General features: G+C 51.6%; 48 protein-coding genes (2 of these 48 cut by a window edge). 27 read left to right on the top strand and 21 right to left on the bottom strand.

Features of this window, described 5'->3' with window-relative positions; translation table 11 throughout:
• The 3 genes from ACETPC_RS02380 to ACETPC_RS02390 form a co-directional block, all read left to right on the top strand.
• Positions 1-756 carry the 3' portion of a PAS domain S-box protein gene (locus tag ACETPC_RS02380; RefSeq protein WP_380178844.1) on the top strand. It extends 561 nt beyond the left edge of the window, so only the last 756 of its 1,317 coding nucleotides appear in the window; the start codon falls outside the window, past its left edge; it ends in the stop codon at positions 754-756.
• 158 nt (positions 757-914) lie between these two features.
• Positions 915-1,931: an NAD(P)-dependent alcohol dehydrogenase gene (locus tag ACETPC_RS02385; protein ID WP_380178242.1), complete on the top strand. Its 1,017-nt coding sequence runs from the start codon at positions 915-917 to the stop codon at positions 1,929-1,931.
• Between the two features lie 541 nt (positions 1,932-2,472).
• Positions 2,473-6,252: a glycerophosphodiester phosphodiesterase family protein gene (locus ACETPC_RS02390; RefSeq protein ID WP_380178243.1), complete on the top strand. Its 3,780-nt coding sequence runs from the start codon at positions 2,473-2,475 to the stop codon at positions 6,250-6,252.
• Positions 6,253-6,483: 231 nt separating this feature from the next.
• On the opposite strand, the gene ACETPC_RS02395 is transcribed toward ACETPC_RS02390, so the two are convergent.
• Complete coding sequence (locus ACETPC_RS02395; RefSeq protein ID WP_380178244.1) at positions 6,484-8,649, bottom strand: extracellular solute-binding protein; 2,166 nt, start codon at positions 8,647-8,649, stop codon at positions 6,484-6,486.
• A gap of 202 nt (positions 8,650-8,851) precedes the next feature.
• Between ACETPC_RS02395 and ACETPC_RS02400 the strand changes: the two genes are divergently transcribed.
• Genes ACETPC_RS02400 through ACETPC_RS02410 form a run of 3 tightly spaced genes read left to right on the top strand, consistent with a single transcriptional unit; the run spans position 8,852 to position 11,642 of the window.
• A complete protein-coding gene (locus ACETPC_RS02400) occupies positions 8,852-9,670 on the top strand; it encodes an MBL fold metallo-hydrolase (RefSeq protein ID WP_380178246.1) in 819 nt (272 codons plus the stop codon).
• Positions 9,671-9,682: 12 nt separating this feature from the next.
• The gene (locus ACETPC_RS02405) at positions 9,683-10,918 is read left to right on the top strand and encodes an MFS transporter (protein WP_380178247.1); all 1,236 of its coding nucleotides are present in this window, start codon (positions 9,683-9,685) and stop codon (positions 10,916-10,918) included.
• 13 nt (positions 10,919-10,931) lie between these two features.
• A complete protein-coding gene (locus ACETPC_RS02410; protein ID WP_380178248.1) occupies positions 10,932-11,642 on the top strand; it encodes an MgtC/SapB family protein in 711 nt (236 codons plus the stop codon).
• Between the two features lie 47 nt (positions 11,643-11,689).
• Here ACETPC_RS02410 and ACETPC_RS02415 read toward each other — a convergent pair whose 3' ends face one another.
• Entirely contained in the window at positions 11,690-12,145 is a 456-nt protein-coding gene (locus tag ACETPC_RS02415) for a hypothetical protein (protein WP_380178249.1), read from the bottom strand.
• Positions 12,146-12,530: 385 nt separating this feature from the next.
• Between ACETPC_RS02415 and ACETPC_RS02420 the strand changes: the two genes are divergently transcribed.
• Both ACETPC_RS02420 and fhuE (ACETPC_RS02425) read left to right on the top strand, forming a co-directional pair.
• Positions 12,531-13,250, top strand: coding sequence for an alpha/beta fold hydrolase (locus ACETPC_RS02420; protein WP_380178250.1), 720 nt, complete (start codon positions 12,531-12,533; stop codon positions 13,248-13,250).
• 486 nt (positions 13,251-13,736) lie between these two features.
• Positions 13,737-15,941, top strand: coding sequence for a ferric-rhodotorulic acid/ferric-coprogen receptor FhuE (fhuE, locus tag ACETPC_RS02425; RefSeq protein WP_380178251.1), 2,205 nt, complete (start codon positions 13,737-13,739; stop codon positions 15,939-15,941).
• 27 nt (positions 15,942-15,968) lie between these two features.
• Here fhuE (ACETPC_RS02425) and ACETPC_RS02430 read toward each other — a convergent pair whose 3' ends face one another.
• Positions 15,969-16,343 (bottom strand): hypothetical protein, encoded by a 375-nt coding sequence (locus tag ACETPC_RS02430; protein ID WP_380178252.1) that lies wholly within the window; start codon positions 16,341-16,343, stop codon positions 15,969-15,971.
• Between the two features lie 137 nt (positions 16,344-16,480).
• On the bottom strand, positions 16,481-18,646 hold the full coding sequence (gene fhuE, locus ACETPC_RS02435) for a ferric-rhodotorulic acid/ferric-coprogen receptor FhuE (protein WP_380178254.1): 2,166 nt from the start codon (positions 18,644-18,646) through the stop codon (positions 16,481-16,483).
• A 314-nt stretch (positions 18,647-18,960) separates the two neighbouring features.
• Here fhuE (ACETPC_RS02435) and ACETPC_RS02440 point away from each other — a divergent pair, with 314 nt between their 5' ends.
• Positions 18,961-20,037 carry a YncE family protein gene (locus ACETPC_RS02440; protein ID WP_380178256.1) on the top strand — a complete coding sequence of 359 codons (1,077 nt, stop codon included), beginning with the start codon at positions 18,961-18,963 and terminating at the stop codon, positions 20,035-20,037.
• Positions 20,038-20,077: 40 nt separating this feature from the next.
• Here the strand turns inward: ACETPC_RS02440 and ACETPC_RS02445 are convergent, their stop codons facing one another.
• On the bottom strand, positions 20,078-20,824 hold the full coding sequence (locus tag ACETPC_RS02445; protein ID WP_380178257.1) for an SDR family oxidoreductase: 747 nt from the start codon (positions 20,822-20,824) through the stop codon (positions 20,078-20,080).
• Positions 20,825-20,958: 134 nt separating this feature from the next.
• Here ACETPC_RS02445 and ACETPC_RS02450 point away from each other — a divergent pair, with 134 nt between their 5' ends.
• A complete protein-coding gene (locus tag ACETPC_RS02450; protein ID WP_380178258.1) occupies positions 20,959-21,864 on the top strand; it encodes a LysR family transcriptional regulator in 906 nt (301 codons plus the stop codon).
• A 148-nt stretch (positions 21,865-22,012) separates the two neighbouring features.
• Here ACETPC_RS02450 and ACETPC_RS02455 read toward each other — a convergent pair whose 3' ends face one another.
• Positions 22,013-22,807, bottom strand: coding sequence for an SDR family NAD(P)-dependent oxidoreductase (locus tag ACETPC_RS02455; protein WP_380178259.1), 795 nt, complete (start codon positions 22,805-22,807; stop codon positions 22,013-22,015).
• A 254-nt stretch (positions 22,808-23,061) separates the two neighbouring features.
• Between ACETPC_RS02455 and ACETPC_RS02460 the strand changes: the two genes are divergently transcribed.
• The gene (locus tag ACETPC_RS02460; RefSeq protein WP_380178260.1) at positions 23,062-23,964 is read left to right on the top strand and encodes a pyridoxal-phosphate dependent enzyme; all 903 of its coding nucleotides are present in this window, start codon (positions 23,062-23,064) and stop codon (positions 23,962-23,964) included.
• Between the two features lie 94 nt (positions 23,965-24,058).
• The gene (locus ACETPC_RS02465) at positions 24,059-24,799 is read left to right on the top strand and encodes an SDR family oxidoreductase (protein WP_380178262.1); all 741 of its coding nucleotides are present in this window, start codon (positions 24,059-24,061) and stop codon (positions 24,797-24,799) included.
• Between the two features lie 31 nt (positions 24,800-24,830).
• Here the strand turns inward: ACETPC_RS02465 and ACETPC_RS02470 are convergent, their stop codons facing one another.
• Together ACETPC_RS02470 and ACETPC_RS02475 are read right to left on the bottom strand one after the other, a co-directional pair.
• On the bottom strand, positions 24,831-25,079 hold the full coding sequence (locus ACETPC_RS02470; protein ID WP_380178263.1) for a DUF2534 family protein: 249 nt from the start codon (positions 25,077-25,079) through the stop codon (positions 24,831-24,833).
• 81 nt (positions 25,080-25,160) lie between these two features.
• Complete coding sequence (locus ACETPC_RS02475; protein WP_380178265.1) at positions 25,161-26,678, bottom strand: ElaD/SseL family deubiquitinase; 1,518 nt, start codon at positions 26,676-26,678, stop codon at positions 25,161-25,163.
• 340 nt (positions 26,679-27,018) lie between these two features.
• Between ACETPC_RS02475 and ACETPC_RS02480 the strand changes: the two genes are divergently transcribed.
• Positions 27,019-28,266, top strand: a complete 1,248-nt coding sequence (locus ACETPC_RS02480; RefSeq protein ID WP_380178266.1) for an aromatic amino acid transporter — start codon at positions 27,019-27,021, stop codon at positions 28,264-28,266.
• Between the two features lie 58 nt (positions 28,267-28,324).
• Here the strand turns inward: ACETPC_RS02480 and zinT are convergent, their stop codons facing one another.
• On the bottom strand, positions 28,325-28,975 hold the full coding sequence (zinT, locus tag ACETPC_RS02485; protein WP_380178267.1) for a metal-binding protein ZinT: 651 nt from the start codon (positions 28,973-28,975) through the stop codon (positions 28,325-28,327).
• Between the two features lie 167 nt (positions 28,976-29,142).
• Between zinT and zigA the strand changes: the two genes are divergently transcribed.
• Positions 29,143-30,351, top strand: a complete 1,209-nt coding sequence (gene zigA, locus ACETPC_RS02490) for a zinc metallochaperone GTPase ZigA (protein ID WP_380178268.1) — start codon at positions 29,143-29,145, stop codon at positions 30,349-30,351.
• Between the two features lie 288 nt (positions 30,352-30,639).
• On the opposite strand, the gene ACETPC_RS02495 is transcribed toward zigA, so the two are convergent.
• A complete protein-coding gene (locus tag ACETPC_RS02495; protein WP_380178269.1) occupies positions 30,640-30,861 on the bottom strand; it encodes a YdgH/BhsA/McbA-like domain containing protein in 222 nt (73 codons plus the stop codon).
• Positions 30,862-30,997: 136 nt separating this feature from the next.
• A complete protein-coding gene (locus ACETPC_RS02500; protein WP_380178270.1) occupies positions 30,998-32,461 on the bottom strand; it encodes a UbiD family decarboxylase in 1,464 nt (487 codons plus the stop codon).
• A gap of 140 nt (positions 32,462-32,601) precedes the next feature.
• Here ACETPC_RS02500 and ACETPC_RS02505 point away from each other — a divergent pair, with 140 nt between their 5' ends.
• A complete protein-coding gene (locus ACETPC_RS02505; RefSeq protein ID WP_380178271.1) occupies positions 32,602-33,078 on the top strand; it encodes a MarR family winged helix-turn-helix transcriptional regulator in 477 nt (158 codons plus the stop codon).
• A complete protein-coding gene (locus tag ACETPC_RS02510; RefSeq protein ID WP_380178272.1) occupies positions 33,062-34,072 on the top strand; it encodes a GlxA family transcriptional regulator in 1,011 nt (336 codons plus the stop codon). Before ACETPC_RS02505 ends, ACETPC_RS02510 begins: the two co-directional genes overlap by 17 nt.
• Positions 34,073-34,338: 266 nt before the next feature.
• Here the strand turns inward: ACETPC_RS02510 and ACETPC_RS02515 are convergent, their stop codons facing one another.
• Both ACETPC_RS02515 and yddG read right to left on the bottom strand, forming a co-directional pair.
• Complete coding sequence (locus tag ACETPC_RS02515; RefSeq protein ID WP_380178273.1) at positions 34,339-35,703, bottom strand: MFS transporter; 1,365 nt, start codon at positions 35,701-35,703, stop codon at positions 34,339-34,341.
• A 292-nt stretch (positions 35,704-35,995) separates the two neighbouring features.
• On the bottom strand, positions 35,996-36,898 hold the full coding sequence (yddG, locus tag ACETPC_RS02520) for an aromatic amino acid DMT transporter YddG (RefSeq protein ID WP_380178274.1): 903 nt from the start codon (positions 36,896-36,898) through the stop codon (positions 35,996-35,998).
• 380 nt (positions 36,899-37,278) lie between these two features.
• Between yddG and ACETPC_RS02525 the strand changes: the two genes are divergently transcribed.
• From ACETPC_RS02525 to ACETPC_RS02545, 5 genes are all read left to right on the top strand, one after another.
• The gene (locus ACETPC_RS02525; protein WP_380178845.1) at positions 37,279-38,178 is read left to right on the top strand and encodes a dihydrodipicolinate synthase family protein; all 900 of its coding nucleotides are present in this window, start codon (positions 37,279-37,281) and stop codon (positions 38,176-38,178) included.
• 9 nt (positions 38,179-38,187) lie between these two features.
• A complete protein-coding gene (locus ACETPC_RS02530; RefSeq protein WP_380178275.1) occupies positions 38,188-39,690 on the top strand; it encodes an aldehyde dehydrogenase in 1,503 nt (500 codons plus the stop codon).
• A gap of 59 nt (positions 39,691-39,749) precedes the next feature.
• Positions 39,750-40,046, top strand: a complete 297-nt coding sequence (locus ACETPC_RS02535; RefSeq protein WP_380178276.1) for a hypothetical protein — start codon at positions 39,750-39,752, stop codon at positions 40,044-40,046.
• Between the two features lie 104 nt (positions 40,047-40,150).
• Positions 40,151-40,849: a GntR family transcriptional regulator gene (locus ACETPC_RS02540; protein WP_380178277.1), complete on the top strand. Its 699-nt coding sequence runs from the start codon at positions 40,151-40,153 to the stop codon at positions 40,847-40,849.
• A gap of 360 nt (positions 40,850-41,209) precedes the next feature.
• Positions 41,210-42,529, top strand: a complete 1,320-nt coding sequence (locus ACETPC_RS02545) for an NAD(P)/FAD-dependent oxidoreductase (RefSeq protein ID WP_380178278.1) — start codon at positions 41,210-41,212, stop codon at positions 42,527-42,529.
• A gap of 46 nt (positions 42,530-42,575) precedes the next feature.
• On the opposite strand, the gene ACETPC_RS02550 is transcribed toward ACETPC_RS02545, so the two are convergent.
• Positions 42,576-43,346: a helix-turn-helix transcriptional regulator gene (locus tag ACETPC_RS02550; RefSeq protein WP_380178279.1), complete on the bottom strand. Its 771-nt coding sequence runs from the start codon at positions 43,344-43,346 to the stop codon at positions 42,576-42,578.
• A 118-nt stretch (positions 43,347-43,464) separates the two neighbouring features.
• On the opposite strand from ACETPC_RS02550, the gene ACETPC_RS02555 reads away from it, so the two are divergent.
• Positions 43,465-44,643: a YbfB/YjiJ family MFS transporter gene (locus ACETPC_RS02555; RefSeq protein WP_380178280.1), complete on the top strand. Its 1,179-nt coding sequence runs from the start codon at positions 43,465-43,467 to the stop codon at positions 44,641-44,643.
• 113 nt (positions 44,644-44,756) lie between these two features.
• Here the strand turns inward: ACETPC_RS02555 and ACETPC_RS02560 are convergent, their stop codons facing one another.
• The 7 genes from ACETPC_RS02560 to otnK form a co-directional block, all read right to left on the bottom strand.
• The gene (locus tag ACETPC_RS02560) at positions 44,757-47,015 is read right to left on the bottom strand and encodes an RICIN domain-containing protein (RefSeq protein ID WP_380178281.1); all 2,259 of its coding nucleotides are present in this window, start codon (positions 47,013-47,015) and stop codon (positions 44,757-44,759) included.
• Between the two features lie 263 nt (positions 47,016-47,278).
• Entirely contained in the window at positions 47,279-48,109 is an 831-nt protein-coding gene (locus tag ACETPC_RS02565; RefSeq protein ID WP_380178282.1) for a helix-turn-helix transcriptional regulator, read from the bottom strand.
• 73 nt (positions 48,110-48,182) lie between these two features.
• Positions 48,183-49,037, bottom strand: coding sequence for an MBL fold metallo-hydrolase (locus ACETPC_RS02570; RefSeq protein WP_380178283.1), 855 nt, complete (start codon positions 49,035-49,037; stop codon positions 48,183-48,185).
• A gap of 179 nt (positions 49,038-49,216) precedes the next feature.
• Positions 49,217-49,630: a cupin domain-containing protein gene (locus tag ACETPC_RS02575; RefSeq protein WP_380178285.1), complete on the bottom strand. Its 414-nt coding sequence runs from the start codon at positions 49,628-49,630 to the stop codon at positions 49,217-49,219.
• A 71-nt stretch (positions 49,631-49,701) separates the two neighbouring features.
• Positions 49,702-51,003, bottom strand: coding sequence for an SLC13 family permease (locus ACETPC_RS02580; protein WP_380178287.1), 1,302 nt, complete (start codon positions 51,001-51,003; stop codon positions 49,702-49,704).
• Between the two features lie 70 nt (positions 51,004-51,073).
• Positions 51,074-51,712: an aldolase gene (locus ACETPC_RS02585; protein WP_380178289.1), complete on the bottom strand. Its 639-nt coding sequence runs from the start codon at positions 51,710-51,712 to the stop codon at positions 51,074-51,076.
• Positions 51,705-52,961 (bottom strand): 3-oxo-tetronate kinase, encoded by a 1,257-nt coding sequence (otnK, locus tag ACETPC_RS02590; RefSeq protein WP_380178291.1) that lies wholly within the window; start codon positions 52,959-52,961, stop codon positions 51,705-51,707. Before otnK ends, ACETPC_RS02585 begins: the two co-directional genes overlap by 8 nt.
• A 319-nt stretch (positions 52,962-53,280) precedes the next feature.
• Here otnK and ACETPC_RS02595 point away from each other — a divergent pair, with 319 nt between their 5' ends.
• The 5 genes in view from ACETPC_RS02595 to ACETPC_RS02615 are tightly spaced (at most 47 nt apart) and all read left to right on the top strand, a layout consistent with a single transcriptional unit that may run on beyond the window.
• The gene (locus tag ACETPC_RS02595; protein ID WP_380178293.1) at positions 53,281-54,351 is read left to right on the top strand and encodes an isocitrate/isopropylmalate dehydrogenase family protein; all 1,071 of its coding nucleotides are present in this window, start codon (positions 53,281-53,283) and stop codon (positions 54,349-54,351) included.
• Positions 54,352-54,398: 47 nt separating this feature from the next.
• Complete coding sequence (locus tag ACETPC_RS02600) at positions 54,399-55,049, top strand: arylsulfatase (protein WP_380178295.1); 651 nt, start codon at positions 54,399-54,401, stop codon at positions 55,047-55,049.
• 20 nt (positions 55,050-55,069) lie between these two features.
• A complete protein-coding gene (locus tag ACETPC_RS02605) occupies positions 55,070-55,942 on the top strand; it encodes an amidohydrolase family protein (protein WP_380178297.1) in 873 nt (290 codons plus the stop codon).
• Positions 55,943-55,967: 25 nt separating this feature from the next.
• Entirely contained in the window at positions 55,968-57,341 is a 1,374-nt protein-coding gene (locus ACETPC_RS02610; protein WP_380178299.1) for an MFS transporter, read from the top strand.
• On the top strand, positions 57,325-57,671 hold the 5' portion of the coding sequence (locus ACETPC_RS02615; RefSeq protein ID WP_380178301.1) for a transporter substrate-binding domain-containing protein. 337 nt of this gene lie beyond the right edge of the window; 347 of the gene's 684 nt are visible here — the first part of the coding sequence; it begins with the start codon at positions 57,325-57,327; the stop codon falls past the right edge of the window. The genes ACETPC_RS02610 and ACETPC_RS02615 overlap by 17 nt, the downstream gene beginning before the upstream one ends.

Genomic DNA, 57,671 nt, shown 5'->3' on the forward strand with positions numbered 1-57,671 from the left:
AGAATGTTTTGCGCGCCGGAAGTGTACAACAGCCGCGAATACAGCGAATTCTGGCAAAAGCTACGAAGAGGCGATTTTGTTTCCGGCCAGTTTCCCCGTGTTAACAGCAAAGGCGAGACCATCTGGCTACGCGCCACCTATAACCCCATTTTTGACGCCAACAATGAACTTTATGAAATAGTAAAGTTCGCCACCGACGTTACTGAGCAGGTAAAAAAGAATCAGCAGGAGCGGGAAGCGGTCGAGCACGCTTACAAGGCTGCGCTGGAAACCAGTCAAAACACGCGGCTTGGCGTCAGCGTTATTGAGAACAGCGTGACGCGTATGAACGAAATTGCCAGCGAGCTGCATAAAGTCTCTGAAGACATTAATGGCCTGAGCTCGCAGTCCGCGCAAATTGGCGTAATTGTGGAAACTATCCGTGCTATCGCTAACCAAACCAACCTGCTGGCGCTGAACGCAGCTGTTGAAGCGGCCCGAGCCGGTACGCACGGACGCAGCTTCGCTGTGGTGGCTAATGAAGTTCGCAGCCTGGCGGCGAACATCAACAGCGCCAGCCAGGAAATCGCCAGCGTGGTGGATCGTAACCAGCAGTTGGCCATCCTGGCGCAAAAAAATATTACCGCCAACCTGGCGCGAGCCGATAGCGGCGTCACACTGGTACGGGAAGCCGGAGACGTTATCGTCAATATTCAGACCAATTCGGAACAAGTGGTCGAGGCAATCGGCAACGTTACCCAGCAGCTGACGAAATAAGCCTCGGGGCGGATGCCGCAATAGTGAACGAATTGCGGCATCCGCCGCCAACTTTTACATCCTGATACACTCCCCATGCCTGATGACTCATTTCGCTTCCTGGCCGTCCGGCGAGCTTTGCTAAACTCAGTGCGTTAACAGAACCAGAGGAAGAGAGAATGAAAATCAAAAGCTATGCAGCCATGGAAGCCGGAAAAGCGCTGGAGCTGTATGAGTATGACGCGCCGGAACTCAGCGCAGAGGAAGTGGAAGTCGAGGTGGAATATTGCGGCGTCTGCCACTCCGATCTCTCTATGATTGATAATGAGTGGGGCATTTCCCGCTATCCGACAATTGCCGGCCACGAAGTCATTGGCCGCGTTTCCGCCATGGGCGAAGCGGCAAAAAGCAAAGGTCTTTCCGTAGGCCAGCGCGTGGGTATCGGCTGGACGGCAAAAAGCTGCCAGCACTGTGATGCCTGCATCAACGGCGAGCAGGTAAACTGCGAGCAGGGTTCTGTCCCGACTATTCTCAACAACGGTGGCTTTGCCGAGAAGCTGCGCGCCGACTGGCAATGGGTAATCCCGCTACCGGAAAATCTGGATGCGTCAACCGCTGGCCCACTGCTGTGCGGTGGCATTACCGTATTCAAACCGCTGCTGATGAGCAACATCACGGCGACCAGCCGCGTAGGCGTTATCGGTATCGGCGGCCTGGGCCATATCGCTATTAAAATCCTGCGCGCGATGGGCGCGGAAGTCGTTGCCTTCAGCTCCACGCCGGACAAAAAGCAATCCATTCTGGAAATGGGCGCGGATGAAGTAGTCAACAGTCGCGATGCAGAAGCGCTGAAAAGCCAGGCAGGCCGCTTCGATCTGATTATCAGCACCGTGGCAGTGGATCTGGACTGGAAACCTTATTTCGACGCGCTGGCGCCAAAAGGCAAATTCCATACCGTGGGCGCGGTACTGAAACCTTTTGAGGTCTCTGCTTTCCAGCTAATTATGGGCGACAAAGCGCTGACCGGTTCCTCTACCGGCTCTCCGGGCCAGCTCCGTTCGCTGCTGAAGCTGGCTTCCCGTCGCGATATCGCACCGCGCGTGGAATATTTCCCCATGTCGAAAATCAACGATGCGCTGGATCACGTGCGCGCCGGTAAAGCCAACTACCGCGTCGTGCTAAAAGCGGATTTCTGATAGCGTCAAAGATTGCCTATTTTGTAAGCTAAATAATAAGCCCCGATGTAAAAATCGGGGTTTTCATATATTGGAAATGTCAGAAAATAAATACAATATGCGAATGCGATCATTATAAATCTATGTTTTCTCGGACTGCTGATAAGCTTAAAAAAGCTCAGGTGAGCATCTGTTTTTTGCAGCGACGCGGCGGTTTTTAGCAGCGCAGGCAGAGCGAATATGCGGACCGTTTGGCGCATGGACGTGACACCCGAGCTCTCAGAGATTCACGGTGTGTCTGTGTTCCGTTCTGCCTCTGCTGCTCTGTCGCTGGTTTAAAAGCGACCTCGGGTTTGCCATCAACCTCGTTTACTATGTGCAGTTTCTTTTAGCCTTATCACAATCAACAAATGTGAAATAAAAAAACAATAGTGCAATGTACCACTTACTGTTGGTAGAGGAGTTAAGGTTAGTTAATAATAAAAGAGCTTTTTATATAAGTTTACCTTCTTAATATGCAGTATAAATTCCGTCTGAATTTAGCTTACAAGAAGGAAAAGTCATGCCAGTTTCATATCCTGAGTGTCGCGCTCAAATCGGTAAATACCAAAATAAATTAGATAACAAGAGAAATAGGCTTTGTAAAAATAAGAGATATAATCCCAACCATCCTGAAAAAAAATTCGCAAAGTACTGCAATTATTCGCGTGTGCCTTTTAGCCTTAATAATAATAGCGCAGCGTTCATCCCTCGGCCAAATACATCTACAGCCAGGCACAGTAACAAAGCTAATCTTCTCATGTTTATGCTGCTAATGGCACAGGTACGTGGGGTTAATATGGCTCCTGGTGTCGCTAATAGTGACAGACAGATCACCAATTATAACGATAAAGTACCACCGATACCAAAAATGGGGGGGATGCTCCCTCATAAAATATTAGAAAATCCGGTAGCCTTTACCTCAGGCTATAAGAAAAATTCCTTTAACCCCTTTAGCGGTGTTGACGCGGCCTCGATGCCGCATATAAAAGGTGTTTATAAAGATAAAAAGAATAATATTTATCAGGTCAAAAGTGAAGAAGAAATAAAAAAAACCATTACCAACTTGAAGGATAACTTGCTGAAGAATAGTGAGTTATCACAGGACGACGCCAGTAACTTTGAATATTATATGAAGGCGCAGGCGTCAGAAAATCCGATTATCATCTCTCCTTTAGAAAATAGCTACGCCCGGGCTGCAAATGGCAAGGAAGCATTTAATCAATGTAATCTGGTTGAAACAGTATTAGATGGCAAAGGTAATAAAATGGGTTATGCTCTACTTTTTCAGGAGAAACAGAGTGATCCAACATTCAACGAAGTTTATGATTTAGCTGAGGGCTCACCTTCCCAAAAGGGGAGTAATCAAGAAAATAAAAATGCTATCTCTGCAGACGTTATGCTCATAGGTATTGATTCCTTAACCGGGAAGTTGCTAATTGATGCAAAGCGTGAAGCGTACAGGAAAAATACAGATGATGATCTTTGTCATCGTCATAATAATAGATTTCCTGTTGCTGGTTTAGCAGTAGCGAATGACAGAGATTATTATTCATTAAGACCAGGGAAAACCCTTCCGAAACCTGCGGAACTGAAAAATTCACTCGCCGCGAATGATAATGCAGCCTTCTATACTTTGAATCCACAAAATGGCATCAGAACAGACATAAATTTGATTCTGTTGCGTGGGGAAGAAAAATATACGGCTAATGATAATAACAAAACTTATCTTAAAAGAACAGAAATACCAAATGAATTTGTGATTTATCAGCCTGGCGGGCAAGAGGAAAATCAGTCTCTGGACAGAGTGATTTTTGATGAGGAACATTCTGTTTGGCGATATAAAAACCGTATGAGTCATGAAAAACTGAACGTAGTGAGTGAAGAAGGTGGTAAAAAGATAGATCTCTATGGCGACTATTACAATATCTATGACTCTACAGGTGATAAAAAGGTAATTGGTTACCTTACCAAGGATGGTATAAAGGAATACTTGCCTGTATATATGGATCCTCTTTCTAAAACCTGGCATGTTGATAAATACAAAGGGTGGTCTGCTTTTAGCCAGGAAGAAGAGGAAGTCATTACAGAGCTGGCAATAAAAATAGACCCTAAAGGGAACTATCGGGGATCGCTGACAAATAACAGAATTTATTATGGTGATGCTGTAATTTTTTCTAAAGTCGAAGATGAAAATGTATCTTCTTTTGACGAACGCTATATAGAAATATACGGAAAACTTGTTCCTGTAAGAAATTACAAGCATCAAGGAAGCGGGGTGTTGTATGAGGTGTTTGATCGTAACCATCCCGAAAAAAAAGGGTATCCTGTAGCATGGAGTGGCACAAGGTGGATGTTTGAAAAACCAGACTCCGTTCATCTTTCTCCAGAATTAGCTGCCAGAATAACCCCAGCTATGCTAGCCAGCGATATAGACAGAAGTTTGTTGACGGCGCCTGATCGTCGTGGAATAAGGACTGACAAAAACAATAATATGTATATACTTGCCAGAGATGGTTTTGTAAAAATCGAGGAGCAGGGCAATAAATTATTAATCAAAGGAGAAAGTAATAAAAAAATATTTATATCTTTCAAAGATAACCGTTTCACCTTATTTGAGCCTGCACGAAAAAAAAGGAATTTATATCTTTCTGATAAAAAAGGCGCTGGTGAAAAGTGTCCTTCTGGAGATGTGCTATACGAGGAACTGGAGACAATTGGCGAAACGGACAAGGTTATGACAGTGCGTCATCGAGGTGATTTAGATGCGGACATTGCAGAAAATAGCCTGTCAGCATTCAGGAAGTCCTATCAAAAATGCCGTGTAGCCATTGAGACGGATGTATTAACAACCAAGGATGGTGAAATGGTTATCTTTCACGATACGCATATTGGTAAAATGATGGAGCCTGATTATAATCCGGACAGAAACACTGGCCCGAATAAACGTTTAGATGAGATGACGCTGGGTGAGCTAAAAAATAAAAAGCTGCTTAATCCGCAGCGTCAACCAACGGATGACACCATCATTACCGTGCAGGAACTTATTGAAGACTATATTTATCAGGATGGACAGTCACAGTTTTATTTGGAGGTTAAAGATCCAAAGGCTATATTGAGGGTGGCGAAAGTTATTAATGACCGGGCGGCAGCGCATCCTGAACTGCTGGACCGCTTCATTATAAAATTTAATATGGCTGAGTTTCCAACGCCTGCACATTGGCACAAAGGTCTGCGCGAGGCAGGCATCAATAAAATAATTATGGCTAACCCCGTAATGTCCCCGTTTGCGGCAGACAGGATTAACCGCTTAGCTGAAAATCTCCCCAATCCTCCTGACATGGAGCTATATGATAACGCAAGCAGAGCGGTGTATGCCTGGTCGAATACGCCGGGCGGAGCTGTGCCGAATGTGGAAATAGTAATTAAAAGCACAAACAGTGGTTTTATCGATAAAGTTACTAAAATATCTAAACAGGGAAAGTATGAGGAACCGACAAGTCTGGATATAAAAAATACCGTGCCGGGTACGCCTGCATACTGGGTCGCTATAGTCAAGAAATATCAAAAAGCGTTGGGGACTTATGTTCCAGTAACTGACCGCAATATGTGGAAAAAAGGAATAATTGCCGGTATAACGGTGCCGAACATAGCGAAGCCAGGTAACCATAGTGATATTACCAAGGCTTTTTATAATAATGATTCACGCTGCTGTTATACGCTTGATGACAAGCTTGCCAAGAATGAGAAAGAGGATATGCGTGAAAACTTAGCATGGAATCATGGTATTGGTTCTAATATTATTACCGCCGATGATACAGACAGCATTGATACCTGGTTCGATAAAATAGGCAAGCTTGATAAAAAAGCAATGCCTAATCCAAGATTTCCCTTAAAAGAGATGCAGTCATCTCTTTCCTGGAGTTTGGAATATTATAAACGGCCTTATTTTTCAACCGTCAATATCAAAGGCTGGGATGGCGATTCTTCAGCATGGTGGGGAGGGCAGGTTTGCCTCTGGGATAATCCTTATACTCAATATCCATGGGTTTATCGCTGCGATGCTGATCAGCTCTATAATTATTACAAAGAATTTAATACGCGAGTAGTAAATTCTGATGATACTGGTGCCGCTATACAGCTTTATTCTCATGATAAAAGAAGCTGTATTAGTGCAAAAGATGGCTATTCTTCTTATTACAAGTTTACTGATAATTGTAGGGTGGGTAATTTTGTATACGCCTTTTGGTCACCTAAGGGCACTCAATTTTGGAAAAGACACAACCTATACTCAATTCAATAATGAAAAACTATATTATGATAAACCTTATGGTGTACTTAGCGCCACCAAAGTTATAAACGATTGGGCCGAATGGAAAATGGAACCGGCTGAATAATTTATTTTCCGCAGCTGGATAGCGACTTTACAGAGTAATGATGATGGCAGACCGGTGATGGTGTGCCATTTTACCTGGAATTTTGTGCCATACGCGTTTATCGCTGATTGACTGGATAAGAGCAGAAAGGCGACAATTTAGCGGTTTATTATGTCACGCTGGATCGTTAACGCCTGATTTATTCTTGTAATCGTTTCTTCTGCCGTTATCAGTTTATCAATAGCATCAGCCACGCTTTCACCAATTGTTTTTTCTGCTCTGAACAAATCGAAATGCTCGCCATCAGGCGTATAGCTTTCCCTTATACCACCACTGGCAGCATGTCTGGCGAGCCTGAGCCAGGGATAAGCTTCTTTAATCGCGGGATTTTGGTGCTGGATCAAAGAAGCAGAGCTGCCGCCGAGCAATACAAACTGTTCGGTAATGGTCGATGAAAACAGCCACTTTAAAAATGCTGCCGCCTGAGCTTTTTTGGCTGAGTGTCGCGACACGCCAATAGCGCCTCCGCCAGGCAGAGGCACGCCACCGGGCACGGCGCCAAAGCCGATCAGCGGCGCCATTTCGCCATGCGCAACCTCGCTGAAAAGATGCATATAGACAATTAGCATCGCCAGTTCGCCGCGCTCGAAACTCACTACGGAATCTCGCCACCAGTTACTGTGCAAAGGCAGACTATGCTTCAGCGCAGCAAGATAGCGTTCAAGCGCGGGAATCGCTATCGATGGTTCTAAAAAGGCGCGTCCGTTTTTATGCAGTAATCGGCCGCCGCCAGCGTAATAGCGCAGCATAAACTCTGAGGCAATCATCTCTGCGCCGCCCAGCGTCGAGCAGGAGCCAGCGACATCTGTTTCTCCTTTCTCGCGCAGCGACGCGAAAAATGCCAGCAGCCGATCGTACTGCTCAAAAGTTTCCGGCACCGCCATTTGCTGGCGAAACTGCTCGAAGTAGAGCCGCCTGATTTTTTGATCTTCGAAAATATCGCGGCGATAAAACAGCAATTGAATGCTGGGATCGAAAGGGATAGCGCAGGGCGTCCCTCTGATTATGCTGTAGCGCTTTACCACATCGTCAGGAAAGCGATCGAGCAGCGCGGGCAAATCGGGCGAGACCTTCTGCAAAGGCGCAAAAACCTTTTCGGCCAGACCGGGAAAGGTAGCCATATCTATTCTTAGCAGATCGTAATTCCTGGCCTGCTCCTGTTCTTCGACCACGGCGGCCAACTGGTCAAATGGCAGGCGAGTCAGGGCCACTTCAATGCCGGAAAGCCGGAAAAAATGGGGCAGCAGCTTCTCTAACGCATCCGTAGAAGGGCTGGGGATCGTCAGCAAATCCAGTTTATGGCGGTGCGGTGCGGCAGGCGGCAACATCTGCCTGTAGTCATCATTGATCGCCGGTTCCGGCTTGCTGAATTGCTCCGGGTGACAGAGCAGCGACTGGGCAACTTTTTTCCCCAGCTCCTGGTAATTCATGGCGTAGCAACAGAGATTTTGCTCCAGGCGTAACTCTTCACCGCATAAGGCGTAAACAGGCGGACTCTCCAGCAGACTGCCCAGATGAAAGGCGTTCCTGATATGGCGCACTTTCTCAATATCGGCGCAGATCACGGCATCAGGCATGGGCGCACTAAGCAACCCGAAGGCCGCTTTGTGACATTCTTCATCGCGAGAGACGATAAAACGCAGGCGAACCGGGGAGGATAAAGCTTTTTCCAATGTCTGCGTGAATTGACTGGCGGCAGCGCAGGAATAGCGATCGGTGAAAACGGCAAGGTTTGCATAATTTTTATTACTGATAAGGGCGGCGAGGTAATTAGCAGCGGCTGCCATATCCACATCGAGAAAATGTTGCGCGTTTGCCAGATTTCGGTAAACAAAAATAATATTCCGGGCGGGAACGGCCAGCTTCTGGTAATACAGGCTGGCGTCCCCGAGGCAGCTAATCGCCATTACGCCCTCATACTGGCGGCCAGCCAGATTAGCCAGAGCTTGTTTTTCCGTCTCTTCACGGTCAAAGGTTAAATAAAGATCGGCAATGTAGCCCTGGCCGAGTAAAAAACGCGTCAGGCCTTCATACACCAGGCGATAGCGCTCGCCAGAAAGCGTGGGCAATATCACCGCGACGGACTTTGAAGCGCCGCCGCGTAATAATTTTGCCTGAGCGTTAACCCGATAGCCCAACTGCTTCGCCGCCGCTTTCACCTTTTCGATCTTTGCAGCGCTTACGTTACCGCGCTGATTAAGCACATTGGAAACCGTTCCATGTGACACGCCGGCAAGCCTGGCGATATCCTTTATTGTTGCCATCCAGTACCTCATCAATCAATCGCGCCGAGCTTACCATTTGCCTGAAAGCATGAACAGAATGAACGGAAGCACAGTGAACTACCCGGTAGGGTCGGGCTAAAAAATTGTGAGGGATATTACACTTTGCGCAGGCAAAATTGACACGTACCAAAACCGGGAGTTAACTCGCCTGTGTCAAGGGACAACATGGAAGATAAAGAGTATGGAGATTCATTTTCTGGGGACGGCCGCTTCAGAAGGCATTCCCAATGTTTATTGCTCATGCGCTGTCTGCGAGCAGGCCAGAAGCGCACCCGGTAAGCACAGACGAACGCGGTCATCCGCCCTGGTTGACAGGCAAATACAGATCGATATTTCCCCAGAGTTTACCTGTCAGCTTGCGCGCGACGGTATCGATGCCAGAAAGATTACCGATTTGCTTTTTACCCACACTCATCCCGACCATTTTAATATTGGCGACCTTTACAGCCGCATGGTCGGTTTCGGTCATGGCATAAACCAGACGCTAAATTTGTATGGTAACGATATAGCTATTAGCGAGTGCGCCAGGTTATTGTCGGGCTATAGTCAGGAGCGATTTAAACTCAATCTGGCCGTTCCTTTTATTACCATCGAAAGAGGGGGGTATCGTTTAACGCCGCTGCTGGCGAATCATGCCGTTTGGGAGTTTTGCTATCTGTGGTTTATTGAAAAAGACGGTAAATCGCTTTTTTACGGCCATGACTCAGGCTGGTTTCCTGAACTTACCTGGCAATGGCTGGCGGGAAAACATATCGATTTAACCGTGCTGGAATGTACGCTGGGCTTTAATGGCGAAACCCATCCCAATAATCATATGAGTATAGAAGCAATCCTGGCTGCGCAGGAAAAGTTAAAAGAACTGGGCTGCCATGATGACCAGAGCCAGCTGGTTTTGTCGCATATTTCTCATAATGTCAAAATGAATCATCAGGAACTGGAAAAACTTATGCTTTCTCACGGCATTCTTGTCGCCTGGGACGGCCTGAAAATGGAAATTTAAAAGGGTCTTAATATGGAAATGGCAAAGACACCCCGTCTGTTTATGATGATGTTTATGCAATATTTTGTACAAGGTGCCTGGAGCATGACGCTGGGGCTGGTTTTAAGCACTTACGGCATGTCCGATATTATTGGTACTGCTTACGGCGCTTTGGGCTTAGCCACCATCCTTTCTCCGCTGTTTACCGGCATGATTGCCGACCGTTTTTTCTCTTCGCAAAAAGTCATGGGCACGCTGCATTTAATCAACGCCGGTATGCTGCTGCTAATCCCACAACTATTTGAAAGCCGTAACGAAACGCTGTTGATTGTGGCAATATTTTTAGTCGGGCTGCTTTTTTATCCTACCGTTGCGCTGGCCAACAGTATCAGTTTCCGGCATATCAGTGGGGTAAAACTGTTCCCGGCCGTCAGGGGATTCGGCACTATTGGCTTTATGGCTATCGGTTTTATACTCGGCCAGCTCGGCTACTCCGGCAGTACCATGACCTGGTATATCGCCTCGGGCGCCGGGCTGGCATTAGGGCTCTATTGTTTCACCCTGCCGAAAACGCCGCCGAAAGCCCATGGCGATAAATTCGCCATTCGCGATTTGCTTTGCCTGGATGCGCTCTCTCTCTTTAAGGATAAATATTTTAGCCTGTTTATGCTCAGCACTTTCTTTTTAATGGTGACTAAAACAGCTTACGTCGCTTATATTCCGGTGTTTATTAGCTCGCTGGGTTTTGATAACGCAGCTTCAATGATGCAGATTGGCTCGATAACTGAAATCATTTTTATGCTGCTTTTATCCCTGTTCCTGATTAAATTTGGTTTCAAGGTCGTGATTCTTTCTGGCGCGATATGCTGGGTCATTCGCTGTCTGCTATTATCCCAGGCCGCAGCTTTGGAAAGTACGGCTTTTGTGGTTATCGCACTGCTGCTGCACGGCATTTGTTGGGATTTCTTCTTTACCGCTGGCGATATTTATGTTGACAGCAAAGCAGGTGAAAAAATCAAAGCTCAGGCACAAAGCTTACGTTTTATCGTTTCCAATGGCATAGGATTAATGTTCGCCTCTACCCTTTGCGGCCAGATTTTTAACCGCACCGTCACCGCAACCGGCACGGAAAGCCTGCCGCAGTGGCAATCTTTCTGGCTCTATCCCATGGCAATTGCGGCAGCCGTGGCCATCGTCTTCCTGGCGGTATTTAAAAACGAGCCTAAAGTGCAACCAGCTAACACTGTAGCAGAACAGGATGCGGCCTGAAGGAGATCGATTTATGGCAGGGTTGCCGGATTATTTGCTTATCCTTCTGGAACAGTGGGAAGCAGTAGTAAAATTCAGCGCCTCCTTTATCCTGGGCGCCGTAATTGGCTGGGAAAGAGAGTCGAAAAATAAACCCGTAGGCATAAAGACCTGTATCATTATTGCCGTAACCAGCTGTTTATTGACCCAGGTCTCTATTCAGTCCGCAGAGCATTATGCGGAGATATCAGCCAATATTCGCACTGACCCAATGAGGCTGGCTGCGCAAATCATCAGCGGGATCGGGTTTCTCGGGGCTGGCGTCATTATGCATCGTCAGGGCGATGGTATTTCGGGCCTGACCACCGCCGCCATTATCTGGGCTTCGGCTGGCATAGGTATAGCCTGCGGCTCCGCTTTCTATCTCTACGCGCTTTTCGGCACGCTGCTCTATTTAATAGCAATCCGGTTCAGCCACGTGATTGCGCGTTTTAAAGCCAGCGACGGCAGCATTCATCGGGTAACGGTTCGGCTGGTCATCGACAGCAGCGACAGCATCCCTCTGGTGTTTGACCGGATGCATAAGCAGCAGTGTTATATCGATACGCTGAATCTAAACGATGCCAAAAAAGGGCGGATTATTATGCATATGAGAATGACCACCCGCAGAAAAATGGCCGTATACGATCTTTATTCAACCCTGAAGCATATTGAAGGCGTCTGTTCTGTAGCGCTTGACCGCTAGCAACCACTGCAGGGCGGCCACTATGGCCGCCCTGAACGCGGAGAGGCTTAGCCCTGGCCAGCATCAGTCTCGGTAAAGGCTGGCTTTTTCTCGGCGGTGGAATAGGCTACCTGCTTGACCTTATCCGGGGTAGTGGTGATTTTCACTGCCGGGATAGTTACGCGGCCAAAACCGAGCAGGGTAGGGACGTAGCCGCCAACCTGGTGCTCGCCTGCAGGCAGGTGCAGCTGCAGGCTCTGTCCGCGGATCAGCGCGCCGGCGTCTTTGCCGTCTACGGTTACGTAAACGGCGGAACCGTCATCCGTACGGCTGGTTACGTGAGAAACGTTAACCTGCGTCGGGCCGGTGGTGAAATCTTCTGCTGAAACCTGTGCCGGGCCTTTAAAAAAGTTAGCGGCCGATGCCGTCACCGATGAAGAGGCCGGTTCGTCTTTTTTATGGCTGGTGCAGCCGGTCAGCGTTATGGCGGCCATGGTTACGGCCAGGGTGAAACGACAGATCATTATACCTCACTATCCTCTGCGGCTTTTAAGACGCTATTTTAGCGCCTGCGCGTTGCCGAAAACAGTCAGGTCTCTTCTTAAAATAGCGCTCATTACCTTTATTTACGCTAAACGCGCAAAGAACAGACGTTCCTGTCATCATCGCGGGAAAGCACGGTGCGCCAGGCCTTGCCGCGTAGTAATAGCAATAGCGCTAAAGGCGAAAACTTGTCTGATGCCGGTGATTGTTCTCAGTCTGCTACTTTAGTTACATCATACTATTCTAAGCAAAACGCAAAGTAGAATTTAACTTCAGGGGAACGTTATCGCCAGGCAGGGAAAACTTCCGCCACGCTGAGAAATAGCGTAGGGTATTTTCTCACTTAGCTTAAAACGGAACTGCTATATGACTGATAACACAGAGTTATTTTTTCATCAGCAAGGGAAGGGGCCGCTGGTGGTGTTACTGCACGGTTTGTTGATGGACGGAAAGTGCTGGCAGCAAAGCGGATTGCCAGCTTCCCTGAGCCAAAATTACCGTGTGGTCATGCCTGATTTACCAGGTCATGGCCACAGTCTCGCCTGGCCCGACGGCTACAACCAGCAGGCGATGGCTACCGCTGTTATTGCTCTCCTCGATCGCCTTGGCTATGCAAAGGCGCATATTCTGGGCTATTCCGCAGGCGGTTGGCTGGCGGCTGGCCTGCTAAAATATTACCCGCAGCGGCTTTCTTCGGTGATTATTGGTGGCTGGGACTGCATAAATGGGCTACCGCAAGGCCCCAATGGCGCGCTGAGCTTTGCTGAATTTATGACTTTCGCCCGTGAAACTGCGCCTGAGTTGGCGGGATGGGTTTCTGCCCGGGAAGAACCAGCCCTCAACGCTTTTTTTGATTTGTTGTCGCAACCGCAGCAAGTTGAAGAAGAGTTAAAGCGCAGGGCCGTTCCCGCGCTTTTTTGGGCTGGCAGGGAAGATCTTTGTTATCCGACCATAGCCCGCTGGGCTGCCGATTGCAGTTTTCCCTTGCTGACAGCGGAAGGTGACCATCTTGCGGCTGTACGAGAGCCGGGCGCTGCGCTCATCAAAGAAATTTGCCGTTTTATCGCGCGGGCAGAAATCGCCTGAGCATCCACAACATGGTTAAACCTTTGCCAACCGATCACGGCAGTCGGGGTAATTTAAGCTAAATATCCCTCTGCAAGGGCGCCGCTACTAGCTAAAACTGGTGTGGCGCCTGGCCCTTTCAGATTATCAGCAGGAAAAAGTCCGTTACCACGAATAACATGGTACAGAGAGAATATGCTCTGTTTTTAGTTACATCATACTAAATAACTCAATTAGTTCCCACTCAGTTAAACCTCAGAGAAAGCACTAGTCAGGCAGAGGTTCTGACGACTCCACAGCGCTCAACCTGCCTGACTTACAAAATCTTGAAAAGTTCATTAATAATCTTTTACATGCCAAATAAAAAAAATTATAGTTCTCATTCGCATTTGTAGATGGCCGTATCAAAGGCCGTAAAGCCGGATGGCCATTCTGCAAAAAGCGGCGGACAGAACAGTGGCAGAACGGCACAGCCCGCTCATAAATAATGAAAATTTCGAGGTACAGATGTTTTTTGCTCAGCGCATTAACAGGGAAAACCGCCAGCGCGGCGGGGCAGAAGGGTTCAGCACTTCTTACTCCGTAGTTGCCGCACTGGTCGCTATGGCTTTACAAATGCCGACTGCAACAGCAGCCGAAACCGCAAAAGAGCAGACGCTAACGGTTAACGCCGCGTCCGACAGCGCAACCGACACTGCAGCCACGGATTACAGCGTTCCTGTTACCTCTTCTGGTACTAAAATGCCGCTGATTGCCCGCGATATTCCTCAATCGGTCAGTATCATCAGCAAGCAGCGCATGGAAGATCAGCAGCTGCAATCGTTGGGTGATGTGTTAAACAACACAACCGGCATATCGCAAAGCGTGGCGGACATGGATCGCCGCACTTACTATGCGCGCGGTTTTTTGATCGACAACTACATGGTCGATGGCATCCCGACCGTATTCGAAGGTCGCTGGAACCTGGGCGATGCCCAGACAGATTCCGCGTTGTATGAGCGTATTGAAGTGGTGCGCGGCGCAACTGGCCTGATGACCGGCGCAGGCAACCCTTCAGCAGCTGTGAACATGGTGCGTAAGCATGCGGACAGCAAAGAGTTTACCGGCGACCTTTCTGCTACCTACGGTAGCTGGAACAAACAGCGCTACGTAGCGGATCTCTCCGCACCATTGAGCGAATCCGGCAACGTGCGCGGCCGTATGGTGGCGGGATACCAGCACAATGACAGCTTTGTTGAACGTTATAGCGCAGAGAAGAAATTTATCTACGGCGTGGTTGATGCCGATCTGAGCGATTACACCACGCTTTCCGCTGGTTATGAATATCAGGAAACCAACGCCGACAGCCCAACCTGGAGCGGCGTTCCTCGCTGGCACACCGATGGTTCCGCCACTCACTATCGCCGTGGCTACAACACCGCGCCGGACTGGGCCTATAACGATAAAGAAAGTAAAAAGGTCTTTGTTAACCTTAAACAGCGCTTCGATAACGGCTGGATGCTGACCCTGAACGGCACCCATAACGAAACCTTCCTCGACAGCCGCCAGCTCTATATCGACGGTTACTTTGACAAAAATACCGGCGCGGGCGTATCGCCTTACGCTAACTATCCGGTTATCGGCGGCACCGGTTACAACACTGGCAAGCGTAAAGTTGACTCGGTAGATACCTTCGCCAGCGGTCCTTATGAACTCTTTGGCCGTCAGCATGAGTTGATGGCGGGCCTTAGCTACAGTAAGCAGCGCAACACCTATTACAGCACCTTCGAAAATATCTCTTCCGATATGATCGGCGACTTCAACAGCTATAACGGACAATACCCGGAAACGGACTGGAGCGAGCGTACGCTTTCCCAGCAGGATACAACTCGCCAGAAATCTGCCTATGTAGCGACCCGCATCTCATTAGCCGATCCGCTGCACCTGATCCTTGGCGCACGCTACACGCGCTGGAGCACTAACACGCTCACCGAGGATATGGAAAAGAACAACATCACGCCTTACGGCGGCCTGATTTACGATATCAATGAAAACTGGTCGGCCTACGGTAGCTATACGTCAGTGTTCCAGCCGCAAAGCTATCGTGACGTCAATGGCAGCTATCTGGCGCCGGTTATCGGCAAAAACTACGAAACCGGTTTGAAATCTGACTGGTTTAACAGCCGCCTGACCACCTCGCTAACGCTGTTCCGCACCGAACTGGATAACGTGGCGCAGAGCACCAATCAGACCATTGCAGGCACGACAGATACAGCCTACGTTGGCAAATCCGGTACCGTCAGCCGCGGAGTAGAGTTTGAAGTTAACGGCGCGCTGACCGACAACTGGCAGATGACCGTAGGCGGCACTCGCTATATCGCAGAAGATCGTGATGGTGAGGCGGTGAATCCTCAGCTACCGCGCACTTCGCTGAAGCTGTTTACCAGCTATCGCTTGCCGGCATTGCAGCAGCTGACAGTGGGTGGTGGCGTCAACTGGCAGACCCACGTCTGGCAGGATGTCGGAGCGCCGGAAGGCAACGGCACCTGGCACGCGGAGCAGGGCAGCTACGCGCTGGTTAACCTGTTTAGCCGTTATCAGGTTACTAAACAGCTGACCTTGCAGGCGAATATCAACAATCTGTTCGATAAGGAATATGATACTAACGTCAGCGATTATATTGTTTATGGCGAACCACGTAATTTCTCGCTGACCGCCAGCTATAAGTTCTGACCCACGCTGAAATAGCTCCTGCGGGAGCTATTTTTTTGTATTGTAATAGATAGTCTTACCAATATGGATATTGCTTTTACCGGATATAACTATCGTGCCGGGCTTATCAGACCTGACATCATTAAAATGCGATGACGGTTTTTTTACACCGGCCGAGGCCGTTGATTTTTCGCTTGTTGAATTATATCTTCCTGAAGAAGAACCGCCGGGATAATAGGTATTACCTATCCTGACATTTGATGAGTTCGATATTTTTATATTAAAGTTAGCGGAAGAGCTGTTATGCACACTGGTAGTCTTATTGGCAAAGCTTTTGACATTGCTGTTTGTTTTGTTGCTGTCGCTATAGGCCGGGTTGCTTCTCTGGGCTGAGCTTGCCGCTGTCTTTCCAATATTAAACATTAAATCCTCCTGAACTAATTAGTGTGAAGATTATTGTCGTTCACGTTCAGAAAAATATCTTTCAAAAAAAGCGCTTTAGAGCTTAAGTTTGCGTTTAAGGCCAGAAAATTCTCTGGCCTTGCTGCCTCAGGCGCTACTCAAAATGTATAAGAAAGGTTTACTTCATAGTTACGCGGCGCGCCGTAAACTACCGAGTCGCTTAGCCACGTCGTATAAGTTCGGTCAAAGAGATTATTGACGTTAGCCTGTACTGCCAGCTGCTTAGTGACCTGATAACGGGCGAACAGATTCGCCAGCGGATAGCTGCTCTGATACAGGCGTTTGGTCTCGCCATCCGGCCCGGTCGCGTCCTGGAAGGTGCGGTTCTGCCAGTTGACGCCGCCGCCGACGGTCAGATCCGGTAGCGTCGGCACGCGATAACGAGTAAACAGCTTCAGCTGCGTTTGCGGCATCTGGCTGTTATAGCGACCTGTAGAATCCGTTGCTACAAAACGTGTTGCGCCAAAGGTCATCTGCAAATTATCCGTCACCGCACCGTTAAGCTCAAATTCTGCGCCTTTGCTGACAGCGCCTTTAGTCGCGACGTAAGCCTGCTCGCTGGAATTATTAACGTAGTTGTCGCCATCGGTTTGCGCAGCATTCTCCTGCTCAATACGGAACACGGCGAAAGTGGCGGTCAGGCGGCCATCATCCCAGGAGGATTTCAGACCCGTTTCATAATTCTTGCCTGTCACCGGCGACAAATAAGCGCCATTTTTGGTGCGGTAGGTCTGCGGCTGGAATATCGAAGTGTAGCTGGCATAGGCTGACCAGGTATCATCAATGTCGTACACCAGACCGCCGTATGGCGTGATATTGTTTTTCTTAACGTCGCCGCTGCTGCCCATCGTGCTCCACTGCGTATAGCGCGCGCCAATAATTAGCGATAGCGGGTCAGCCAGCGAGAAGCGTGCCGCACTGTAAACAGCTTTCTGGCGCACTACATCATCTGCATTCTGATACCAGTCGCCCCATTCAGGCTCATCCACGTTACCGTTCCAGCCGTTGTGGAAACTGCCCATTTCACCTTCGTTATAAGGCCCGTTGCTGCTGTAAGTGGCATTATGCTGGCGGCTGTAGCTGACGCCCGCTACCAGCTCGTGCTGGCGACCAAATAGCTCGAACGGCCCGCTGGCGTAGCTGTCGATGGAATCGACCTTGCGCTTGCCTCTGTCCTTGCTGCCGAAGCCCAGCGTGCCTTCACCCGTTTGTTCATCCGGCCAATCTTCCAGGTAGAGCAACTTATCGTTAAAGGTCTCTTCCGCATGAGTGCCGTTAACGCGCAGTAGCCAACCGTTGTCAAAATTATGGTTAAGATTGGCAAAAACCTTGCGCGAATTAACATTGTAACGTGTCCAGTCCGCCGCCGTGCTGGTGCTGCGGTCGTAATGCGTGCGTGTGCCATTGCTGTACCAGGTCGGCAGGCCGCCCCAGGTAGGATTGCCGGTATTGGTTTGTTGATAGTCGTAGCCAAGAGAAACGGTTGTCTTATCGGTGAGGTCGGCATCAAGCACGCCATAGATAAACTTTTTGGTTTTGTGATAGCGATCCAGCCAGCTGTCCTGATCCTGATAGCCTGCTACCACGCGACCACGCACGTTGCCTGACTCGCTCAGCGGGCCGGAAACGTCAACGGCGTAGCGCTGCTTGTTCCAGCTGCCGTAGCTGGCGGAAACAGTGCCGGTAAATTCTTTACTGTCGGCATGTTTTCGCACCATGTTTACCGAAGCGGCGGGGCTGCCTGCGCCGGTCATCAGGCCGGTTGCGCCACGCACTACCTCGATGCGATCGTAAATTGCGGTATCTTCCGCCGCGTCGCCGAAGTTCCAGGTATCGCTAACGGAGGTAGGAATATCGTCATAGGTGAAGCTGCTAATCTGAAAGCCGCGCGAAAAATAAGAAGAGCGCTCGCTGTCGATAATTTCGGAAGCTACACCGGTGGTGTTGTCCAAAACTTCGCTGACCGACTGTAAATTCTGATCCTGAATACGCTGTTTCGTTACCACGCTAAGCGACTGCGGCACATCACGTGGCGTCATCAACATTTTCGTGCCCGCCCGCGTAGTTTTAACGCTGTAATCCTGCTGCTCGCTGGTACCGCCGTCAGCGGCATTCGCCTCAACCACCAAATCCTGCTGCGTAGCCTGGCTGTTGTCGGCAGCCAGTGCCGGATTGAACTGAGTGTGGATCGCCAGCGCCAGCAGCGAGACGGTAAAAGTTTTTACTGGCGCCCGCGCGCCATTTTCCCTGCGATTGAAAGCCATAAAATTCTCATAAGTGATAGGCCACTGCTTTTTTTATTGTCCCGTGAGGACGCGCATATCACCCAGCCCGGCTCGACCAACAGGTGAGGGGAAAAGGTGAGAATGTGAATGATAAGTATTTGCTTTTAACCAGTCTCTAAGTGCCTGATGAATAATATGTAACAACTTGTTAATTTTGCTAAAAAAAAGCGGCTGGCACCTCACGTCAGACCGCGGTAACTGACTGATGTAGATTTACATCTCTTTTGCTAATGCGTATGCTTCTCATTCTTTTTATCGGCTAACCGACTTTTTATCCATTGATGGAGTCCTGCATGAAATCTTTTAGTCCGCGTAAGGCTGCCCTTGCAGTCGTCGCTGCATTCAGCCTGGCCGCTTGCCAGGCCCCGGCAAAAAAACCAGAAGCGCCCGTAAACAGCACCGCAGCGGCGAAGCCGGATACCCGGGTTATCCAGCGCGAGTTAGGTGATGGATTGTACGAAATGGCATGGACGCCGAAAGCGCTCTACGTTGCCAGCGCGCAAGCTTTCAAAAACGTTAACGGCGGCCTGCTTTACCGCCTGGATCCCGCTACGCTGGCCACCACCGGCGAAACCCATACCGACCTGAAAAACTTCGGTATGGCGGTCGATCCGGACGGCAGCGTCTTCTACACCACCAATTCGCTGGATGGCGCTATTGCTAAAGTCGATGCGGAAAGCGGCAAAATTCTGCAGCGCCTGCAATTTAGCGAGAAAGCTAAAGAGGGCTATCCCTACGGCGCGCGCGAGATTTTCTGGCACGAAGGTAAACTTTACGTTGGCGGCGTAGGCGATCCGGGCGTGATCTGGGTTGTGGATGCCAAAACCCTGAAGCTGACTAAAACCATCAAAAACGCTGGCAAGTGGGTAACAGGCATTATCTGGTCGCCGGTTACTGACCGCATCTATGCGGCAAACGGCGGCGGCGAAGTACTGGTAATTAATCCACACACGCAAAAAATTGAAAAGCGCTGGACCGTGGGCGACGGCAAAGAGTATCTGCTGCTGAACCTGGCGGAAGATCCGGCTACCGGACGTCTGTTTGTCACCGACAACTCCAAAGCGAAAACCACGCTGGTGTTTGACGAGCGCAGCGGCAAAGTCATCCATCGCATCGATGGCGACGCGCTGGGCATTAAATTCAACGAGAAGCGCAATGAGCTTTACATCAGCCAGCGTGAATCGAAAAAAGTGCTGCAGCTGGATGCAACCAGCTATGCAGTGAAGAATAGCTGGTCATTCAGCAGCAGCCCGAACAGCCTGCTGGTTTCCCCGGATGGGCAAACGCTTTACGTCACGCTCAAGCAGGACTTCAATAAAGACGACACCACTAAAGGCAAAGACAGCCTGGTGCGTATAGCGCTGAAATAAGCTGAAACGGCGGCGCTAGCGCCGCCGTTTTGCTGTGTAGTTAAACCTGCGCCATGCCGCCGTCGACAAAGAGTTCGGTGGCATTAATAAAGCTGGCGGCGTCGGAAGCCAGAAACGCCACCGCTTTGCCAATCTCTTCCGGTTCGCCCAGACGGCCCAGCGGCACCTGCGCGGCCAGATAATCAAACAGTCCCTGGCGCTCTTCTTCACTGACCAGCTCGCCTAAACCAGGCGTTTTTACCGGGCCCGGACTAACCACGTTAACGCGGATGCCGCGTTCCTTCAGATCCAGCGACCAGGAGCGGGCAAAGTTGCGCACTGCTGCTTTGCTGGCGCTATAGACGCTGAAGCCCGCCGTGCCCTGAATTGAAGTGGTGGAAGCAGTGAGGATCACTGACGCGCCATCACTCAGCAGCGGCAAAGCTTTTTGCACGGTAAACAGCACGCCGCGCACGTTAGTCCCGAAAATGCGATCGAAATGCTCTTCGGTAATGGCACCCAGCGGCAACATATCACCGCCGCCCGCATTGGCGAACAGAATATCCAGACGGCCTGCTTTATCGGCGATGCTGGCATAAACATTGTCCAAATCGGCTAAAACAGAGGCGTCTGCGCGAATACCTGTGGCCGCCGGACCGATAGCGGCGACGGCGGCGTCAAGTTCCGGCTGACGACGGCCAGTAATAAAGACTCGGGCGCCCTGGGCTGCCAGTTCCTGTACGGCCGCCAGGCCAATACCAGAAGTGCCACCGGTAACTAACGCGATTTTGCCATTCAGTGTGTTCATGTTCTTCTCCGCAATTTTTAAGTGATGGCCCGGTCTGTCCGGGCATGAATTCACTGTAGCCTTGTACGGTTTATTGATAAATCCTGTAAAATGAAAATGACTATCCATGCATGGGAATAATGGCGGTAAATAATATGGACCAACTTATGGCGATACGCGCTTTCGCGCGCGTAGTGGAAGCAGGTAATTTTACCCGCGCGGCAGACTCGCTCTCCATGCCAAAGGCAACGCTGAGTAAAGTGGTGCAGGAACTGGAAGCGCATCTTGGCATCAGGCTACTTCAGCGTACTACGCGCCGGGTCACCGTAACGCCGGAAGGGCGCGAATACTACGAAAAGACTGCGCGTATCCTGAGGGATTTGGATGATATCGATACCTCTTTTTCGGCGGTGCGCGGTCAGCCGCATGGACAGCTGCGTATTGATGTGGGCGGCTCTACGGCGCGCGATGTGTTGATCCCGGCGCTGCCGGATTTTATGGCTCGCTACCCGGATATCCGCATCGATCTGGGCGTGTCGGATCGCGCCGTCAATTTGATTGGCGACAGCGTCGATTGCGTTATTCGCGGCGGCCCGCTGGCAGATTCTTCGTTAGTCGCCCGTAAGATAGGTTTTGCCACGCTAATCACCTGCGCTTCGCCGCATTATCTTAAGCGCTACGGTATTCCCGCCAGCCCGCAGGAGCTGAACAATGGCCACCGTCTGGTCAGCTATCTTTCCTCGGACAGCGGCAGGGCTTTTCCTTTTCGTTTCAAGCGGCAGGGCGAGAAAACAGAAATCAAAACTGCGCACCGGCTTGGCGTAAATGAAAGCAACGCGCATCTGGCGGCGGCGCTGGCAGGGCTGGGCATTGTGCAAACCTTTACCTATGCGGCAAAAGAGGCATTAAGCAGCGGACAGCTACAGGAGATCCTGGAGCCCTGGCGACCGGCTTCTTATCCTTTTCATGTGGTCTACCCGCAAAACCGCCACGTTACGCATCGCCTGCGTGTCTTTATCGACTGGCTCGCGGAGGTATTCCCGGCGCGTGTTGGCGCGTAGAATCAGGTTGAGAATAATTAAACAATAAACCGGATTGTCAGAAAATTATCGGGGATATATAACGGCGTGATTTAATTGAATTCAACCATTGGCTGTTTTTAGTGCATTATTTAGTCAGTTTCTGCCGGTTTACCCGGCAGAGTAGTGATTAGCGAGATGCCGAGCCGGGTTCGGAAACAAGGCGATGACGCTGCGCCTTTTGCGATTCGCTCTGAATTCGGTTCAGCACATCCCCTTCATGTTCAGCCTCGTCGCTGCCGTAAACATATTCATGGCCGCTCATCAGCGCATACCAGGCGCGTTCTGCCACTTCTTCTGGTTTGGTTGGCTGGCTGGCACCGACTTTAGTATCGGCCTGGCCTGCGTTTTTAAAGAAGTTGGTTTCCGTGGCGCCTGGCATCAGTAGCGTCATAGTCAATCCACTGCCTTTCAGCTCATTGCGGATCGCCCAGAAAAAGGAGTTTACAAAGGCCTTGCTTGCGCCATAAATCGCCTCAAAAGGAACAGGCGAGGTGCCGGAAACGGAAGAGGTCATTAGCACATGACCCTTTTGCCGTTCAATCAGCGCGGGCAGGAATATTTTTGCCATATGCACATAAGAATCAATATTAAGACGGATTAGCTGTAATTCTTTTTCCAGCTCGGTTCCGCCAATAAAGCGGCCACCCAATCCCTGACCGGCATTAATAACCAGTGCATCAACAACAAATCCGGCTTTATCAACGCGCTGCTTTAACCCTTCAATTTCCTCATAACGACTTAAATCTGTGCTAAAAGCATGGATCTGCGTACCGTATTGGCGAAGCTCATCGCAGGCCCGATTTAATTTTTCCTCATTGCGCGCTACCGCCACGATATCGTAGTTATTTTTTGCAAACACTTTGGCAAGCTCAAAGCCAATGCCGTTGGAAGCCCCGGTTATTAACGCAATCTTATTGCTCATCGTTTATCCTCTGTTTTTAATCACCTGTTAACCGTAGCAGTGAAATAAATAGCTAAAGTGCATAAAAAGCGGAAGATTAAATTTGGCACTGTGAAATATTTATTAATCAAAGGCTTATCTTCATTGAACGCAATTCAATGCCGGGTTGAACCCGGGCCAACCCCGTTTGCGCCGCGCAGAAGACGCCTGGGTATAGCCATTAGCGGCAACCGCCTGTATAACAAAGAGTTCCATTTGCCAGTCAGAGAGAAAAGATGACCATCAGTATAGAAACGCCTTTACTTTACTCACAGCCGCTAAGTGAACTGAACCGCTGCAACGTCTGGCTGAAAATGGAATCCTCGCAGCCGACCGGATCCTTTAAATTGCGCAGCGCCGGACATGCCTGCCAGCATTATGCGCAGCAGGGCGCAAAGGGATTTGTTAGCTCCTCCGGCGGTAATGCGGGCATCGCCGTGGCGCACAGCGGACGCAAACTGAATTTGCCGGTCACGGTAGTAGTGCCGGAAACCACTTCGGAAAGAGCCAGGCAGCTGATTCAGCAGGAAGGCGCGGAACTGATCGTGCACGGTAAAATCTGGGCGGAAGCCAATGAGCTGGCACTCTCGATGACTTCGTCAGAAATTGTCTATATCCATCCTTTCGACAATCCTTTGCTGTGGCAGGGCATTAGCGGGCTGGTAGACGAAGTTGTTGCACAGCAGGTAACGCCTGACGCAATCGTGCTCAGCGTTGGCGGCGGCAGTTTGCTTTCCGGCGTGGCGCAGGGGTTGGAAAGACACGGCCTGGCGCAGACGCCAATTTATGCGGCAGAAACTTACGGCACGGCTTCACTGAACGCTGCGATAAAAGCAGACCGGCTGGTGAGGCTGGAGAAACTCAGCGGCATCGCCACCACGCTGGCTGCCAGTCAGGTTTGTGAAAACGCCTTCAACGTCAGCAAAAAGCATGACGTACGCAGCCACCTTGTTACAGACGAAGAGGCGGTAGCGGCCTGCAAGGCTTTCCTTAACGATCACCGAACCCTGGTCGAGCCTGCCTGTGGCGCCTCGCTGGCGTTGCTGTATGGGCAGAAAATGGCGTTTGCGCCCGGGGATAACGTATTGGTTATCGTCTGCGGCGGTGCCTCGGTAACCTATGAGTATTTACTGAAATAATAAACCCTGTTGTAACTGTCCCCAACTGAAACAGATGACGGAACGGGCTGTGCTAAGTACATTCAATCCAGAATTGCTGAAAAAGGGGAAAGCCGTGGGCAGATTTAGCGGGAAAAACATCCTGATCACGGGCGGCTCCAGCGGAATGGGGCTGGCCGGCGCGCTAAGGATCGTGCAGGAAGGTGGGCAGGTTGCGATAACGGGTTTAAATAAAGAAAGGCTGGAGGCCGCGCGACAGCTGCTGCCTTCATCCTCGCTTATTCTGCATAGTGATGCGGCTTGTGAAGACGATATCGAAAAACTCGGTGTGGCTGTTGAAAGCTGGGGCAGACTCAATGGGCTCTGGCTGAACGCAGGCTATGCTGAGGTCGGCGCGCCAGAGGCCGTAACGGCCAGCGCCTTTAATCGCATGATGAATGCTAACGTCCGGGGCCCAATGCTGCAGCTGGCCCGGCTTACAAACAGCCTTGATACCGGTGCTTCCGTGCTGGTAACGGCCTCCTCTTCAGTTTATGAAGGGGCGCCCATGACCAGCCTTTATGCGGCAACCAAAGGCGCGGTAACGGCTATGGTCAGAAGTTGGGCAGCCTCACTGGCGGAACGCAATATTCGCGCTAATACGCTGGTTCCCGGCCCCATCGCTACTAACTTCCGCCATTTTATGCCGGAAGAGGCGCGCCAGCAGTTTGAGGAGTTTGTGGTCAGCCAGGTGCCGCTTAAGCGCGCCGGAACCGCAGAGGAGGCGGCCGCGGTCGCTCTGTTCTTGCTCTCCGATGACGCGGCGTATGTCACCGGCAGTCAGTATGCCGTAGACGGCGGGCTGGTTCGTTTATAATTGCGGCCTTCGGCGGAAGGCCGCAGAGACTTTAGCCGTTATGCTCTTTCTCGCCCAGAAACCAGTACCAGAGCGGAATAGCCAGCAGACCGGTAAACACCATAGAGTAAACCGCGATCATAAATAGCTGCGGCGCCAGCATAGCTGCCGACCAGTCGTGCAGAGGAATGTGATATTCATCAATAGCGCCGCCGATCATCACTTTCGCCATTACCGCGAGGGCGATAGCCAGCACCACCAGCAGCGCTGCGATAAACTGTTTTGTCTCTTTTCGTCTCATAGCCTGTTTCCGGAATTCTACAGTGCGCCGCAGTATAACAACTTCGCACGGCAAGCGGGACTTCGACTTGCCGTCAGGACATTACCGCATTGAGCGTCTGTTCCGCGTGTTCTGGCGAAGGACATGTTCGTAAATTTGTCGACGGCGTTCTGTATTGAATTTTTCGGGTTCGCGACGCTCACTGAAATCGCTAACAAACTGATCCAGTGCCGCTGCGGGATCGGTATGATGTTCTGCTATAACGCCAATCGCTTCATTAACGAATACGCCACAGCCGTTAGGGACCCTGGATTGCAGCGGGCGGTCAATCGTGGTGACTGACTCAGGTTTAACGCCGGCCAGCGATAGCGCCTGCTGAATAGCATTGCTGACGCCCGGGCTTAGACTTCCCAGAGAGTTAAAAACCACGGCCTTGTTTACTGGCGCCAAAGCGCTCTCTTTATACAAAGCGACCAATAGCCAATGATTTCCGGTATTTACCGGGAAACATTCGACTTTGCCAAAAGCATCGCCGTTAGCTGTGACCATTTTCTCAATAAGCTGCTCAGAAAGCATATTTCTGCCGTTGCCATCGATTAAAGGAATCGGGTAATTAACAGAAATATTTTTGTTTCGCACTTCAAAAAGTCGGCTGCTGGCATAAAGCTCATCGCTGTTTAGCATACGGTTAGCGGCCCAAAGGTCGTTATCACCAATTTGCTCATAGGGCGACTGCGCTTGCTGATTGCCGATAAATATTTGTGTCAGCGCCTTTCTTCTTGCCGCATCATCCTCCGCTGAACCGGCAATATAAAGTAGTCTGGAAGGTTGCTGAAATTTGCCTGACTCATTGCCGTTAGCGGTAAGCTGATAAAGTATGCGGGTAGTTTGCTGAATTTCTTCAGCCAGGCCTTCTTTGCCCGGCGTTTTGCCACTAAACAGAGCGAAAAGGGCTGTTTCCGCCCAATTGCCCACGCTATCCTGCCGTAATGCCAGGTTATGCAGCAAATCCAGAGCGTCTTCATTGCCAGCGGCCGCCGAAGCTTTCAGCAAGGCCAGGGTCGAAAAATCGGCAGTATTATTAAACAAGCTCTCGAACTGAGCCGTGGTCAGGTTATATATCTTGTCAGCGTCGCCTTGCTGACCAGGATCTTTTTTAACAATCTTAGCCGGAGTGGAAAGCGGAGATGCCGGACGCTTCCGTACAGATTGCCTGGCTTGCGATGGAAGCTCGGGCGCCCGGCGCGTTGGTTCGCTTACGTTGGCTTTTTGCGGAATAGCAGGCGCCCGACGCGTTGGCTTTGCCTGCTCCATCACCTTGTTTCTGACGAATCCCCATTTTTCATAAGCCGTTACTGCGCCCGACTGCTTAAGGTCCCGCAGAGCTGGCTTCAGTTTGCTTGCTAAATTATCTATATCTTTCGGCTGTATCCTCTTCATTAAATTTAACCATTTATTATCCGGGTCATCAGGGAAGTAAGTTTTTTTAAAACCTTCGCTCCTGTTACTTACATTAACCAGTTTTTCCTTCAACGGAAATTTAACTTCTGCAGGCGTTTTTTCTGGGAGCACAATACGATAAGGCTTGTTGGCCCGGGTTGTGACGGCGATAGTCGTCATAGGGTTTCTCCTGAGGTTAAATCCATAGTCCTTTTATTATCCGTTTGATATTTCGTTCACGCTTTCAAAAAATGCGCACTTTGAATGCACCTCAAAGCCCCTAATCTGCGAAGATCTAAGTCTGATGTTGAAAATCTGCCTAAGCGCGCAAAAAATCATTCCGCCGGTTGGGCATTATGCAGGTGTATCTCATGGAGGATGCTTCACAAAAGGGCCGCCAGCCCATGCTTACCGACAAACAGGCACGATTATTTCGTTACCGAGAGGATTTATCTAAAGTTATAAACAAGTTTTTGCTTTAGAATCGTCAGCTTTGAGGCTATATCTGGCAGGAAAAATCATGAAGGAGAGTTCGTTGGTTCTCCGCCGACCATCGGTCTGGTGGGGCGCGATGATCATATGCGGCACGGTGGTTGGCGCGGGGATGTTTACGCTTCCCGTGGTGATGGCTGGTGCCTGGTATGGCTGGTCGCTGCTGATCTTAATGTTTAGCTGGGTCTGTATGTTGTTGACGGGGCTACTGTTTGTGCAGGCCAGCCAGCACTATCCGCTGGGCGCCGGCTTTGACACTTTAACGCGGGATCTACTTGGTCGCGGCTGGGCAGCAGTTAACGGGCTGAGCATTTTATTCGTGCTGGGGATCCTCACCTATGCCTATATTTCCGCCAGCGGGCCGGTTTACCAAAGTTCCCTGAACCGGGCCGGGCTACATCTCTCCGTAGCGGAAGCAAAAATTATCCTGACGCTGTGCGTAGCGGTCGTGGTCTGGCTGGGCACCAAGGGCGTCAGCCGGTTAATGACCTTTTGCGTACTGGCGAAAATCCTGCTGCTGGTAACGCTTTTCGGCGGTTTACTAACGCAACTGAACGCCTCCACGTTGTTCAACAGCGGCGCTGCTGGTCAATCTTACTGGCCCTATACGCTCGCGGTACTGCCATTTTGCCTTGCTTCTTTTGGCTATCACGGCAATATCAGCGGTCTGGTAACTTACTACGCAGGTGATAAAAAGCAGGTTAATCGCGCGCTAATTCTTGGCACCTTTATGTCGCTGGTGATTTACCTGTTCTGGATGACCGGCACTATGGGTAATCTGCCACGTGCTTCGTTTCCCGCAATTATCGACGCGGGCGGCGATATAGAAGCGCTAATGACGGCTTTACGTCACTATCTGCACGTTAGCGCGCTGGCGCTGCTGATGGACGTTTTTTCCCACTTTGCGGTAATTTGCTCTTTCCTGGGCGTAACGGCAGGGCTGTTTGATTTTATCGCCGATCGCCTGCAGATGGCGGATACGCGCTTTGGTCGCTTTAAAACTGCCTGCCTGACATTTTTACCCGCTCTGTGCGCTTCCATGTGGTTCCCGAACGGTTTTATTGCCGCTATAGGCTTCGCCGGACTTTTCGCCACGCTGTGGGCAGTAATAGTCCCCGCGCTGCTGGCGCGCAAGGCGCAGCAAAAGTTTCCGGAAGCGACGACGCACGTTGGCAGGCAAAATATTGCCATTGTCCTGGTGATGATTTTCGGCGCGCTTAACGTGCTGGCCTGGACGCTAAGCTGGCTGGGCTGGCTGCCCGTTTTCCACGGATAAAAACCTGGCCCGGTGCAATCACCGGGCTTTTTTATTGCCGCTGTACGACGGCGGGATTTTAATGATGCAGCATCTCATCGACGACCTGAGCGTTGGTTAACTGCCAGGGATAATAAGTCGGCCAGTTATCCATTTCCTGCAACAAAGCTTCCTGAGAGGTATTGCCCATAAAAAGATGGAAGTGGGCCGACTTGCGCGGCGCAATAGTATGATCGCTGAACTGAATATATTTTGGCGCTGTGCTGGCTGCATCGCTGCATTCAAAAAGATAGCGGACGCCTTTCTTACCTGAAACATAGGTCAGGATTTTATAACCGGCAGAGTGATATTTACAGCTGCTGGTTTTGCCACCACGGGTAAATTCAATCACATTATTTTCGATAGCGATTTTTTCAATATCGGTGGCGTATCCCCTGCGGTAATACGTCTTTAGCTGGTCGAAACTTTGGCTTTTATCCTTCTCAGCTTTCTTCTGTAATACCGGATCCAGCTCGCCACTGGTCAGCAGCGGATAAACTGACTGCCAGATGCCATCCCAGTCTGCCAGGTCTCTTTCCTTTACGTTTTGATTGTCGAAGATGCCATCGGCTGCTTTTTGCTCGACCTCGCTCATAGGTTTGCCGTGCGAATGATGGCCATGGGCGAAAGCCTGGCTGCTGATAAGTAAAGCGCCCAGCGCCAGCGCGCCTGCCTTAAACCTGATAGTCAAAATGTATCCCTCCGTAACAGTAAGTTAGATTATGTTATAACATAACATTTTTCCCGGCAAGATGACTTCTGTCCTTATCTGACAAAAGAGCAACGGCAGAATTAGTTATTGTTATGTTATAACATAACAATTAAAGTAGCATCCTGAGCTATACAGGAGAACAAGCTATGTCACTATCAATGCAGCCTTGCAGAAAATTGCCGGTTACGGTGCTGTCCGGTTTTTTAGGCGCAGGCAAAACCACGTTGCTTAACCATATCCTCAATAATCGCGAAGGCCGCCGGGTAGCGGTGATTGTCAACGATATGTCTGAAGTGAATATCGACGCCGCGCTGGTACGCGACGGCGGCGCGGAGTTGTCGCGTACCGATGAAAAACTGGTGGAAATGAGTAACGGCTGTATCTGCTGCACGCTGCGTGAAGATCTGCTGTTGGAGGTTAATCGGCTGGCACAGGACGACCGCTTTGATAATCTGGTCATTGAATCCACCGGCATTTCCGAGCCGCTGCCGGTGGCGGAAACCTTTACTTTTGAAGATGAAGAGGGGCAAAGCCTGTCAGCGGTGGCATCGCTGGACACTATGGTAACGGTGGTCGATGGGTTTAATTTTCTGCGCGATTACGAATCCAGCGAAAGCATTAAATCACGCGGCGAATCTCTTGGCGAAGAGGACGAGCGTACCGTAGTGGATTTGCTTATTGAGCAAATCGAATTCTGCGATGTATTGGTTCTTAATAAAACCGACCTCATTGACGACGAGCAAAAAACGCGCCTGATGGCTATTCTGCAATCGCTGAATCCACGGGCGAAAATTGTCGCTTCTTCATTTGGCAAAGTGGATCTTGAGCAGGTGCTGGATACCGGCCTCTTTGATTTCGACGCGGCCGCTCAGGCGCCGGGCTGGCTGCAGGAACTGCGCGGCGAACACACGCCGGAAACTGAAGAGTATGGCATAGGCAACTTTGTTTATCGCGCGCGCCGACCATTTCATCCTGAACGCTTCTGGCAAATTATCAACGGCGAAATGCAGGGCGTGGTGCGTTCGAAAGGCTTTTTCTGGCTGGCAAACCGCCCGGGTTTCGCCGGTTCCTGGTCACAGGCCGGCGGCGTTTCCCGTCAGGGCCTGGCGGGAAGCTGGTGGGCAAGCGTGCCGCGAGAGCGCTGGCCGCAGGATCCGCAGGCGCTACAATTTATCCAGCAAAACTGGCAGGCTGGCGTAGGCGACGCCCGGCAGGAAATTGTCTTCATCGGTATCGCTATGGATGAGAAAGGGCTGCGCCAGCAGCTGGATGCGGCTTTGCTGAGTGAAGAAGAGATGGCGATGGGGCCGGAAGGCTGGCAAAAATTCGCCGATCCGCTGCAGCCCTGGTTTTGATTTTTATACGGAAAATACAGGCCGCTTAACGCGGCCTCAGACTGCTGACAAAGCTAAAAAAGCTCAGGTGAACATCTGTTTTTTTACAGCAACTCCGCAGCTTTATGGCGGCAGAGGCTGAGCGGATAAGCGGACCGTTTGGCGCATGGACGCGCCAACCGAGCCTCCACGGACGGATTAACGGCGTGTCCGTGTTCCGATCTGCCTCTGCTGCTCTGCCACTGATTTAAACGCGACCTGGGGTTTGTCATCAATATCAGGCCGCTTAACGCGGCCTGCTACTTTCGCTTACTGCGCGCTTTTTGCCGAGAGCACGGCAGTCATATGCACGCCGTTATTGTAGTTTGCTTCGGTAATGCGGTATGAAGCGCCCGCTGCCTGCGCCTGAGCGGAAATCTGCGCTTCAGCCGCATCCAGCGTAGAGGCACAGGCGGTGACGCTCTGAGCGAAGCTGGCGGAAGAGATTAGAGACAGAGTGGCCAGAACAACTAATTTTTTGAAGTTTTTCATGCTTATTTCCTTGGGTATTTTGTTATTTAAAGGCGGATTGCCTTGATGGGAAGGATAATAAGCCTGATATTCCCCGGTTAAAAGCCGGGACTTTTGTCGTTCTTGTTCAAAAAAAATGAATCATGGTATCGAGCCGCTAGTTATCCGGCCAGTTTGCCAGTACTCGCTGGCGAACGGCTTCGGGATAGCCTTCGGCAAAAGAAGCGTGGCGATGGCGAATGCTCTGTAAAGTATCAAAAACAACCTTTGGCCCTTTGCCGTCTACATACTCTCGTTCTTCGTAGCACTGCGGCAACCTGATAACGCGCTGATCCTCGAATACCGCGCGGCGGCCTGTAGGATGAACACGTGTTGCCAGAACCCAGGCAACCTCGCGTAAATTAGTGGGATCAAAATCCTCATCTACTACGTACACGGTCGGAATAAATACCATCGAGCTTGTTTTAAACAGCACCTCGCCAATACGCTGCGCCAGCGTTTCGCTACTTGTTTCCGGCAGTTGTTCACGCCAGTTCTCTGGCATCACGACCAGCAGCCAGTGTACGGCGGAATCCTCCGGGATCCAGGCTGTTTTGACCGGCAGCTTTGCTTCACGCAGATAAGTCAGCGCATCAGCCGCCAGCCCCATTGCCCACAGCGTGTGGGACTCATCGGTAGGGCGGCCCGTAATTGACATTGGCCAGATTGGGTCGTCGCGATAGGTAATAGTTTCCACATGAAAGGTGGGTTGTGCCGAAGAGCCTTCGCCGAGATAGCCGCCGTATTCGCCATAAGGGCCTTCCATACAATCACGCGTGATGGAAACATGGCCTTCAATCACGATTTCGGCAGTGGCGGGCACATCCAGATCGAGGCTGACCGCTTTCACCACTTCAACCGGTTCACCTGCCAGCGTGCCTGTATAATCAGCCTCGTCGGCGTGCGCAGGAATGGGAATGCCGGAAACGCAGGAGATAGCTGGCGCGGGCCCCTGAACCAGCGCATAGGGCATAGGCTCGCCTTTTTTTACCCATTCGCCCCAGATCTGCCCGATATGCTGGCTGGGCACAATCAGCGCGGTCATACGCTTGCCGTCAACTTTCATTACGCGAGCGATTGACCAGTTAACCCATTTGCCGTCCGGCGTTTTCACAATCAGCGTGCCCCAGGTATTGGCATAGCGGCCGCCATCCTTGTCGTGAGCGAACGGAATGGGAAAACGATCCAGGCTGGCTTCTTCGCCGCGCAGGATATTTTGCTGGCACGGCGCGGCGGCAGATTCGACGCGCACCGGCGGAATACCGGGCTGGCTACGGGCGGCAGAGAGTGCTTCGATGATTTCAGGGCCGCTGGAGGCGGGCGGCAATCCCAGCGACATCGCTACGCGGGCATAGGGCATGGCGGGCAGAGAAGAGAGCGAGGCTGGCGCACCAAACAGACGAAAGCCGGGCGCCACGCCCTGAACCTGCTCAAACAACGGCGCAGGTGACTGGATCTCACAGCTGCGTCGGGTAATAGCCGCAGGTTCATAATCGCAGTCCACTTCGCGGCGCACGTGCATAATGTCGCCCAGATCGTCCAGCGCAGCGATAAAACTGCGTAAATCGCGATAATATTTCATCAGGTTCTCCTGGCCTCAAAGTCAATCGCAGGGTAATTTTGCCGCAGCGGATTCCCATTTGGCCCGCTTCAGGTTAAAGTTCGTAAACGAACAGTTCGAATTCAAACTATTTGTTTTATCTTCAGGAGTCAAGCAGGCTTATGAACGCGGATCCCAGCTCCATTCTCGCTGCGCCTTTGTGGCCGCACGGCGACAGCGCCCTGATGCACCTTGTGCGTCGTGCCGGGCAATATTCGACATTTTGCTGGTCGCAATCGGTGGACACCGGGCTGTCGGCGGTGCAATACGCCATTCTGGTGGTGCTGGCGGAAGACGGCGAATGCGATCAGCAAACGCTGGGCAACCGTGCGGGATTTGATAAGGCCACCGGCACCTATATCATCGATCGCATGCGTAAAAACGGCCTGCTGAACGTCGTTACCGACAGCGCCAATCGTCGTCGCAAGCTGGTTTCAATGACGCCGGATGGCGAGGCAATGCTGCAAAGCATGGTGGAACAGGCGAAGCGCGCGGAAAAAATGATAACGGCGAGCCTTAACGAGCAGGATATTGCCGACCTGAAGCGCTTGCTGAGCAAGCTGAGCGGCGTGCAGGAAACCGATGAACGCGCCCGCTGAGCATGACACCGGGCCGCAGCCCGATCTGACGGTTGGCTTTTTGCTGATCAAAAACTTTACCCTGGCCTCCGTCGCGGGCCTGGTCGAGTCGCTGCGCTTCGCGGCTGATGAATCTTTCGGCAGCCGGCAAATTTTCTGCCGCTGGGCGTGGATGACCTGCGACAACCAGCCGGTAACCGCCAGCTGCGGTCTGCCCGTTTCGCCTGACGCGCCGCTCGATTTCACCCGGCGCTGGGACTATTTTGTGGTAGCAGGCGGGCTGCTGGAAGAAACCCGCAATCCGCCGGAGTGGCTGACGGAAGCGCTCAAAGAGCTGCACGCGCGCAATATTCCTATCATCACGCTGTGCAGCGGCGCTTTTGTTGCAGGTAAAGCAGGGCTGCTGGACGGCAAACGCTGCGCTATTCATTTCACTACCCGCGACGAGTTCCGCCAGCGCTTTCCCAAAGCTATCCCGGTCATTGATAAAACTTATATCAACGATGGCGGCATTATCTCCTGTCCGGGCGGCACGGCGATCGATCTGGCTGCGGATTTAATTCGTCGGCACTGCGGTCTGGTTCGCTCGCAAAAAGTATTGAAATATTTGCTGGTGGAAGAAGCCACTGTCTCAGGGAAAAAAGCCCGGGCGGCCCAGCCTGACGTTTATGAAAACGAGGTGGTAACCCGGGTTATCGACTTTATGAAGCACCACCTGGACTCGCCGGTGCCGCTGGCAGAAGTAGCGGAATTTGCTGGCGTCACTTTCCGCCAGCTCAATCTAATCTTTGCTAAATCCACCGGCTATTCCGCTGCGGTTTACTGGCGGCGTATGCGGCTGGAGCGAGCGCGCAAGCTAATGGCCGATTCCAGCCTCAGCATCAACGAAATTGCTATAGCGACCGGCTTTGCCGATGCCTCGCATCTGATTGCCTGGTTCCGTAAACAGTATGGCGAGACGCCCAGCCTGTTCCGCAAACGGCGCAGAGAAGCTGAACGGTTAATGAAGAAGTGAGCAGGGGCTGAAACAGCCCCCAGACTGCTGACAAAGTTAAAAAAGCTCAGGCGAGCCTCTGTTTTTTACAGCAACACCGCAGCTTGATAGCGGCAGAGGCTGAGCGGATAAGCGGACCGTTTGGCGCATGGACGCGCCAACCGAGCCTACAGGGATGTATCTACGGCGTGTCCGTGTTCAGATCTGCCTCTGCTGCTCTGTCACAGATTTAAACGCAACCTGGGGTTTGTCATCAACCTCAGGGGCTGAAACAGCCCCTGATTTTATTACCAGCTATTGTTTTTTGACAGGCTACCACGCGGCTCTTCGTCATCCAGCGAGGCGGCATCCTCAAGATTGCGATCGGCGGTTTCCGGCGCCAGGAACCAGGATACCACCAGCCCGACAAAGGTGATGGCGGCAGCAATATACATCGTGGTGCCGATACCCAGCGACTGGAGTGAAACCGGCACCAGCCAGGTGCCCACCGCCGCGCCAATTCGCGACATAGAGGTGCCAACGCCTACCGCTGCGGCGCGGATCTCTGTCGGGAAGATCTCATTTGGATAAACCAGTTGCAGAACCTGGGCGCCGCCAATAAACAGTGCATAAGCGCCGAACATAATCAGAATAATAAGTGAAGGCCCTTCTCGCAGCAGGCCCAGCAGCAGCAGTGCCAGTCCCGACCACAAAAAGCTGTGCAGCAGCAGTTTACGGCGGCCCAACCCGTTAACCAGTCGCGTAGCGATAATACAGCCCACCACGAACAGCAGCGTGATGGCGACGGAGCCGTATGAAGCCCAGCCGCCGCTAAGATGCAGCGCTTCCAGCACCTTAGGCGCAAAAGCGTAAACGGCAAAAACCGGAATAACCGAACAAGTCCAGAACAGGGTCACAAACGCCATCCGCTTACCGTAGCCCGAATGCAGCAGGTTGCCAAAAGAGAGGGATTTACTTTCTGCCTGTTTGGGCAGATTCGCCAGGCTGAAACCGGCACCGTAAACGCGACGGATAATCGCTTCGGCTTCGGCATGACGGCCTTTGCCAATCAGCCAGCGCGGCGACTCTGGCGTACCCAGGCGAACGATAAACAGCAGCGCGCCAATAACGGCGGTGCTGGCAAGCGTAATGCGCCAGGCGTCTGCGCCGCCAAAATGCAGGATAGCTTCCCCAGTAAGATAGGCGGTAGCCGCGCCAGCAAACCAGAGAATAGTCAGAGTGGCCAGGCAAGGGCCGCGATATTTTCTCGGCAGGAACTCTACCAGAAATGCCGTGGCCACCGGATATTCAATACCCACCGCCACCCCGTTTAAAAAGCGCAGGGCAAACAGCATTTCGCCGCTTTGCACCCAGTATTGCGCCAGCGAGCAAACAATAAACAGCGTTGGCCCGACAAAATAGAGCAGCCGCCTGCCCAGACGATCGGTCAGGGCACCGCCGATAAAGCCGCCGAAAAAGATGCCGATCAGCGCCGAAGCGGCGATCAACCCTTCCCAGAACGCCGTCAATCCCAGCGCCGGAGAAACTTTGGTCATGGCGATGCCGATAATACTCAGCACGTAGCCGTCAACGAATGAGCCACCGCCGGAACGCACGGTCAGCAGCCGATGAAAACGGTTAAGCGGCACATCTTCAACAGAGATTTTAAACATAGTTTGCTCCTGTCTTTTCCTGGGTGCTGTTAAATAAAAAGGGAAACAGGAACGCGCAATAAGCAAGAGTCATTACTTATGGCCGCAGAGCCACCTCAATTAACAGAACCAAAATATAATAAGCAGGTGAAATAGCTAAGTATTATCCGTGGCGGACAAATTTATACTCGTGATAAATGAAAATTAATAATAGTTTTTTGTGATGAGACTTCCTCCGGTGCTTAATTGTAGGGTGAAAATATTTACTTATAATAATGGGAGGCGCTTCAGCCTCCCGCTATGAAATTTAAAATTACCCTGGGACCTTACGTATTACGCTGGTGCGGGTTGACCACCAGCACAGCAGCGAACCGAGGCAAACCAGCGCTGTGCCCTGCCAGAAGGCCAGCGTCAGCGGCGCGTCAAGGATAACCGAGGCCAGTACCGACGAAATAATGGGAATAAAATACGAAGCAGTGGCAAGCAGCGTCACGTTGCCATGCAGAATACCGGTATTCCATGCGGCATAGCCGCCGCCCATCGCTATCGTCGCCAGTGCCAAATGCAGCAGCACTGCGCTGGAAAAGATAAATTCTGGCTGGGGTGAAAAGAAAAACTTCACCCACAGAGTCAGCGCAGTAAGCATAAAAAAGGGTGTAATGCCGTTATTTCCCCCGGCAATTTTTTTTGTGACTACGCAATAAACAGCCCAAATTACCGCGCCCATAAACGCCAGCCCGTAACTCAGCGGATTATCGGCAATATTCATTTTAATTCCCGCCAGCGATAAACCCTGATCGCCGCCTAATACACGGCAGATGCCAACCAGCGCGAGAATAACGCCCGGAATAATCAGCGGGCTGGTTTTTTGCCGGTTAACCATTACCGCCAGCACAATTGTCATGCCGGGCCATAAATAATTAACCATACCGACTTCGATCGCCTGGCGGCTGCTGTGCGTAAAGCCGAGCGACAGCGAGAGACAAAGCTCATAACAGACAAACAGCAAGCTGCCGAAAATCAGGTAGCGTCGCGGGAATTTCCGAATATCCGGAAAGCCTACGGTAAACAGCAGCAGCGCCGCGCTACAGCTATAAATCAGCGCCGCGCCGCCCGTCGGCCCGAAGCCTTCACTCACGCTTTTAATCAGGCCTACGATTGAGCTCCAGAGCAGAATGGCAAACAGGCCAATCAGCGTCGCTTTCTTTTGCGGCATAAAGCCTACCTCTGTACAGGATCTTTCAGCCAGGCGGCTCAGTTACCGCCCTGTTAAATCCAGGTTAAATTCAGCCATAAAATTAAGCTTCCTGAGGCGGCCTGTAAATATGTGCGCCGCCATCAGAATGCCGGATTGTGATCTTTATCTGAAATCAAATAGAAAATTAGCTCAGCAGAATTAACTATTTAAACATTTGTTTTTAAATAAATTAATTTTAGCGTTATGTAGGATTCTTCTGCACTTTGGTATTTACATTGTATTTTCCAGGTATACAAATTTTTGTCGGTGGTTGACCCTGAGCGCGGCGCTATGCAAATTGTTAACAAAAGCAACATCTCGCCCGGCGGGATGAAATTACTCTGATGGAGAAAACAGTGATGACATTCGAAGGTATCTTTACTCCGACCGTAACGCCTTACGCCGCCGACGGCACCATTGATTTTGCCCGTTTCTCGGAAGTACTTGAATCGCTGATCGAAGCCCGCGTACACGGCATTATCATCGGCGGCTCGACCGGCGAATATTATGCCCAGAGCGCAGAAGAGCGTTTTTCTCTGGTAGAGCATGCGCGAAAAGTGATTGGCAATCGCCTGCCGCTGATTGTCGGCACGGGCGCTATCCGTACTGAAGACGCGATAAGCTTTGCCAAACACGCCCGTGAAAACAAAGCGGATGCCATTTTGGTAACCTCGCCGCCTTACGCGCTGCCAACCGAGCTGGAAAACGCCCATCACGCGCTGCGGGTGGACGAGGCGGCACAGCTGCCAATCATGCTTTACAACTATCCGGGCCGTATGGGCATCACTATGGGCGAGACTTATTTCCGCGAAGTCAGCCGCTCCGCTAACGTAAAAGCGATCAAAGAAAGTTCCGGCGACTTCAACAATCTGCATCTGCTGGCCTGTAAATTCCCCAATATCGCGCTCTCCTGCGGCTGGGACGATCAGGCACTGGAATTCTTCGCCTGGGGCGCGCGCAGCTGGGTATGCGCGGGATCCAACTTTATTCCGCGTGAGCATGTAGCTCTCTATAACGCCTGCGTAGTCGAAAAAGACTTCGATAAAGGCCGCCGGATCATGGCTGCGCTGATGCCGTTGATGAACTACCTCGACGGCGGCAAATTCGTCCAGTCTATTAAATACGGCTGCGAGCTGGCCGGATTACCGAGCGGGCCGGTACGCGCGCCGCTGCTGGAGCTGGAAGAAGAAGAGAAAGCGCAGCTGCAAAAGGTCGTCGCCGATGTGAAACGCAACGTGGCCGCTATTACCGTACTGTAAGGAGAGGGCATGACAGAATTACAAACGCTAAACGAAGGGGAAAAGTTAGCGAACTCACTGACGCTTCCCGATAAAGCCTTCATCAATGGCCGCTTTACCCCAGCCGCCTCTGGCAAAACGCTGGCGACCACCAATCCGGCCTCCGGTGAAAAGCTGGCCGATATTGCGGCCTGCGCTAGTGGTGATGTGGATAAGGCGGTTGCTGCGGCAAGAGAGGCTTTTGAATCGGGCTGCTGGAGCAAACTGGCGCCGGGCGAGCGCAAGGCAGCGCTGCTAAAACTGGCTGAGCTGATGGAGCGGGAAACGAACCAGCTGGCGGTAATGGAAAGCCTGGATAGCGGCAAGCCGGTCGGCGAATGCCTGGCGGTGGATGTGCCGGAAACTATCCATGTTATCAAATGGCATGCGGAAGCGACGGATAAGCTCTACGACCACACGGCACCAACAGGAAATGGCGCGATGGCGCTGGTGGTGCGCGAGCCAATTGGAGTAGTTGGCTGCGTGCTGCCGTGGAACTTTCCGCTACTGATGCTGGCATGGAAAATCGGCCCGGCGCTGGCGGCTGGCTGCTCGGTGGTAGTCAAACCGGCAGAGCAAACTTCTTTAACCGCGCTGCGCGTAGCCGAGCTGGCTTTTGAAGCAGGCATTCCGGCTGGCGTGCTGAATATCGTCACCGGCACAGGTAAGGATGTGGGCGAGCCAATCGGGCTGCACGCCGATATCGATATGGTGAGCTTCACTGGATCTACCGCTACCGGCCGCCGCTTCCTGCATTACGCGGCGGAATCCAACCTGAAAAAAGTGGTGCTGGAGTGTGGCGGTAAAAATCCGGCGGTGGTTTTTGATGACGTTGATGATATAGCGGCCGTTGCCGGACACGTGCTGAACGGCGCTTTCTGGAACATGGGCGAGAACTGCTCGGCCACCTCCAGGCTGCTGGTGCACGAGAGCGTCAAGGATCGCTTCCTGGCCGCCGTAGCGGAACAGATTGGCGACTGGCGCATGGGCAATCCGCTCGATCCGCAGAATCGGCTCGGCACGATGATTTCAGAAGATCACTTCACTAAAGTGAGCGGCTATCTGGAAACAGCGCGCAAAGAGGGATTGCGTATCGTTCAGGGTGGTAATACCGAGCACGGCATCTATGTGCAGCCAACAATCATTGATGGCGTCACGCCGGAAAGCGCGCTATTCCGCGAAGAAATTTTTGGTCCGGTGCTTTGCGTAACAACCTTTAAAACCGAAGCGGAAGCTATAGCTTTGGCCAACGATACGCAGTACGGACTGGCTGGATCGGTCTATACCAGCAGGCTCAAGCGCGCTATTCGGGTTTCGCGCGCAATACGTGCTGGTACCGTAACCGTTAACTGCTTTGGCGAAGGCGATGCTACCACGCCGTTTGGCGGCTATAAGCAGTCCGGCTTTGGCGGCCGCGACAAATCGGCGTTCGCGCTGGATCAGTACACTGAGTTAAAAACCATCTGGATTGATATGTCGGATGAAGATGATTAACACCGACAGCCTGCCGCCTGCGGCAGGCCTCTTTAATAACGCCCGCTGAGGTCAGCGCAATGAAAAATGAGGGTTGGAACTGTTTTCGGGAAGATTATGACCACCGGATCCACTTTTATTTCTGTATCCTGGTGGCGGTCAGCCTGTCGCGCAAGCAGGGGAGAATTACTTCGAACCGGCAGAAAAACGCCTTTATTATGCGCTGGCTAAAAAAGGCGCAGCAGAGCTTTTTCCAGACGGCGGAGAGCGAAATTGCCTGGCTGCGCCAGGAAATACTGCGCAATACGCCGGATAACGATCCCGAACCTATGCTGCAAATGATCTACCAGACGGCAACGGAAATTAAATCCCGTTAAGGCCAGGCAGATATTTTGCCGTAAAGCGCCTTTTTCGGTAAGTTACTCAGCCTGATGCCGCATTTCAGTGCGCATTTAACCTAAACACCGTTCAGGAGGCAGCAGTGAAATTAGGCAAAGCCGGGCTATACGAGGATTTAAAACGCCTTATTCTCACCATGGAGCTGGATCCCGACGAAGTGCTGGATGAAACCAGCCTGGCCGCGCAGTATGGCTTATCGCGTACGCCGGTACGGGAAGTCTTCCAGCGGCTGGCCGGAGAAGGCTATCTGGAAATTGTGGAAAAGCGCGGCGTACGGGTTATCTCCATGAACCACGCTACGCTGCGGAACTTCTTTCTGGTGGCGCCAATGATCTACGCCGCTATTGGACGTCTTGCCGTGCAGAACTACAAGCCGGCGCAGCTAAAAATGCTGAAAGAGACGCAAAAGCGCTTTCGTAAAGCGATGCAGGCTCGCCAGGTGGATGCGCTGGCGCTGGAAAACAACCGTTTTCATGAAATCATGGGCGAAATGGCGGCCAATCCCTATCTGCAACCCAGCCTGGGCCGACTGCTGATCGACCATTGCCGCATTGGTCACACCTTTTACCAGCCGCGTAATGAAGATATGGAACAGCGTCTTCAGCTTGCCGCCGACCATCATGATACTTTTATCGCGGCAATCGAAGCACGCGATGAACGTACGGTAGTGGATCTGGTTTTTGAGCACTGGGAACTGTCACGCGAAAACATGGAAATGTTTATTGCGCCACAGGGACTGCACGCGGACGACCTTATTCAAATGCCGGAAAGCAAAATCTGACAGGCCTGCCGGCTTTTGTCGGCAGCTTTACTTTATTATCAACAGAACTCGTTGGTTTTTATTCCAGTCGGAGTGATGTACGCTGCCGGTAAAATAACAAACGCTACATTCATCACAATTATGCAAATTTCTGTATTTTGCGTATACAATAAGTATACATAAAGTGCCGGGTTGATTATTATATTCCTTATGCCAACGCGAAAATTCAAAAACAGGCTGCGCAAAGCTGACAGGTAAAAATAGCCATAGGTTTTTCATCTGTCAGATATGCCGAGCTATTGGAAAAATAAATTCATCCTGCCTTGCCCGCAGAATAACGCCGTGCGGGCGAGATAAATAAAACGTACTGGAGTAGCGGAATTGCAAAAGATAACTTCTCTTCCTGCCGACGATGCTCTGCCGGGCTGGTATCACACCAGCGCGAGCCGGACGCCACGTCCCGCGCACGTCGGGCAAAAGCATGCGCGCTGGGTCATTGTTGGCGCCGGATTAACCGGCCTGGCGGCCGCCAGACAGATGGCGCTGAACTTTCCTGATGACGAAATAGTGCTGACAGAAGCGCAGGAAGTCGGTTTCGGCTCCTCCGGACGCAACGCCGGTTTTGCGATTGATGTCCCGCACGATATCGGCGCAAAAGATTATATCGGCGACGTTGCTACCGCTAAACTTATTTTGAAACTAAATACGCTCGGCCAGGATTATCTGCGCGATATCGTGCAGGAAAATAATATCCAGTGCCAGATGAACGAAGCAGGTAAATATCAGGCTGCGGTCAGTGAATCCGGCATGGCCATTCTGGAGGCCTATCGCAAAGGGCTGGAAAAGATTGGCCGCGAAACGCAAATGATTGAAGGAAAAGACTTACCGCAACATATAGGTATTTCTTATTATAAAAAAGCTTTGTATATTCCCGGCACTATTTTACTGCAGCCTTCCGCGCTGGTGAAAGGGCTGGCGGACAGCCTGCCCGCCAACGTCACGCTTTACGAATATACGCCCATCTCTTCAATTAACTACGGCGATAAAATAACGCTGCGCCACGACAAAGGCCATATTATTGCCGACAAGCTGATCCTGGCGAATAACGCTTTTGCCTCGCACTTCGGTTTTCTGCAGGGCCGTCTGCTGCCAACCTTTCTCTACGGTAGCCTGACCCGTCCGCTTAGCGAAAGCGAGCAGGCGCAGCTCGGCGGCAAGCCGGTGTGGGGCGTGATCCCGGCACATCCTTTTGGCAGCACGGTGCGCCGCACGCCGGATAATCGCATTCTGATCCGTAACAGCTTCAGCTTTCATCCGGACGGACGCCCGCGCGAGAAATATCTGCAGCAGTTTATTGAAACTCACCGCAAATCCTTTGAGCGGCGCTTTCCGATGCTGCCAGACGTCGGCTTTGACTACTCCTGGAGCGGGGCGATTTGCCTGTCGGAAAACCATGAGGGCTTCTTCGGCAAGCTGGCGCCCAACGTCTATGGCGCACTGTGCTGCAACGGTTTGGGTATCACGCGCGGTACGGCTACCGGCAAGCTGCTGGCAGATATGATCGCAGGCGAACGCAATGAACTAATCGACTTTTTGCTGGCATCGCCGGGCCCAAACAGAACGCCGCCGCAGCCGTTTTTATCCTTCGGGGTCAACTCCACGCTAAGATGGGGCCAGTATAAAGCCGGGCTGGAAGTCTAGCGATGGCAAAGGCCGGTCGTGACAACGTCACTTCCGGCGGTATTAGCTATTGCCCGGCGCGACTAAGATAGAAAATCAAAAAGATGCCCGGCGCGCTTTCTACTTCAAGCGCACTGTAGGTGTAGTGAGTGATTTTGCCCTTGTTATCAATAATGGCCTTGTTGCCCGCGCCGAATTTACTGACGTCCTGGCGATGCCACATGCTCCTGAAAATTTCGCTGCGGGCCGTGAGATCCTCAATCACCTGCTCAAAATCTTCCGCATGGTTGCTGGCGACATAGTAAGTGCGAAAGGCCGCCAGCGTATGCTTTGCCGCCAGCTCCCACTGATGGATCCTCTGCCTGTACTCGTCGCTGATAAACATCAGCTTAAGCGAATTGCGATCCTGTTCGGCAATCTGCGACCAGTCAAAAATCTGGCTGCTGGCCGCCTCGTTCCAGTAAAGAATATCCATATTGGCACGGCGGATAAAAGCGGGATGCGGCGACAGCGCATCCACCATCACTTTTACCTCATGTGGGATAGCGGCGGGTTCCGGCTGGCTTTTAGCGCCAAAAATTAGCGCATCCAGATAACTCTGCTCGGTAAGCGTTAGCTGTAGCACCTTGCCAATTCGCTGCAGCGCGGCGGGCGAAATACTGATATCGCGTCCCTGTTCAAGCCAGGTGTACCAGCTGACGCTGACGGCGGCGAGCTGCGCCACTTCTTCCCGGCGCAGGCCTTTTACCCGGCGCTGCTGTAAAGAAAATCCATAAACTTCAGGATTTACGCGCGAGCGATGATGCGTCAGGAAATTTTTTACATCCTCGTTGCGCATTATTGCTGCTCCCGGGTATGACTGTCGGTCATAGGATAATTCGCCCCATTTTTCATTCAGCGATTGCGAAATAGTATGGCCGCCAGATTAAGACATTTCGCAGGAGCAAAGCAAAAATATGTCGATTCACTCCACTTCGCAGCAGGCTTGCGCTGGCCAGCCAGAAACAGGCGCGCTCGGCACTATGCTGACGGGCATCATCACGCTCGTCGCCGTCATGGGCATTGGCCGTTTCTCTTTAACGCCGCAGATCCCTTTGATGATCGGGGATGGCTTTCTTACGCTTTCCAGCGCGGGCATTCTGGCGGCGATGAACTATATCGGCTATTTGCTCGGTGCCGTTCACGTCAGCAGACTAAAAAACAGCCATGCGCTTTACTTAAAAACCGGGCTGGTGGCAACGGCGCTGGTGACGCTATTGTCCGGCCTGACCACCAGCTTCGCGCTGCAATGCCTGTTCCGGTTTATCTCCGGCGTGGGCGGTGCCTGGGCGTTGATTATCGTCACTTCCTGGACCCAGCAGGTGCTGGCCGCTAAACAGGCGCCAAAACTCTCTGCTGCGGTTTTTACCGGCCCGGGCGTTGGCATCGCTTTAACCGGCGTGCTGGCGTGGGCGATGGCCTGCGCAGGGTTTAATTCATCGCAGGCGTGGCTGGTTTACGGCGTGATGGCAATTATCGCTGCCGCCGCGATATTTGCAAAGTTGCCGAAAACCCTGGCCGCCGCTGGCGGAGCGGCTAAACCCGCGCCGCTGAATCGCAATCTGAAATTTCTGCTGGCGGCTTATACCCTGGCGGGCTTTGGCTACATCTTACCAGCAACGTTCTTATCGCAAATGGCGCACGGCATCTTTACCCAGGGAAATCAGGCCGCTTTCTTCTGGCCGCTGTTTGGCCTTGCCGCCGTAGCGGGCGTTTTGCTGGTTATCGCTTTTGCCGCGCGCGTGCGCACACAGCCAGCACTGGCTGCGGCAATGGTTATGCAGGGAGCAGGCGTCGCCAGCGTAGTTTTTTTCCCGGATGCAAAAGGCTTGCTGATCGCCACGCTGCTGACAGGGCTGGGTTTTCTCTCCATCATGCAGCTTTCGATGCGGCTGGCGCGTGAAGTTTCCAGCGGGGCAATAGCGCGTACAGTGGCAGTGCTGACCTCCGGCTACGCTACGGGACAGCTGACAGGGCCGCTGATCTCTTCTGCCAGCGTCACACTATTCCACTCGCTACAGCCAGCGCTGCTGCTGGCAGCGGCAGGGCTGTTGGTGGGTGGGCTGGTGGTAAGCCGTATCAAACAGGCCAGTTAATTGAGATTTAATCTCATGTGAAAAACGGGTAAAAGATATTTCTGGACTGCCGCCCTTAAAGCGGCAGTTCCCTTTTAGAAATTCTTTGATGCAACAATTTGTCTATCCAGCGGTTATATTTTATCAATATTGAAAATGCAACCAGTATAATCTTCGGAAGATGGCCTTTGGCGCAGTGTTAAAAAAGATTCCCTGCCCATATTGCTTTGGCCCGGCATCGGGTTAAACGTATTCAACTTGCACCAAACCTGGTTGGGATTGGAAAAACTTGAGATAATATAACGCTCATTGCTTTTATTTCCTGTGTTTGCATGAATATTCCAGAACTGAGTATCATCAAAATGATTCTCTAACAGGTAAAGCCCATCATTAAACAGGCTGATTGCGGTACCAGGAAAGGTACTACTCCTTATCTGCCAGACGCTGGGGCCTTTAGCTCTGGCCCTGACCAGGTAAAAATGTATAAAAGCATCATCTTGATTACTTTGTGATAATATAATCTTAGAGGTCGTAATTTCTACTTTTACAATATCATTAATTCCATCAAGGTTATTAGTTATAATAGCTGTAAGGTCATAAATTGCAGGCACGGCTGGTGGGTTTGAGTGCTTGATTAATGAAAATATCTGAGCATCGTTTCCATTTCTGGCATGCAGTTGGATGCGTGTGCCGTTAGCGGTGTTTGCATTACTGACATCTAACACAAGCGATGAATCTTTGAAATTTGATATAATATAACTATTACTGCCGTAGATTTCTAATCGCCAGTAGTGTTCATCTTTGTATTCATTTTTATGAAAAAATACTTCTTTACTTGTTACGGTATTCCATGCCAATACAAACCCAGTCCAAATATTGACAATTTGATAAACATTACTTCCTTTATTATCGCAACGGATAAATACAAATATTTGCCTTACCCCTTCATCCCTACTGTATACTATCACATCCCGGTTTTCTGTTTGGGATGAAATGACCACGGAAAGATTAAGTAGCGAAGCGATATATACAGGCTCTCCAAGGCGAGAGTCAGCAATAAGAAAACGTTGGTTGGCATTATTGGTACGGTTGTCAATGACAAGCTCAGTGCCATTTTCAGTTTTTGAGTCCGGAACATCTATAGTCTTGATGCTGTTGGCATAGCTGGAAATAACATGGCTCGTTTCAGGCACATGGCGATCTATATGCCAGCGACTGTAATCAGTTTCATTACCGGTGTTAAAAATCAATTCCGGACTTTTGTCCTTATTCCAGAAAAGCTTACTCTCTTTGCCGCTTTGGCTTATTGAATAAACTTGCCAGTCATAAATGTGTTTGGTTATATTTATAGAGAAGAGTTGCTCCGGAAATTCATAAATATCTTGTAGAGTAAGAGAAGAATTCGCGCCAATGGTCGCTGCCTTATTTTTGTTGATTTCCGGGATAATAGTTTTATCGCTTACGCTGACCATTGGTCCATAAATTAACTCTCTTTGGCGCCAGTTGTTATTTGTGACCAGGTAAATATACAGACCGTGCCAGTCATTTTCCATTATTAAATATGTTTTCTGTGAAGCTGAGCCGGATAAAAAAACGGGAATATCCCCTCCCATATATTCTGTATAAGATGCATTGTAACCACGAACCTTATGATAATGCCCACAGAAAATAGCTTTGATATTATCTTTATATGCACTAAAGAGCGCCTTCATTGCGTTCAATGCGCTGTTCGGCCACGTGTCAGGCTTATGTATATTAATAATTACTTGCTTTCCTCTGGCTATGGCTTTTGTAATCGTATTTTTTAGCCATATTAAATTTTCATCCCATCGCATATAGACTTTTCTTTTATCAGTTGTAATGATGGTTTTATTGTAATTATATCCGGTCATGCCTGGGTAGTTATTCATCTGGATAAAATGATAGTCTCCTTCATCCCACGAGTAGTTAAAGCTACCTGTATAATCAACATTATTAGAACCTTGGGTAATACTTACATCCCATGACTTATTGCTCAGAGATAATGACTGATAATGAGCTAAAAAGTCTCTCATGGTGTCAGTTGCGGCGCCATTGTTGGCTGTATCATGGTAATTATTTTCAATATCGTGATTTCCTAATCCCCAACGTATTGGCGGAGTGAGTATATTCATTAATTCCGTCATTTTTTTTCGCTGCCATCCATGCCCAAATGCTGTCAGGTCGCCATTGATAAGCACGATCGATGGACGAGTGGAGCTCGCAACATAATTATTAATATCCCTGTACTGTTCAGCAATATATTCTGCTGAACGCGATTCTTTAGCACTGTCGCTTTCCGACGTGCCATTGTCGGTTTTTTCGGTCCAGGGATATTGAGGGTCTGAGGTGATAATAACATTCAGGTGTTCCATAAAAACCTCGCGAAATCTGGATTGATTGTTGAGAGGAGCTCATATAGCTATGGTTTTTTCTGGCGGTGCAGGGCAAGAAATAAATAATATGAGTGTGGGTCCAATCCACAAAGGAAACAGGTCCGGATATAACTAAAATATTATATATATAAAATAAAAGCTGGAGAGATAAATATATAGTTCAGAGTTTGGGCTTATTCCACCTGCACTGCTAATTTAATCCTGCTTCTTGCGCAGCAGGATCTTTACCGGGAGCTTAAACCTTAGCGAAAGCCGGAGGGCTCGATGCCGTAGCGGTCGCTGAACTGCCTGCTGAAGCTGGCGACCGAACTGTAGCCCACGCGCGCGGCAACGGTTTTGACCGGGAGATCGGATCCCATCAACAGGCGTAGCGCCACAGCAATACGCGCATCAGCAATAATAGCGCGCAGGCTGGTGGATTCTGCAGCCAGCCGCCGACGCAGCGTTGGGCCGCTCAGCCCAAAATGTTGCTCAACCTCGCTTGCCGTCCAGCGGCGAGCGGGTTTATCGCTGATCATCTGGCGGATTTTCATTGCCAGGCTGGGATCGCGCGGGCGCAGCAGACCACGATGCCCCAGCATGTAAAGCCGCAGAATGACCTCTACCAGCGCATGAACCGCAAACGGACGTTTTCCCTCGCGCATGGCCTGATTCCAGCGAATTAACGGCTCAAGCACTTCAGACACGGAAACGGCAGCAATAGCGCCGACCTCCGCTACGGGCGGTGCCGCAAGCAGCAGCCGGGCGGCCTCCAGCTGCTCCTCAAACAGGATCACGCTCAGCGCCACAAACTCGCCGCTGGTTTCCTCCGTCGCATACTCAATATCCAGACTCCTGGCGTTCGGCACTACCAGCATCTCGCCGGGTTTAACGGTTACCCAACTCTCTTTCTCACGGAAGCGAAAAGAACCTCGCAGCGGAAAAGAGAAGGTTGCGCATTCCGCTTCATACTTTTTGATTTGATGCGTTCGCAGCGCGCGCAGACAAACGCAGGGCAAAGGAGACGAGGCGCTTGCCATTGAAAACAGCCTGCCAAGAAGCTGCTCGACCACAGGGTCAGGTTGTCCGGACATACAGATACGTTATCCCTTTCGTATTAAGTGGCGTCAATATACGCCGCTTACCGGCAATAGCGAAAGCGACGAATTAAAAATCGTAGTCCAGGCGATAGCCTCTTCCTTCGCGTCGTACCGTGCCGCTGGCTGGCGTATTAAAATGCATGCCGCTCACGGTCAGATTATCGCTGACTGCGCGCTCAAGAATTGCTTTACGCGCCTGTGCAGCGGCGGCTGGGTCGTTGTCGAAAGCGACAGTGACTTCAGGCTGTGCCGTCTGAATATGCGGAAAATGCACGATATCGCCCCAGATCAGCAGCGATTCCCGCTCGTTGCCCAGCAGATAGCCGCAATGTCCTGGCGTGTGGCCAAACAGCGGCACCGCCTGAATACCGGGCAGAATAGCCTCATGGTTAAAGGGAACCAGCCGGTCGCTGTAGCTGCCGAGCGCCTTCCTGGCCGGGGCAAAGTTAGCGCGCATATTCTCATTAACGCTGGCAAAAGCAGTTTCGCTTTCCCAGAAAGCCAGCTCTTTTTCATGAATAAAAAGCTGCTGCACATTGGGGAATAAAGGCACTGATGATGGTGTAATCAGGCCACCAATATGATCCGGATGCGCATGGGTCAGCAGGATGGTATCAATTTGCAGCGGATCGATAGCCGCCGCAGCCAGCGCAGCCTGTAAATCACCGCCGCCGCCGTGCAGACCGCCCATGCCGCTGTCGACCAGAATAGTATGCTCCGCCGTTTGCAGAACATAAGCGTTGATATTTATTCGGGGTATTGCCGGCACGCCGCGCTGTGCCAGCAGGGTTTCCGCCTGGCCTTCATCGATGTCGTTAAGTAGAGTAAAAGAGCCATCTATATAGCCGTCGCTGAGCAGCGTTACGACAGTATCACCTATTTTTTTTCGATTAACGGTGGGCATCCGATCAAGCTGATTCATCTTTTTTCCCTCAGATATGAATAGGGGAATAGCTTAACCGGGCCTGGCTTATGGAATCGCTCATAGTGACTCGTCAATAGCTCAAACGGTCACTATTTTAAATGTCTTTCACCATGCGGATCTCACGCGTTTTTGCAGCGCCGCACAGGCGGTGCGGCGGCATGATCTTTCTTTCATCATCAGCTTTGATGCTCTGCGGCCACGGGCCGGGTTTCGCCGGTTTCCACCAGCGTACGGTTGGCATCTCTGGAGCCGTAAATCCACATGATTTTCATCGGCTCCGTTTCCGACGCGTTGCGAAAGCGGTGCGCCACGCCAGCCGGAATAAAAGTGACATCCTGCGGCTGGATGGCAAACTCCTGGCCATCAATATCGAAAATGGCATGGCCTTCCACCAGCAGCACGCTCTCTTCGCAGTTGTGGAAATGGAAAGGGATCTTTGCGCCGCCGGCAAATTCGGTATAGCCGCTGATAAAGGCGCTGGCGCCCATACCTGCCGTTACCAGTGGCGTGGTGCTGGCACCGCCGCCGCGATCGTACTTTTTAATCTCTGCCGGATGCAGCAAATAAGAGCCTGAAGCTGTTTTGATCACGTCATTTTCTCCTGTTGATTAGCATGGCCGAACCAAAAGATTTTACTATCTGTGGCTTCCCATCTTTGTCGCTAAACCGGCACGATGCCGGACAACACTGCCGCCAGCAAGGCGCAGAGACTCATTATCCAGACTTTAAGAGTGGAATGACGCAGATGCTCATCCACGCGTAAACTCAGCAGACTCAGGCCCAAATGCGTTGCCGGAATGACCGGGCTAAGCAGCAGGCCGATCTGCTCGGTAATCAGCATAGCTATAGTCACGTGCAGCGGCGATACATTGAAACTTTGGCCCAGGCCTACCGCTAACGGCAGCAGGGCGAAATAAAAGGCATCCGAACCGATAAGAATGACAACAGGCACGCTGAACGCGGCTAAAACCAGATACAGATAAGGGCCAAGGCTCTCGGGGAAGATCGCCGCCAGCTCGCTGACCAGCACTTTTATAATACCGGTGTTCTGCAATATGCCGACAAATACGCCGATAGCCAAAAAAATCACGATAACCGGAAAAACGGTTAACGCGTATTCCTTTATTTTTTGCTGCGCTTGCTTCGCATCGGGGTAGTTAATAATAACGGCAAGAGAAAAGGCGATCATAAACAGGAAATTGCCTGCTACCCAGCCCGCAACCAGAATAATAATAGTGGCGATAACCAGCGCGAAATTTAGCTTCAGCAGCCAGGGATTACCTGACTCTTTGGGTTGCAGCATCTCCTGGCGCATAACCTGAAAGGCAGCAGGTGAAATCCCTGAGCCGCTACGGTTTTCCACTTTTGCCATTATCCAGCAAAGCAGCACGCCCAGCACAAAGAGCACGGCCTGTAACGGCAGCAGCCGGTAATAGACTTCGAGAATATCCAGGTGGGTAACCGCGATGGCGCGATTCAGCGAACCGCCCCAGGGAGTGATGCCGGTTACGCCAACGCCGACGGTGATCAGCAGCAGCAGGGTTTTGCGGCTGATATTCATTTTCTCATAAAGCGGCAGCAGCGCTGGCACCGTTACCAGCAGCGTTGCATAGGCGTTGCCGTCCAGGCTGCACACCGAGGCAATCACCAACGTGGCCAGCAGCACGGAAAAAGTAGAAGGGGTGACAAAGCGCAGAATGAAACGCACGATAACGTCAAAGACGCCCGCTTCTTTCATCAGCGTAAAGAACATGGCGCTGAAGGCCACCAGCGTGGCGGTGCCGACTACTGATTTCAGGCCAAGCGCAACGAACTCCCCCAGTTCTTTAAAGCCGAATCCGCAGATCAGCGCAGCAAGGGTCGGCAGGATAATAAAGAGAGTACCGGGGGGGAAACTGTTTTTAAGTAAACACCAGGTAAGCACGATAAACATAGCTATCCCGGTAATCAGCATCAGAGACATAGCGAGTTCCCTTTCTTTTTTATTTTTTTGCAGGTACAAAAGCGCCTGAGCATTACCCCAGGCGTTGGCGTTATTTCATATTGAACAGGGAGTTGAGTTCATCGACGTTTTCTGCGGTAAGCGTCGCCATGCCAAAAGGCTTCAGCATAAAATAAAGCTTTGCCGTTTCCTCCAGCTCTTCGGCGTTAAATACCGCCTCGCGGATATCTTTGCCGGAAATAACAGGCCCGTGGTTTGCCAGCAAAATAGCGTTATGCTCCTTCGCCAGCTTTTCGACTTCTTCAGCAATTACCGGCGAACCGGGACGTATATAGCGCACCACCGGCAGTTTGCCAACGCGCATAACGTAATAGGGCGTAATGGGCGGCAGGGCGTTTTCATAATCCAGGTCCGGCAGGCAGGAGAGCGCCGTCAGCCACGGTGAATGCAGATGCACAATGCCGCCGCACAGCGGACGCTGGCGGTACATGGCAAGATGCATCAGGATCTCTTTCGAGGGTTTCTGGCCTGCCAGCTGCTCGCCCGTTATTGTCACCTTGCTTAAGCTGTCGGGATCGAGGTCGCCAAAGCTGGAGTTGGTAGGCGTCGCCAGCACGGTGCCGTCCGGCAATTTTAAACTGATATTGCCTGCGCCACCGCTGCTGTAGCCGCGTTCATACATAGAGCGGGCGTAGCGCACCAGATCCTGGCGTAATTGGTTTTCAGTCATGAAAATACTCCTGCGCTTTTAAAAAGAAATCGCTGTTGCCAAAATTGCCCGATTTAAGGATCACCCATTTTTTTTCATCGAGAACCTGTGTCCAGGGGACGCCTGGCGCCACGGCCTCACCGATAACCATGCCGCGAATATTCAACCCCTGAGTGACGGCACCGGAGGTTTCTCCGCCCGCCACGATAAATTTATTAAAGCCAGCAGCGTTTAACGTCCTCGCCAAATCAGCAAAAAAGCGCTCGATCTTCTCGCTGACAAAGGCCGCGCCATAGCTCTTCTGCACGATTTCGATAATCTGCGGCGGCTGCGTGGCGTAAACCAACGGCGCAAGAGCTTCAGGCGCATGGTCCAGTACCCAATTGGCTACGCTGGTAAGGTAGTTCGCGTCATGCAGAATTTTTTCGACGTTCAGCGCCAGCGATGAGGCGCGCTGCTGGTAAAAATCCACCTGCTGATTGGTCATGGAAGAGCAGCTGCCGGAGAGCACGACGGCAAAACCGGCCGCCTCGATATGCATGTCGTGGCCTGATAAATCCTGCTGTTGCGTATCAAGTGCCGCGATAGCGTAACCCAGCCCGGCCGCGCCTGTTACCAGCGGAAAACGGGCAGTAGCCTGGGCAACAGCCAGCAAATCAGCATTGTCCAGCACGTCAAAAATCACATATTTTGCTTTTCCCTCCAGGGCTGTTAGCCGCGCGGAAATCTCCTGCGGTTGATTTTTAACTGTATTAATAGTGACGTTGTCACATAGTCCGCCGGATTGCGCTTCCATCAGGGTTTTTAGCGATGAGCAGGTCATTGGCGTGACCGGATGGTGCCGCATGCCGCTTTCGTTAAGCAGTTCGCCATTTACGAACAGATGACCATAGACAATAGTGCGCCCGTTATCCGGCACGGCCGGACAAAGCACGGTCATTGACGTATTCAGGTAACGCATCAGGGCATCTGTTACCGGCCCAATATTTCCCTGCGCGGTTGAGTCGAACGTTGAACAATATTTAAAGAACAGGCGGTCACAGCCTTGTTCTTTCAGCCAGTCGGCGGCGGCCAGCGACTGGCAGACAGCGTCTTCTGCCGGGATCGAGCGGCTTTTCAGGGCGATAACAACCGCATTGACGCCGTCTGCTGCAAACGCTTCGTCCGGCACCCCGTTAAATAACACGACACGCCAGCCCGCTTTCACCATAAAGCTGGCGATATCGGTGGCGCCGGTAAAGTCATCGGCGATCACGCCTAATCTTGTCATGAGCTTTCCTCTGCTGCCCGTTGAATTTGGCAATATTGCTTTTATATATTGATAAATGCAAATATCCAGAATGTTAATCTGTGGTAAGGATCACAAAAAGAAAAGGTGGCGACCTGCTGGCCCGACGGAGAAGGCGCAAGAAAGAGCGCCGCGAAAGGGAAGAATGGCGATTTTTGCACCGGTAAAAATTACCTGCTATTAATCAGTGACTTATCCCTTATGTGATTTTTTTGTATTACAAATGTGATCTTCGTCACCTTGCTCTTAGTGCATTTATTGGTATAAAAATGCAATCAACATTACCCATCAAGGAGTTTATATGCGTATTCTGGTTTTGCCTTGTGACGGCATCGGCCCCGAAATCACTTCAGCTGCGGTAACCGTGCTGACCTCTCTGGATAAAGCGCTGGGGCTGGGCTTCGAGTTTGACTATGACGACGTCGGCTTTAAAAGTCTGGAACTGCACGGCACGACATTACGTCAGGAAACGCTGGATAAGGCGAAAACCTATGACGGCATTATTCTGGGCACACAGTCCCACGCTGACTATCCGGTACCGGAAAAAGGGGGCCGTAACGTTTCCGCCGGTTTCCGTATTGGCCTGGATCTTTACGCCAACGTTCGTCCGGCGCGCACTCGTCCGTTTCTGACCTCTAATATGAAAGAGGGCAAGAAGATGGATCTGGTCATTATGCGCGAAGCGACCGAAGGGTTTTATCCGGATCGCAATATGTCCCGAGGCTGGGGCGAAGTTATGCCAACGCCCGATATGGCGCTCTCCACGCGGAAAATCACCCGCCACTGTTCTGAGCGTATCGCGCGTAAGGCTTTCGAGCTGGCGATGCAGCGCGGTAAAAAAGTAACGGCTATCCACAAGGCCAACAGTTTCCATATGACCGACGGCCTGTTCCTGGAAGCAGTGCGGGACGTAGCGAAAGAGTTTCCGGAAGTCCAGCTCGACGATCTGCTGGTGGATGCTTCTACCGCGCATCTGGTGCGTAATCCTGAACGTTTCGACGTACTGGTCGCCACCAATTTTTACGGCGACATCATCAGCGATCTGGCAAGCGAACTCTCCGGCAGTCTCGGCCTGGCCGGCTCCATTATGGCCAGCGATACCCACTGCTGCGCGCAGGCTCAGCACGGCTCCGCGCCGGATATTCAGAACCAGGATAAAGCTAACCCAGTCTCTATGATCCTCTCTGCCGCTATGATGCTGGCGTGGTATGCCGAAAAGCATAACCAGCCGAAATTCCTCAAGGCGGCGGAAGAGATTAACCGCGCGGTGGATAAAGTACTGGAAAATCCGGCGACCCGTACGCCGGATCTGGGCGGCAGCTGTGGCGCCAAAGCCTTTGCCGCGGAAGTCGCTGCGGCAATCCAGGCGTAACCCAAAGGCTGCCGTTATCAGCGGCAGCCGTTTCTACGGAGAGAACCATGAGCCAACGCATAGTGTTGATCCACGCCACGCCGCTGGCGGTTGCGCCTGTTAACGAAACTTTTGCCCGCCAGTGGCCGGAAGCGGAAATCAGCAACTTGCTGGATGACGCGCTAAGCCGCGACCGGGCTAAGATGGCCGCATTGACGCCCGATATTTATCAGCGCATCGATCGGCTGGTGGACTACGCGCTTGGCCTCGACGCTACCGCGATCCTGTTCACCTGTTCAGCGCTGGGCGAAGCCATTGACGCCAGCGCCACAAAGCATGCTCTGCCTATTCTTAAGCCTAACGAAGCGATGTTTGAAACGGCGCTGGAGCAGGGCGACAACATTGTGATGCTGGCGACCTTTGCGCCAGCGGTCGCCGGTATGGAAGCCGAATTTCGTGAAATCGCTGCGGCCAACGGCTCTGACGCTACGCTCTCTACAGTGGTGGTGGCGGGGGCGCGTGAGGCATTAACCGCAGGCAACGTGGCGCTGCATAACCAGCTGTTAGTGGAGGCTGCCTGTCAGTTTCACTATGCGGATGCCCTACTACTGGCGCATTTCTCAATGGAAGTTGCTTTTGAGGAAATAAAAGCGGCGGTCTCCTGCCCGGTATTAAGCAGTCCTCAGGCAGCCGTAAAGAAATTAAAACATTTAGATTAGCCGCAAAATAGGGCGAAGCCGTGAACAGTCATTCTTCTATAGCGGAGGTGAAATACAGCGCTATTTCATCGCCGCCCGCTATCCTCTTGCCGGAAAACAGCTGCGACGCTCATCATCATATTTTTGACCGGCGTTTTCCCTACGCGCCGGATGACCAGCGCAATTTACCTGACGCCACCACTGATGACTATTTACAGTTCAAAAAGCGGCTCGGTTTTCAGCGCCATGTGATCGTACAGCCTTCTTCCTACGGCACGGATAACCGCTGCCTGCTGGCGTCGCTGGCGCGTTTTGGCAAGGATGCGCGCGGCGAAGCGGTAGTCACGGATCGGATAAGCGACAGCGAACTGGACATGCTGGGGCGCGCGGGCGTAACCGGCATCCGCTTTAATTTTGCCGCAGGCAGCGCTACTACGCCGGAAATGCTGCTGCCGCTGGCCCGTCGCATGGCAGATCGCGGCTGGCACATTCAGGTTCACGCCTCGGCGGACAGGCTTTGGGCACTGCGCCCGCTGCTGCGGCAGATCCCCGGCAATCTGGTGATCGATCACTTTTTTCGCCTGCCGCAGCCCGAGCCGATGGCGCATCCGGCATGGCGGCTGGCGTGGGAACTGATCGACAGCGGACGTTGCTGGGTAAAGCTTTCTGCATTTTATCAGCAGTCGCAGCGGGAAGACGCCAGCGATATGGCCCCGTTGATAAAAAGTTTTTTAAACCAGGCTAGCGAACGCGTGCTGTGGGGCAGCGACTGGCCGCACCCTAATTTAATCAGCGCAAATAAAAAAATGCCGGATGACGCATTACTTCTTTCACAACTTTTCCACTGGGCAGGCAATGAACAGGTTCGGCGCAAATTATTCGCGATAAACCCGGCTGAACTTTACCGATTTTAATCGTCCGTCAAATAAGGTCGAAATAATGGATATGAATGCTGCACCCCGAAAAAATAAGCCAACGCGCTATCGTTTTTTAATTTTGCTGATGGTATTCCTTAGTATCGCGCTGAATCATGGCGACCGCGCCACCTTTTCTATTGCCGGTACGGATATGGTAAACGCCGCCGGTCTGGATATCGTCGCGCTGGGTTACCTTATCTCTACTTTTACCTGGGCTTACGTGCTTGGACAGTATCCGGGCGGCTGGCTGCTCGACCGTTTCGGCTCGAAGAAAGTTCTGGTCGCTGGCGTATTCAGCTGGTCTTTTTTTGTGTTTCTGGTGGGCTTCAGCACTTCATTTGATAACGTCTGGGTAACGCGCGTGATGATGTTCGGCTTTATCTTTATGATGGGCCTGATTGAAGCGCCGACGCTGCCCGCCAACTCGCGCTTTCTTGCTGCCTGGTTCCCGGCGCGCGAGCGCGGCAAGGCTTCCGGCTTTACTACCGCCGCGCAATATTTTGCGTTAGTGGTATTCCTGCCGCTAATGGGCTGGTTCTCCTATACCTATGGTTGGGAATCCGTGTTCTGGTTTATGGGCGGTATCGGTATTCTTATTTCGCTGATCATGAGCCGCGTGCTGGCCGATACGCCTAAGGTTCATCCGCTGGTAAATGATGCGGAACTGGAATACATCCAGTCCGGCGGCGGCCTGACCAACCTTAAAGCCAGTAAAAAAGGAAACGCCGCCAAAGGCTATACTAAAAAACTGCTGACCAGCCGCCTGGCGCTGGGCGTCTATATGGGGCAGTTCTTCTTTACGGTACTCTCTTACTTTTTCCTGACCTGGTTTCCGGTTTATCTGGTTCACGATCGCGGCATGACCATCCTGAAAGCGGGCTTTGTCGCTTCCTTGCCCGCGCTGTGCGGCTGTGCGGGCGCGCTGCTCGGCGGCGTACTTTCCGATTTTATGTTGCAGCGCGGCTACAGCCTGTCGGCGGCGCGCAAAACGCCTATCGTGATCGGCATGCTGTTGGCGGTAAGCATGGTGATCTGCAATTACGTAGATTCTGCCTGGATAGTGGTGGCGATTATGTCACTGGCTTTTTTTGGCAAAGGGTTTGGCGCCATGGGCTGGTGCGTGGTATCCGACTTCTCGCCGAAGGAAGCTATTGGACTAAGCGGCGGCCTGTTCAATATGATCGGCAATATTTCCGGGATTTTTACGCCGATTATTATCGCCTATATCATCAAGGATACCGGCTCGTTTAACGGCGCGCTGATTTTCGTCGGCGTCTGCGCTTTTCTGAATCTCTGCTGCTATCTGTTCGTCGCCGGAAAAATCCAGCGCCTAAACTTTGCGCCAGAACCGCATTCTGACACATTCCCGGAGGAACCTCATGCCAGCCATCGCTAAAAACGAATTACGCTTCGCCATTAACCTGGGCAACGCCGTGCTGGCGAAAAGCCTGCCGGACGGAGAGCCTGGCGGCATTACCGTTGAGATTGCACAGAAGCTTGCCGACGCGCTGGCGCGTACCGCGAATTTCATTACCTATCCGGCCGCCGGGAAAGTGGTTGAGGATGCGCAAAGCGACCGCTGGGACATCGCTTTTCTCGCCGTGGATCCCGAACGTGAGAAAGTACTGCGCTTTACCCAGCCCTATATCGCTATTCAGGGTACGCTGCTGGTCAGGGCAGAAAGCCACTGGCACAGCGTTGAACAGATGGACAATTCAGACACGGT

Source organism: Pantoea sp. sgz302252, from assembly GCF_042610525.1.
Classification (GTDB): domain Bacteria; phylum Pseudomonadota; class Gammaproteobacteria; order Enterobacterales; family Enterobacteriaceae; genus Erwinia.

Excerpts from the sequence above, each read along its gene's own strand:
- ACETPC_RS02385 (WP_380178242.1), top strand. The coding sequence starts at position 915 with ATGAAAATCAAAAGCTATGCAGCCATGGAAGCCGGAAAAGCGCTGGAG.
- ACETPC_RS02390 (WP_380178243.1), top strand. The coding sequence starts at position 2,473 with ATGCCAGTTTCATATCCTGAGTGTCGCGCTCAAATCGGTAAATACCAA.
- ACETPC_RS02395 (WP_380178244.1), bottom strand. The coding sequence starts at position 8,649 with ATGGCAACAATAAAGGATATCGCCAGGCTTGCCGGCGTGTCACATGGA.
- ACETPC_RS02400 (WP_380178246.1), top strand. The coding sequence starts at position 8,852 with ATGGAGATTCATTTTCTGGGGACGGCCGCTTCAGAAGGCATTCCCAAT.
- ACETPC_RS02405 (WP_380178247.1), top strand. The coding sequence starts at position 9,683 with ATGGAAATGGCAAAGACACCCCGTCTGTTTATGATGATGTTTATGCAA.
- ACETPC_RS02410 (WP_380178248.1), top strand. The coding sequence starts at position 10,932 with ATGGCAGGGTTGCCGGATTATTTGCTTATCCTTCTGGAACAGTGGGAA.
- ACETPC_RS02415 (WP_380178249.1), bottom strand. The coding sequence starts at position 12,145 with ATGATCTGTCGTTTCACCCTGGCCGTAACCATGGCCGCCATAACGCTG.
- ACETPC_RS02420 (WP_380178250.1), top strand. The coding sequence starts at position 12,531 with ATGACTGATAACACAGAGTTATTTTTTCATCAGCAAGGGAAGGGGCCG.
- fhuE (WP_380178251.1), top strand. The coding sequence starts at position 13,737 with ATGTTTTTTGCTCAGCGCATTAACAGGGAAAACCGCCAGCGCGGCGGG.
- ACETPC_RS02430 (WP_380178252.1), bottom strand. The coding sequence starts at position 16,343 with ATGTTTAATATTGGAAAGACAGCGGCAAGCTCAGCCCAGAGAAGCAAC.
- fhuE (WP_380178254.1), bottom strand. The coding sequence starts at position 18,646 with ATGGCTTTCAATCGCAGGGAAAATGGCGCGCGGGCGCCAGTAAAAACT.
- ACETPC_RS02440 (WP_380178256.1), top strand. The coding sequence starts at position 18,961 with ATGAAATCTTTTAGTCCGCGTAAGGCTGCCCTTGCAGTCGTCGCTGCA.
- ACETPC_RS02445 (WP_380178257.1), bottom strand. The coding sequence starts at position 20,824 with ATGAACACACTGAATGGCAAAATCGCGTTAGTTACCGGTGGCACTTCT.
- ACETPC_RS02450 (WP_380178258.1), top strand. The coding sequence starts at position 20,959 with ATGGACCAACTTATGGCGATACGCGCTTTCGCGCGCGTAGTGGAAGCA.
- ACETPC_RS02455 (WP_380178259.1), bottom strand. The coding sequence starts at position 22,807 with ATGAGCAATAAGATTGCGTTAATAACCGGGGCTTCCAACGGCATTGGC.
- ACETPC_RS02460 (WP_380178260.1), top strand. The coding sequence starts at position 23,062 with ATGACCATCAGTATAGAAACGCCTTTACTTTACTCACAGCCGCTAAGT.
- ACETPC_RS02470 (WP_380178263.1), bottom strand. The coding sequence starts at position 25,079 with ATGAGACGAAAAGAGACAAAACAGTTTATCGCAGCGCTGCTGGTGGTG.
- ACETPC_RS02475 (WP_380178265.1), bottom strand. The coding sequence starts at position 26,678 with ATGACGACTATCGCCGTCACAACCCGGGCCAACAAGCCTTATCGTATT.
- ACETPC_RS02480 (WP_380178266.1), top strand. The coding sequence starts at position 27,019 with ATGAAGGAGAGTTCGTTGGTTCTCCGCCGACCATCGGTCTGGTGGGGC.
- zigA (WP_380178268.1), top strand. The coding sequence starts at position 29,143 with ATGTCACTATCAATGCAGCCTTGCAGAAAATTGCCGGTTACGGTGCTG.
- ACETPC_RS02495 (WP_380178269.1), bottom strand. The coding sequence starts at position 30,861 with ATGAAAAACTTCAAAAAATTAGTTGTTCTGGCCACTCTGTCTCTAATC.
- ACETPC_RS02500 (WP_380178270.1), bottom strand. The coding sequence starts at position 32,461 with ATGAAATATTATCGCGATTTACGCAGTTTTATCGCTGCGCTGGACGAT.
- ACETPC_RS02505 (WP_380178271.1), top strand. The coding sequence starts at position 32,602 with ATGAACGCGGATCCCAGCTCCATTCTCGCTGCGCCTTTGTGGCCGCAC.
- ACETPC_RS02510 (WP_380178272.1), top strand. The coding sequence starts at position 33,062 with ATGAACGCGCCCGCTGAGCATGACACCGGGCCGCAGCCCGATCTGACG.
- ACETPC_RS02515 (WP_380178273.1), bottom strand. The coding sequence starts at position 35,703 with ATGTTTAAAATCTCTGTTGAAGATGTGCCGCTTAACCGTTTTCATCGG.
- yddG (WP_380178274.1), bottom strand. The coding sequence starts at position 36,898 with ATGCCGCAAAAGAAAGCGACGCTGATTGGCCTGTTTGCCATTCTGCTC.
- ACETPC_RS02525 (WP_380178845.1), top strand. The coding sequence starts at position 37,279 with ATGACATTCGAAGGTATCTTTACTCCGACCGTAACGCCTTACGCCGCC.
- ACETPC_RS02530 (WP_380178275.1), top strand. The coding sequence starts at position 38,188 with ATGACAGAATTACAAACGCTAAACGAAGGGGAAAAGTTAGCGAACTCA.
- ACETPC_RS02535 (WP_380178276.1), top strand. The coding sequence starts at position 39,750 with ATGAAAAATGAGGGTTGGAACTGTTTTCGGGAAGATTATGACCACCGG.
- ACETPC_RS02550 (WP_380178279.1), bottom strand. The coding sequence starts at position 43,346 with ATGCGCAACGAGGATGTAAAAAATTTCCTGACGCATCATCGCTCGCGC.
- ACETPC_RS02555 (WP_380178280.1), top strand. The coding sequence starts at position 43,465 with ATGTCGATTCACTCCACTTCGCAGCAGGCTTGCGCTGGCCAGCCAGAA.
- ACETPC_RS02560 (WP_380178281.1), bottom strand. The coding sequence starts at position 47,015 with ATGGAACACCTGAATGTTATTATCACCTCAGACCCTCAATATCCCTGG.
- ACETPC_RS02565 (WP_380178282.1), bottom strand. The coding sequence starts at position 48,109 with ATGTCCGGACAACCTGACCCTGTGGTCGAGCAGCTTCTTGGCAGGCTG.
- ACETPC_RS02570 (WP_380178283.1), bottom strand. The coding sequence starts at position 49,037 with ATGAATCAGCTTGATCGGATGCCCACCGTTAATCGAAAAAAAATAGGT.
- ACETPC_RS02580 (WP_380178287.1), bottom strand. The coding sequence starts at position 51,003 with ATGTCTCTGATGCTGATTACCGGGATAGCTATGTTTATCGTGCTTACC.
- ACETPC_RS02585 (WP_380178289.1), bottom strand. The coding sequence starts at position 51,712 with ATGACTGAAAACCAATTACGCCAGGATCTGGTGCGCTACGCCCGCTCT.
- otnK (WP_380178291.1), bottom strand. The coding sequence starts at position 52,961 with ATGACAAGATTAGGCGTGATCGCCGATGACTTTACCGGCGCCACCGAT.
- ACETPC_RS02595 (WP_380178293.1), top strand. The coding sequence starts at position 53,281 with ATGCGTATTCTGGTTTTGCCTTGTGACGGCATCGGCCCCGAAATCACT.
- ACETPC_RS02600 (WP_380178295.1), top strand. The coding sequence starts at position 54,399 with ATGAGCCAACGCATAGTGTTGATCCACGCCACGCCGCTGGCGGTTGCG.
- ACETPC_RS02610 (WP_380178299.1), top strand. The coding sequence starts at position 55,968 with ATGGATATGAATGCTGCACCCCGAAAAAATAAGCCAACGCGCTATCGT.